This is a genomic window from Duganella sp. sic0402, assembly GCF_019219065.1.
Taxonomy (GTDB): Bacteria; Pseudomonadota; Gammaproteobacteria; order Burkholderiales; family Burkholderiaceae_D; genus Rugamonas.
Genome location: NZ_JAHUWK010000010.1, coordinates 57,672 through 115,342, shown reverse-complemented (window position 1 = coordinate 115,342; position 57,671 = coordinate 57,672). Strand labels below are relative to the sequence as shown.

The 57,671-nt window shown below is 63.6% G+C and carries 47 protein-coding genes, 1 tRNA gene and 1 pseudogene (1 of these 49 only partly in view); 24 read left to right on the top strand and 25 right to left on the bottom strand.

The window, feature by feature from the left end; genetic code table 11:
* Positions 1–61 precede the first annotated feature (61 nt).
* Together KW842_RS21540 and KW842_RS21535 are read left to right on the top strand one after the other, a co-directional pair.
* Positions 62–856, top strand: coding sequence for an SDR family oxidoreductase (locus KW842_RS21540; RefSeq protein WP_218306179.1), 795 nt, complete (start codon positions 62–64; stop codon positions 854–856).
* Positions 857–973: 117 nt separating this feature from the next.
* Positions 974–1,231 (top strand): hypothetical protein, encoded by a 258-nt coding sequence (locus KW842_RS21535; RefSeq protein ID WP_218306178.1) that lies wholly within the window; start codon positions 974–976, stop codon positions 1,229–1,231.
* A gap of 104 nt (positions 1,232–1,335) precedes the next feature.
* On the opposite strand, the gene KW842_RS21530 is transcribed toward KW842_RS21535, so the two are convergent.
* A complete protein-coding gene (locus tag KW842_RS21530; RefSeq protein ID WP_218306177.1) occupies positions 1,336–2,331 on the bottom strand; it encodes an alpha/beta fold hydrolase in 996 nt (331 codons plus the stop codon).
* A 178-nt stretch (positions 2,332–2,509) separates the two neighbouring features.
* Between KW842_RS21530 and KW842_RS21525 the strand changes: the two genes are divergently transcribed.
* From KW842_RS21525 to KW842_RS21495, 7 genes are all read left to right on the top strand, one after another.
* On the top strand, positions 2,510–4,711 hold the full coding sequence (locus KW842_RS21525) for a DEAD/DEAH box helicase (RefSeq protein WP_218306176.1): 2,202 nt from the start codon (positions 2,510–2,512) through the stop codon (positions 4,709–4,711).
* A gap of 259 nt (positions 4,712–4,970) precedes the next feature.
* Entirely contained in the window at positions 4,971–6,740 is a 1,770-nt protein-coding gene (locus KW842_RS21520; RefSeq protein ID WP_218306175.1) for a Mu transposase C-terminal domain-containing protein, read from the top strand.
* Positions 6,741–6,931: 191 nt separating this feature from the next.
* A complete protein-coding gene (locus KW842_RS21515; protein ID WP_218306174.1) occupies positions 6,932–8,533 on the top strand; it encodes a flavin monoamine oxidase family protein in 1,602 nt (533 codons plus the stop codon).
* Positions 8,530–8,943, top strand: coding sequence for a cytochrome c (locus KW842_RS21510; protein ID WP_218306173.1), 414 nt, complete (start codon positions 8,530–8,532; stop codon positions 8,941–8,943). Before KW842_RS21515 ends, KW842_RS21510 begins: the two co-directional genes overlap by 4 nt.
* Positions 8,944–8,956: 13 nt before the next feature.
* Complete coding sequence (locus tag KW842_RS21505; protein WP_218306172.1) at positions 8,957–9,463, top strand: RidA family protein; 507 nt, start codon at positions 8,957–8,959, stop codon at positions 9,461–9,463.
* A gap of 58 nt (positions 9,464–9,521) precedes the next feature.
* Positions 9,522–11,966 carry a TonB-dependent siderophore receptor gene (locus KW842_RS21500; protein ID WP_218306171.1) on the top strand — a complete coding sequence of 815 codons (2,445 nt, stop codon included), beginning with the start codon at positions 9,522–9,524 and terminating at the stop codon, positions 11,964–11,966.
* 87 nt (positions 11,967–12,053) lie between these two features.
* Positions 12,054–12,953 carry an alpha/beta hydrolase gene (locus tag KW842_RS21495; RefSeq protein ID WP_218306170.1) on the top strand — a complete coding sequence of 300 codons (900 nt, stop codon included), beginning with the start codon at positions 12,054–12,056 and terminating at the stop codon, positions 12,951–12,953.
* A gap of 35 nt (positions 12,954–12,988) precedes the next feature.
* On the opposite strand, the gene KW842_RS21490 is transcribed toward KW842_RS21495, so the two are convergent.
* Positions 12,989–13,921: an AraC family transcriptional regulator gene (locus KW842_RS21490; protein WP_218306169.1), complete on the bottom strand. Its 933-nt coding sequence runs from the start codon at positions 13,919–13,921 to the stop codon at positions 12,989–12,991.
* A 137-nt stretch (positions 13,922–14,058) separates the two neighbouring features.
* Here KW842_RS21490 and KW842_RS21485 point away from each other — a divergent pair, with 137 nt between their 5' ends.
* Positions 14,059–14,802: an SDR family NAD(P)-dependent oxidoreductase gene (locus KW842_RS21485; RefSeq protein WP_218306168.1), complete on the top strand. Its 744-nt coding sequence runs from the start codon at positions 14,059–14,061 to the stop codon at positions 14,800–14,802.
* 7 nt (positions 14,803–14,809) lie between these two features.
* Here the strand turns inward: KW842_RS21485 and KW842_RS21480 are convergent, their stop codons facing one another.
* Positions 14,810–15,163 carry a nucleotide pyrophosphohydrolase gene (locus tag KW842_RS21480; RefSeq protein WP_218306167.1) on the bottom strand — a complete coding sequence of 118 codons (354 nt, stop codon included), beginning with the start codon at positions 15,161–15,163 and terminating at the stop codon, positions 14,810–14,812.
* A 125-nt stretch (positions 15,164–15,288) separates the two neighbouring features.
* On the opposite strand from KW842_RS21480, the gene KW842_RS21475 reads away from it, so the two are divergent.
* Entirely contained in the window at positions 15,289–16,152 is an 864-nt protein-coding gene (locus tag KW842_RS21475; protein WP_218306166.1) for a head GIN domain-containing protein, read from the top strand.
* On the opposite strand, the gene KW842_RS21470 is transcribed toward KW842_RS21475, so the two are convergent.
* The 4 genes from KW842_RS21470 to KW842_RS21455 all read right to left on the bottom strand — a co-directional run bounded on the left by KW842_RS21470 (position 16,149) and on the right by KW842_RS21455 (position 22,181).
* Positions 16,149–18,377, bottom strand: a complete 2,229-nt coding sequence (locus KW842_RS21470; RefSeq protein WP_373925219.1) for a putative bifunctional diguanylate cyclase/phosphodiesterase — start codon at positions 18,375–18,377, stop codon at positions 16,149–16,151. The two genes, KW842_RS21475 and KW842_RS21470, sit on opposite strands and share 4 nt — an antisense overlap.
* Positions 18,378–18,475: 98 nt before the next feature.
* A complete protein-coding gene (locus tag KW842_RS21465) occupies positions 18,476–19,120 on the bottom strand; it encodes a GIN domain-containing protein (protein ID WP_218306164.1) in 645 nt (214 codons plus the stop codon).
* A 111-nt stretch (positions 19,121–19,231) separates the two neighbouring features.
* On the bottom strand, positions 19,232–21,832 hold the full coding sequence (locus KW842_RS21460) for a chemotaxis protein CheW (RefSeq protein ID WP_373925218.1): 2,601 nt from the start codon (positions 21,830–21,832) through the stop codon (positions 19,232–19,234).
* Positions 21,833–21,902: 70 nt separating this feature from the next.
* Positions 21,903–22,181, bottom strand: a complete 279-nt coding sequence (locus KW842_RS21455; protein ID WP_218306163.1) for a PsiF family protein — start codon at positions 22,179–22,181, stop codon at positions 21,903–21,905.
* Positions 22,182–22,324: 143 nt separating this feature from the next.
* Here KW842_RS21455 and KW842_RS21450 point away from each other — a divergent pair, with 143 nt between their 5' ends.
* Positions 22,325–22,858 (top strand): superoxide dismutase family protein, encoded by a 534-nt coding sequence (locus KW842_RS21450; protein ID WP_229223832.1) that lies wholly within the window; start codon positions 22,325–22,327, stop codon positions 22,856–22,858.
* Positions 22,859–22,869: 11 nt separating this feature from the next.
* On the opposite strand, the gene KW842_RS21445 is transcribed toward KW842_RS21450, so the two are convergent.
* Positions 22,870–23,613, bottom strand: a complete 744-nt coding sequence (locus KW842_RS21445; protein WP_218306162.1) for an SDR family oxidoreductase — start codon at positions 23,611–23,613, stop codon at positions 22,870–22,872.
* Positions 23,614–23,720: 107 nt separating this feature from the next.
* On the opposite strand from KW842_RS21445, the gene KW842_RS21440 reads away from it, so the two are divergent.
* Positions 23,721–24,632, top strand: coding sequence for a LysR family transcriptional regulator (locus tag KW842_RS21440; protein ID WP_218306161.1), 912 nt, complete (start codon positions 23,721–23,723; stop codon positions 24,630–24,632).
* A gap of 220 nt (positions 24,633–24,852) precedes the next feature.
* On the opposite strand, the gene KW842_RS21435 is transcribed toward KW842_RS21440, so the two are convergent.
* The 5 genes from KW842_RS21435 to KW842_RS21415 all read right to left on the bottom strand — a co-directional run bounded on the left by KW842_RS21435 (position 24,853) and on the right by KW842_RS21415 (position 32,727).
* Complete coding sequence (locus tag KW842_RS21435) at positions 24,853–26,367, bottom strand: tryptophan halogenase family protein (RefSeq protein WP_218306160.1); 1,515 nt, start codon at positions 26,365–26,367, stop codon at positions 24,853–24,855.
* A 13-nt stretch (positions 26,368–26,380) separates the two neighbouring features.
* Positions 26,381–27,394, bottom strand: coding sequence for a cupin-like domain-containing protein (locus KW842_RS21430; RefSeq protein WP_218306159.1), 1,014 nt, complete (start codon positions 27,392–27,394; stop codon positions 26,381–26,383).
* The gene (locus KW842_RS21425) at positions 27,378–28,079 is read right to left on the bottom strand and encodes a SapC family protein (RefSeq protein WP_218306158.1); all 702 of its coding nucleotides are present in this window, start codon (positions 28,077–28,079) and stop codon (positions 27,378–27,380) included. Before KW842_RS21425 ends, KW842_RS21430 begins: the two co-directional genes overlap by 17 nt.
* A gap of 18 nt (positions 28,080–28,097) precedes the next feature.
* On the bottom strand, positions 28,098–29,633 hold the full coding sequence (locus KW842_RS21420; RefSeq protein ID WP_218306157.1) for a tryptophan halogenase family protein: 1,536 nt from the start codon (positions 29,631–29,633) through the stop codon (positions 28,098–28,100).
* 115 nt (positions 29,634–29,748) lie between these two features.
* On the bottom strand, positions 29,749–32,727 hold the full coding sequence (locus KW842_RS21415; RefSeq protein ID WP_218306156.1) for a TonB-dependent receptor: 2,979 nt from the start codon (positions 32,725–32,727) through the stop codon (positions 29,749–29,751).
* A 219-nt stretch (positions 32,728–32,946) separates the two neighbouring features.
* Between KW842_RS21415 and KW842_RS21410 the strand changes: the two genes are divergently transcribed.
* Positions 32,947–33,765: a polysaccharide deacetylase family protein gene (locus KW842_RS21410; RefSeq protein ID WP_218306155.1), complete on the top strand. Its 819-nt coding sequence runs from the start codon at positions 32,947–32,949 to the stop codon at positions 33,763–33,765.
* Positions 33,752–34,765 carry a LacI family DNA-binding transcriptional regulator gene (locus tag KW842_RS21405; RefSeq protein WP_218306154.1) on the top strand — a complete coding sequence of 338 codons (1,014 nt, stop codon included), beginning with the start codon at positions 33,752–33,754 and terminating at the stop codon, positions 34,763–34,765. The genes KW842_RS21410 and KW842_RS21405 overlap by 14 nt, the downstream gene beginning before the upstream one ends.
* On the opposite strand, the gene KW842_RS21400 is transcribed toward KW842_RS21405, so the two are convergent.
* Both KW842_RS21400 and KW842_RS21395 read right to left on the bottom strand, forming a co-directional pair.
* Positions 34,719–35,012: a HigA family addiction module antitoxin gene (locus KW842_RS21400; RefSeq protein WP_218306153.1), complete on the bottom strand. Its 294-nt coding sequence runs from the start codon at positions 35,010–35,012 to the stop codon at positions 34,719–34,721. The genes KW842_RS21405 and KW842_RS21400 overlap by 47 nt on opposite strands.
* Positions 35,013–35,232: 220 nt before the next feature.
* Positions 35,233–37,245 (bottom strand): S9 family peptidase, encoded by a 2,013-nt coding sequence (locus tag KW842_RS21395; RefSeq protein ID WP_218306152.1) that lies wholly within the window; start codon positions 37,243–37,245, stop codon positions 35,233–35,235.
* A gap of 144 nt (positions 37,246–37,389) precedes the next feature.
* Between KW842_RS21395 and KW842_RS21390 the strand changes: the two genes are divergently transcribed.
* The 4 genes from KW842_RS21390 (at position 37,390) to KW842_RS21375 (ending at position 41,088) form a co-directional block, all read left to right on the top strand.
* Positions 37,390–37,908 carry a YgjV family protein gene (locus KW842_RS21390; RefSeq protein WP_218306151.1) on the top strand — a complete coding sequence of 173 codons (519 nt, stop codon included), beginning with the start codon at positions 37,390–37,392 and terminating at the stop codon, positions 37,906–37,908.
* A gap of 62 nt (positions 37,909–37,970) precedes the next feature.
* Positions 37,971–38,450, top strand: a complete 480-nt coding sequence (locus KW842_RS21385) for a hypothetical protein (protein WP_218306150.1) — start codon at positions 37,971–37,973, stop codon at positions 38,448–38,450.
* An 8-nt stretch (positions 38,451–38,458) separates the two neighbouring features.
* On the top strand, positions 38,459–39,385 hold the full coding sequence (locus tag KW842_RS21380; RefSeq protein WP_218306149.1) for an ABC transporter substrate-binding protein: 927 nt from the start codon (positions 38,459–38,461) through the stop codon (positions 39,383–39,385).
* 116 nt (positions 39,386–39,501) lie between these two features.
* Positions 39,502–41,088, top strand: coding sequence for a methyl-accepting chemotaxis protein (locus KW842_RS21375; protein ID WP_218306148.1), 1,587 nt, complete (start codon positions 39,502–39,504; stop codon positions 41,086–41,088).
* Here KW842_RS21375 and KW842_RS21370 read toward each other — a convergent pair.
* Complete coding sequence (locus KW842_RS21370; protein WP_218306147.1) at positions 41,085–42,062, bottom strand: DUF4424 family protein; 978 nt, start codon at positions 42,060–42,062, stop codon at positions 41,085–41,087. The genes KW842_RS21375 and KW842_RS21370 overlap by 4 nt on opposite strands.
* Entirely contained in the window at positions 42,007–43,287 is a 1,281-nt protein-coding gene (locus KW842_RS21365) for an acetamidase/formamidase family protein (protein WP_218306146.1), read from the bottom strand. Before KW842_RS21365 ends, KW842_RS21370 begins: the two co-directional genes overlap by 56 nt.
* A gap of 153 nt (positions 43,288–43,440) precedes the next feature.
* Between KW842_RS21365 and KW842_RS21360 the strand changes: the two genes are divergently transcribed.
* From KW842_RS21360 to KW842_RS21350, 3 genes and pseudogenes are all read left to right on the top strand, one after another.
* A complete protein-coding gene (locus KW842_RS21360; RefSeq protein WP_218306145.1) occupies positions 43,441–44,877 on the top strand; it encodes a serine hydrolase in 1,437 nt (478 codons plus the stop codon).
* Between the two features lie 181 nt (positions 44,878–45,058).
* A complete protein-coding gene (locus KW842_RS21355; protein ID WP_218306144.1) occupies positions 45,059–45,598 on the top strand; it encodes a hypothetical protein in 540 nt (179 codons plus the stop codon).
* A 284-nt stretch (positions 45,599–45,882) separates the two neighbouring features.
* Positions 45,883–46,209, top strand: a pseudogene (locus KW842_RS21350) (helix-turn-helix domain-containing protein); the annotation flags it as partial.
* Positions 46,210–46,404: 195 nt separating this feature from the next.
* On the opposite strand, the gene KW842_RS21345 reads toward KW842_RS21350, so the two are convergent.
* Positions 46,405–46,480: transfer RNA gene (locus tag KW842_RS21345), tRNA-Phe, on the bottom strand.
* A 122-nt stretch (positions 46,481–46,602) separates the two neighbouring features.
* Here KW842_RS21345 and KW842_RS21340 point away from each other — a divergent pair.
* Entirely contained in the window at positions 46,603–48,003 is a 1,401-nt protein-coding gene (locus KW842_RS21340) for a M20/M25/M40 family metallo-hydrolase (protein ID WP_218306143.1), read from the top strand.
* Positions 48,004–48,030: 27 nt separating this feature from the next.
* On the opposite strand, the gene KW842_RS21335 is transcribed toward KW842_RS21340, so the two are convergent.
* From KW842_RS21335 to KW842_RS21320, 4 genes are all read right to left on the bottom strand, one after another.
* A complete protein-coding gene (locus tag KW842_RS21335) occupies positions 48,031–49,326 on the bottom strand; it encodes an alpha-amylase family glycosyl hydrolase (protein ID WP_218306142.1) in 1,296 nt (431 codons plus the stop codon).
* An 11-nt stretch (positions 49,327–49,337) separates the two neighbouring features.
* Positions 49,338–51,698, bottom strand: a complete 2,361-nt coding sequence (locus KW842_RS21330; protein WP_218306141.1) for a S9 family peptidase — start codon at positions 51,696–51,698, stop codon at positions 49,338–49,340.
* 72 nt (positions 51,699–51,770) lie between these two features.
* Positions 51,771–53,159, bottom strand: a complete 1,389-nt coding sequence (locus KW842_RS21325; protein ID WP_218306140.1) for an MFS transporter — start codon at positions 53,157–53,159, stop codon at positions 51,771–51,773.
* Positions 53,156–54,265: a GlxA family transcriptional regulator gene (locus tag KW842_RS21320; protein ID WP_229223831.1), complete on the bottom strand. Its 1,110-nt coding sequence runs from the start codon at positions 54,263–54,265 to the stop codon at positions 53,156–53,158. The genes KW842_RS21325 and KW842_RS21320 overlap by 4 nt, the downstream gene beginning before the upstream one ends.
* 50 nt (positions 54,266–54,315) lie before the next feature.
* Here KW842_RS21320 and KW842_RS21315 point away from each other — a divergent pair, with 50 nt between their 5' ends.
* Entirely contained in the window at positions 54,316–55,773 is a 1,458-nt protein-coding gene (locus KW842_RS21315; protein WP_218306139.1) for a M20 family peptidase, read from the top strand.
* On the opposite strand, the gene KW842_RS21310 is transcribed toward KW842_RS21315, so the two are convergent.
* The 3 genes from KW842_RS21310 to KW842_RS21300 form a co-directional block, all read right to left on the bottom strand.
* Complete coding sequence (locus KW842_RS21310) at positions 55,770–56,333, bottom strand: hypothetical protein (protein WP_218306138.1); 564 nt, start codon at positions 56,331–56,333, stop codon at positions 55,770–55,772. The genes KW842_RS21315 and KW842_RS21310 overlap by 4 nt on opposite strands.
* A gap of 326 nt (positions 56,334–56,659) precedes the next feature.
* Positions 56,660–57,367: an SDR family oxidoreductase gene (locus tag KW842_RS21305; RefSeq protein ID WP_218306137.1), complete on the bottom strand. Its 708-nt coding sequence runs from the start codon at positions 57,365–57,367 to the stop codon at positions 56,660–56,662.
* A gap of 68 nt (positions 57,368–57,435) precedes the next feature.
* On the bottom strand, positions 57,436–57,671 hold the end of the coding sequence (locus KW842_RS21300) for a TetR/AcrR family transcriptional regulator (RefSeq protein ID WP_218306136.1). It continues 343 nt past the right edge of the window; only the last 236 of its 579 coding nucleotides appear in the window; its start codon lies beyond the right edge, outside the window; its stop codon occupies positions 57,436–57,438.

The following is a 57,671-nucleotide window of genomic DNA, read 5'->3' as shown; positions in this document are numbered from 1 at the left end:
TTACTCCATAGTTGGTACAGAAGGCGGTAATCTTACTGTATACCGACAATAAAGGAGAACTATGCATACCATCATCATTACCGGCGCTTCGGACGGCATCGGCGCGGAGATCGCGCGGCAGCTGGCGCGCCGCCACGGCGCCGGCGTGGCGCTGGTGCTGGCGGCGCGCAACGCGGCGATGCTGGAGCAGGTGGCGGCCCAGTGTGCGGCGTCCGGCGCGCAGACGCTGGTGGCGCCGACCGATGTGTCGGTGCAGGCGCAGTGCGTGGCGCTGGTACAGGCGGCGGTGGCGCGCTTCGGCGGTGTCGATGCGCTGATCAACAACGCCGGCCGCTCGGCGCATGCGCTGTTTGCTGAGGTGGCGGAGCTGGCCTGGTACGAGGAATTGATGCGGATTAATCTGTGGGGCAGCGTGTGGTGTACGCATGCGGCGCTGCCTTATCTGCGCCAGTCGCGCGGACGCATCGTGGCCGTGTCGTCGCTGGCCGGCCTGGTCGGCGTGCCGGGACGCACCGCCTACAGCGCCACCAAGTTCGCCATGGGCGGATTCTTTGAGGCGCTGCGCGTGGAGCTGAAGCCGGACGGCGTCAGCGTCACCACTGCCTATCCGGGCGTAGTGGCGACGCAGATCCGCCATCGCGGCTACAACGCGGCCGGCGGCGAGCTGGGACACAGCAGCCTGAAGGAAGAGCGGGCGATGCCGGTGGAGGAGTGCGCCGCGCTGATCATTGCCGGCATGCAGACGCGCCAGCGCGAAGTGGTGATGACCGCCAAGGGCAAGCTGGGACGCTGGCTGAAATTGATCGCGCCGGGGCTGGTGGAGAAGATGGCGCTGGCGGCAGTGAATAAAACGTGATTGTAAGGAATTGTAATGTCCGTCAACTGGGATTGTTGGGGCCGCGTTTTTTGCTCATGCGGCACGGGAATAAAACCAAAACCGTATAAACCATATAAATCATTTGAGGACTGAATCATGAAAAAAGTAATCGCCACCCTGATCGCCGGCCTGTTCGCTTCCGCTGCTTTCGCCCAGGCTCCTGCTGCTTCGGCCTCCGCGTCCGCCGCCGCTTCGGTTCCTGCCGCCGCCGCGCCAGCCGCTTCGGCGCCTGCCGTCAAGAAGGCAGAGAAAAAAGCCACGCATAAAAAACACGCCGCCAGTGCATCGGCTTCGGCAGCTGCTTCGACTCCAGCGCCAGCACCTGCGGCCGCTGCGCCAGCTGCCAGCAAATAATTAAGCCTCGCGCTTGACGTGCCGCCCCGGACCCTCCGGGCCTGGGCGGTGCAAGAGGGAAGACGGTTTCCAACACCGTCTTCCCTGTTTTGCGTTTTCATCCATCAGCGATTCAGTTCCTCCAGCAGCGCGCGATGGAAGGCGGCCGGGTCTTCCATCTGCGGCGCATGCCCCATGCCCTTGAATTCCACCAGCCGCGCGTTCGGTATCTGCCTGGCGGCCTGCTTGCCCAGCACGGCGTACTTGCCGATCTTCGCCTTTACTTCAGGCGGCGCCACGTCCTTGCCGATGGCGGTGGTGTCGGCGTCGCCGATCAGCAGCGTGGTCGGCACTTTCAGCAGCGGGAATTCGTAGACCACCGGCTGGGTGAAGATCATGTCGTAGATCAGCGCCGAATTCCACGCCACGACTTTCTTGCCCGGACCGTTATTCAGGCCGGCCAGCATGTCCACCCATTTTTCGTATTCCGGTTTCCAGTTGCCGCCGTAGTAGGTGGCACGTTCGTAAGCGCGCACGCTGTCGGCCGACAGCTTCAGTTCACGCGCGTACCACTGGTCCACGCTGAGCGATGGCACGCCCAGCGCCTTCCAGTCTTCCAGCCCGATCGGGTTGACCATCACCAGCCTGGCCACCGCGTCCGGATACATCAGCGCATAGCGGGTGGCCAGCATGCCGCCGGTGGAGTGGCCGACCAGGATGGCCTGTTGCACGCCAAGCTGTTTCAGCAGGCCGTGGGTGTTGGCGGCCAGCTGCTGGAAGGTGTACTGATAGTGCTCTGGCTTGGACGAGGCGCAAAAACCGATCTGGTCCGGCGCCACGACGCGGTATCCGGCCTTGCTCAGTTCGGTGATGGTTTGTTCCCAGGTGGCGCCGCAGAAGTTTTTACCATGCAGCAGGACAGCGGTCTTGCCGTTGGCGGCGGCGTTGGCGGCCGGCGGCACGTCCATATACGCCATCTCCAGTGCGCGGCCCTGCGACTCGAAGCGGTATTGCTGTACCGGGTGCGGATAGCTGAAACCTTCCAGTCTGGGCCCGTAGGTGGCGGCGGATGCCGCGCCGGACGTGATCAGCAGGGTAGCGGCAGCGAGCAGGGTGCGCATGGGCGGAACTCCGTATAAGTAAAACCCTTACTATAGGCTTTCCGGGAAAAGCGTGCCAAAAGACCGCCATTTCTGTGGGATTAAATGTAAAAAAGCGCTGGTTCCGCCCAGACAGAGTAAACTACGCACAAATTTCTTTCGCAATTCGGCGATTCGAATAATCTTTTTGAGTGACGCCATGTCTGACCCAACATCCCCTATTGCCCTGTTTTCTGACCTCAATCTCGGCGCGCCGCTGCTGCAAGCGCTGAATGACGTCGGTTACGAGTCGCCATCGCCTATCCAGGCGGCGACCATCCCTTTGCTGCTGGATAACCGCGACGTGCTGGGCCAGGCCCAGACCGGCACCGGTAAAACCGCAGCGTTTGCGCTGCCTATCCTGGCGCGCATCGATATCAAGCAGTCGTCGCCGCAGGCGCTGGTGCTGGCGCCAACGCGCGAACTGGCGATCCAGGTCGCCGAGGCCTTCCAGACCTACGCCAAGCATATTCCGGGCTTCCACGTGCTGCCGATCTACGGCGGCCAGAGCTACGGCCCGCAGCTGTCGGCCTTGCGCCGTGGCGTGCATGTGGTAGTCGGCACGCCGGGCCGCGTCATCGACCACCTGGATAAAGGTTCGCTCGACCTGTCCAAACTGAAAACGCTGGTGCTGGACGAAGCCGACGAGATGCTGCGCATGGGCTTTATCGACGATGTCGAGCGCATCCTGCAAGAGACGCCGGAATCGCGCCAGACCGCGCTGTTCTCGGCCACCATGCCGTCCGCCATCCGCCGCATCGCCAACACTTACCTGAACCAGCCGAAGGAAGTGACCGTCGCCGCCAAGACCGGCACCAACGAGAACATCCGCCAGCGCTACTGGCTGGTGTCGGGCATGCACAAGCTGGATGCGCTGACCCGCATTCTGGAAGCCGAGAACTTCGACGGCATGATCGTTTTCTCGCGCACCAAGCTGGGCACCGAGGAACTGGCGCAGAAGCTGCAGGCGCGCGGCTTCTCTGCGGCCGCCATCAACGGCGACATCCAGCAGGCGCAGCGCGAGCGCACCGTGCAGATGCTCAAGGACGGCAAGATCGACATCCTGGTAGCGACCGACGTGGCCGCGCGTGGCCTGGATGTAGAGCGCATTTCGCACGTGGTCAACTACGACGTGCCGCATGATCCGGAAAGCTATACCCACCGCATCGGCCGTACCGGCCGCGCCGGCCGCAGCGGCGAAGCGATCCTGTTCATCACGCCGCGCGAAAAAGGCCTGCTGAAGATGATCGAGCGCGCCACCCGCCAGCCGATCGGCCAGCTGGAGCTGCCGACCATCCAGGCGGTCAACGATGTCCGCATCGCCAAGTTCAAGCAGCAGATCACCGACACGCTGGCCGAAGGCGGCCTGGAACAGTTCCAGTCGCTGATCGAGGACTTCGAGCAGGAACACAATGTGCCGGCGGTGGAAATCGCCGCCGCGCTGGCCAAGCTGGCGCGCGGCGACGTGCCGCTGCTGCTGGATAAAAAGCAGCAGACGCAGTGGGAAGAACGTCCGGCGCGCCAGAGCTTTGACCGTCCAGAACGTGCTGAGCGTGGTGATCGCGGCGACCGCTTTGAGCGCGAGCGCGCCGAGCGCAGCGAGCGTTTCGGCAAGAAGGAACGCATTCCGCGCGAATCCGAGCCGGGCATGCGCACCTACCGCATCGAAGTCGGCTACCAGCACGGCGTCAAGCCGGGCAATATCGTCGGCGCCATCGCCAACGAAGGCGGTATCGACTCCAAGAACATCGGCCGCATCGAGATCTTCGACGACTTCACCGTGCTGGATATGCCGGACACGCTGAGCCGCGAAGCGCTGGAGCTGATGGGCGGTATCCGCGTCGCCGGCCAGGCGCTGCGCATCAGCGTTGACGGCGAGGGGGCGCCAGCTGCCGCTGCGCCTGCCGCCGCCAAGCCGGTCCGCGCCGAGAAGCCAGTGCGTGCCGAGAAACCGGCCGGCTCGCCGCTGGACCGCGCAGTGCGCGCTGCCGCCGACGAGGTGGACGATGCGCCAGCCAAGAAGAAAAAGGAAAAAGTCGGCAAGCTGTCGGTGCCGATGAGCGCCTTCCGCGTTGAAGTCGGCCGCGTCAACGAGATCAGCCCGGCCAATATCGTCGGCGCCATCGCCAACGAGACCGGGCTGGAAGCCAAGTACATCGGCCGCATCGAGATCTATGAAGACCACTCGATGCTGGAACTGCCGGACGGCATGCCGGACGATATGTTCAAGAGCCTGGGCAAGGTCTGGGTCGGCGGCGCGCAGCTGAAGATCAGCCAGGTTGACCGCATGCCGCCGGAATCGGCCAAGCACACCCCGCCGAAGAAGCCGGCGCCGGGCGCCAAGCCGAAGAAGAAGTACTGATCACCCAAGGAGCCGCAAGGCTCCTTTTTTTATCCCCACGCTGGTGCTGCGCCGCACCAAAACAACGCTTGCCGACGCCTGTCCAGCCTGGCTCTCATAGAGCAAGCCGGACTGGCCCGCTTATTGCATATGTGACAGCACAATCGTGATAAAAGGCGCGTTCAACAGCGCCTCAACCTGGAGACGTTAAGCTTGGGAGCATGGCCATGACATCGTTCAGGAAACTGTCGGGAAGTTTTGTCGATTCGAGGGAGCGCTGATGCTGCTGCGCAACGACCTGCTGCACTACACGCATCCGTCGCCGCGCACCGTCCGCATACTGTGGATCGCCCCCGAACAGCACCATGCTTACGTATTTGACGTGGCGGCGCTGTCGGCGGATGTCGAGACGATCCCGCTGTCGGCGCTGCACGCCGATCTTCAGGCCGGCCACGCCAGCTTACTGCCGGCCGATCCCTATCTGGTGCTGGTCAGCCAGGAACTGCTGCCGGCCAAACATTTGCAGCTGCGCGCGCGCGCCTGGCAGATCATCGAGTCGCTGGTGGCGCAGGAGCCGGCCATCTACGAGGCGCGCTTGCGCGGCCAGCTGATTGCCCAGGCCACCGCGCAGCATGGCGTGTCGCATCCGACCATCTACCGCTATCTGCGCCGCTACTGGCAGCGTGGGCAGACGCCGAATGCGCTGCTGCCCGATTACGGCAATTCGGGCGGGCGCGGCAAGGTGCGCCAGGCCTCGGCTGGCGTCAAGCGCGGCCGGCCGCGCAAGAACGGTGCTGACGCCGGTCCTGGCCTGAATGCGGATGAAGAGATACGCCGGACCTTCCGCGTCGCCACGGCGCGCTATGCGGCCGCCCATGCCCGTTTCTCGCGGCTGGGCGCTTACCAGCAGATGCTGGCCGATTTCTTTGTCGAGCGGCGCATTGACGCCAGCTCCGGCCGGGTGCAGCTAATGCCTGGCAGCGCGGCGCGCGAGGTACCGACTTTCGGACAGTTCAATTACTGGCTCGACCACGATGATGATCGGCCGCCAGAGGTGTCGCGCCGCGCGTCGGCCGGCACGGACGCCAACGCTGTCAGCTCAGCCGCAAGCCACGCCGCCCACCCTGGCAACCCCGGCGCGCCGCAGCACGCCACGCCGGCGCCGCTGACGGCTGCCGCGCTGCCGCCAGGACGGCCCGGCGCCAGCTTCCATCTGGACGCGGTGCGCGCCGAGGTGCAGCTGGTGGCGCGTACCGACCGTGGCCAGGCGCTCGGCCGGCCGCTGGTCTACGTTGTGATGGACAGCTTCAGCCGCATGGTGTGCGGCCTGTACGTCGGCATGGGCGAACCGCAATGGCCGCACGCCATGCTGGCGCTGGCGCACTGCGGCGCTGACAAGCAGCGCTACAGTCAGCAATACGGCCGGCAGATCGATGCCGGGCAGTGGCCGTGCCGCCATCTGCCGGAAACGCTGTTCGTCAACACCGTACTGACGATGGGCTGGAGCGGCGACGCGCTGCTGAATAATTTCAATCTGCGCTGCCTGGCGGTGGACGATGGGCCGTCCGACTGGCGCACGGTGCTGGAGAAACGCTTCCGCCTGCTGGCGCCGGCGGCGCAAGGCGCGCCGTGCCGGCTGGATGGTGTCATGGACATCGACCAGTTCACCCGTATCGTCATCGACTGCATCCTGTACCACAACAACCGCCAGGCGCTGGCGCATGCCGGCGGCGCCACACCGCGCCGCCTGTGGGAGTGGGGCGTCGAGCATCGCGGCGGTGGGCTGAAGATCTATCCCGAGCACCTGATCCGCTTCAACCTGATGCCGGTGGCGCAGGCCAGCGTCACCGCCGCCGGCATCGCGCTGAATGACAGCGTGTACACCTGCGCGCGCGCCATCAACGAGCGCTGGTATGAACGCGCGCGCCTGCGCGGCAGCTGGCCGGTCAAGGTGGCGTACGACCCGGCCTGCATGGAGACGGTGTATCTGCTCGATCCATCTACGCCGATGCAATTCCATGCCTGCCAGATCACCAGCGCCGCATCGTAACGGTGCGCCGCTGTTTTTCGATGAAATAAAGTCTGAACATTGTTTTATATCGTTTATCCTGTTTTTGTGTTGATACGAGCTTGGCGTAACAGGTTTATTTTTTAACCATACTGTGGCACGCCGTTTGCTAAAGAGGAACTATGGGATAGCAAGTCTCCCAAGGATCTTTCAGCAGACTGGTGAGGAAGCAGATGGAAAGTAAAACAGTAAAACCATTTACATCGTTTAGTGTCTTTACGAGGAGGGATTTTCTGTACCGGGCCGCAGCGGTAGGCGGCACCGGATTGCTGTTGAATACCATGAATGCCTGGGGCATGGGAATCGCCTCCACCGCCTCCGCGCCGCCGGTGCTGAGCGGCAGCGGCAAGGGCAAGAAGGTGTTGATCCTGGGCGCCGGCCTGGCCGGCATGACCGCCGCCTATGAGCTGGAGAAGCTGGGCTACAAGGTGCAGATCCTGGAAGCGCGCGCCTTTGCCGGCGGCCGCTGCCAGACCGCGCGCAAGGGCTTCAGCCTGACCGAGCTGGGTGGCGAGAAGCAGACTTGCGCCTTTGATGAAGGCCACTACATCAATCACGGCCCGTGGCGTATTCCGCTGCACCACCAGTCGACGCTGCACTACACGCGGCTGTTCGACGTGCCGCTGGAGGTGATGATCAACGAGAACGATCACGCCTACGCCTATTCCGAAAACGCCGGGCCGCTGGCCGGCAGGCGGGTGCGCATCAAGGAGATCAAGGCCGACCTGCGCGGCCATGTGTCGGAGCTGCTGGCCAAGTCGGTCAAGAATCATGCGCTGGACCAGGAGCTGAGCGCGGACGACCAGCGCCTGTTGCTGGACTACCTGCAGCACGAAGGCGCGCTGTCCGCCGGCGACCTCAAATACAAGGGCCGCAGCGGCCGTGGCTGGGCGGTCAATCCTGGCGCTGGTGCCAATCCGGGCACGCCGTCCGATCCGCTCGGCTTCAAGGACTTGCTGGCGTCGAAACTGGGCAATGTCTACAGCGCGGTACATGATTTCCCGATGCAGGCCACCATGTTCCAGCCGGTGGGCGGCATGGACGCCATCGCCAAGGCGTTTGAAAAACGCGTCGGCAAAAGCATCCGCTACAAGGCCGAGGTGCAGACGCTGCGCCAGACCGACAAGGGCGTGACCGTCACCTTCAAGGATACCGGCACCGGCAAGGGCGGTTCGATCAGCGCCGACTACTGCCTGTGCACCATTCCGCTGTCGGTGCTGCGCCAGATCGATACCGACTTTTCGGACAAATTCAAGAAGGCAGTCGCCACGGTGGCGTATGCGCCGGTCGGCAAGATCGGCCTGCAGATGAAACGCCGCTTCTGGGAAGAAGACGAGCATATCTACGGCGGCCATAATATGACCGACCTGAAAGGCATCAACACCATTTCGATGCCGTCCTACGGCTTCCAGAAGAAGAAGGGCGTGCTGCTCGGCTACTACCAGTACCAGACAGCGGCGATCGAGATCAGCGCGCTGTCGCCGAAAGAGCGCGCCGAGTTCGCGCTGGCGGCCGGGCAGAAGATCTTCCCGCAGTACACCGAGAACTTCGACAGCGCCTTTTCGGTCGCCTGGCATCGCGTGCAATACAACCTGGGCGGCTGGGCCGAGTGGACCGAGAAGACCCGTGCGGCGGCCTATCCGACGCTGCTGGAAGGAGAGGGCCGCATCCTGCTGGCCGGCGAGCACCTGAGCTATCTGACCGGCTGGCAGGCCGGCGCCATCGAATCGGCATGGCAGCAGATCGCCAAGATCCACGAAAGGGCCAGCGCATGAAACACGCACTGATCCAGGCCGCGCTGGCGGTCACGCTGGCCGCCGCTGCGGCTGCGCCGGCCGGCGCGCAGGAAGCCGCCGGTGACGGCAAGGCGCTGTTCATGAAGAACTGCGCTGCCTGCCATCAGCCGACTGGCAAGGGCATTCCCGGCGCCTTTCCTGCGCTGGCCAACAGCAAATTCGTGCAGGGACAGGGCAACGAGGTGGCCAGCGTGCTGCTGAAGGGACGGGGCGGCATGCCGGACTTCAGCGAGTCGCTGAGCGACAGCGAGATCGCCACCGTGCTGACCTTTGTCCGTTCCAGCTGGGGCAACAAGGCCAATGGCCTGAGCGAAGCCGATATCGGCGCGCTGCGCACCACTTTGGGCGTCGAGCCATTCGGCAACGCCGTCATGTCCAACAAACACTGAGAGAGAACCATCCATGAAAAAAATCATCGCCGCCCTGCTGATCGCCTCCGCCTTTGGTTCCGCTTCCGCCGCACCGAAAGCCGCGCCTGCAGCTGACATCGTGCGCCACAAGATTCCGAACTCCGATTTCCCGATTGCGCTGGCAGTGACCATTCCGCCAACCGCCACCATCCATTTCATCAGCGGCCAGGTGCCGGCGGTGGTTAACAAGGACGCGCCGGGCGATACGCTCGAAGCCTTCGGCGACACCAGGACCCAGTCGGAAACGGTGCTGAAGAAGATCAAGGAGATCTTGCAAGGCATGAAGCTGGAGATATCGGACGTGGTGAAGATGCAGGTGTTCCTGGTCGGCGATCCGGCCAAGGGCGGCAAGGCCGACACCAAGGGCTTCATGGAGGCGTACACGCAGTACTTCGGCGGCAGCCAGCCCAACCTGCCGGCGCGCGCGGTGGTGCAGGTGGCGGCACTGAGCAATCCAGGCTGGCTGGTGGAGATCGAGGTGGTCGCGGCAAAAAAATAAATGCGTTGTTGTTACGGGTCTTACTTTGTTTTTTCATCTAAAAATGGGGATTTAAAATATGCATAAGGCCACACTCAAGATCGGCGTTGCAGCCGTGTTGTCCACGCTGGCATTTGGCGCTTTCGCTGATGATGATGCAGCGGCGGCGGCAGATCCAGTAGTCACGCCCAACGTGGGAGCGGTGATCGTGACGGGGACGCGGACCAGCGGCCTCAAAGTTGAAAACAGCGCCTCGCCGATTCAGGTGCTGGATTCGGCCTCGCTGCAGCGCACCGGGCAACCTGACCTGATCCAGGCGCTGGCACAGAATCTGCCGTCCTTCACCGCGCAGGCCTTTGGCGGCGACACCGCCAACCTGACGCTGTCGGCGCGGCTGCGCGGTTTGAGTCCGAACAACACGCTGGTGCTGATCAACGGCAAGCGCCGCCATGGCACCTCGAATCTGGCGGTGCTGGGCGGACCATACCAGGGCGGCGCGGCAGCTGACCTGAACTTCATTCCGGTGGCGGCCATCGACCATATCGAGGTGCTGCAGGACGGCGCGGCGGCGCAGTATGGTTCGGACGCGATTGCCGGCGTGGTCAACATCATCCTCAAATCGAATACCCACGGCGGCACCGCCAGCGTCAATGGCGGCGGCTATGTCGACGGCGGCGGCCGCACGCTGGACGGTTCGGCGAATATCGGCGTCGAGCCGTTCAGCGATGCTTTCCTGAGCCTGACCGCCGAGTCCAAATACCACGGCTATAGCGACCGTGGCGGCATCGATCCGCGCGTGATCAATCCGGCCAATATGGCGGCGTATCCGGGCATGTTCCAGGAGCCGGGCTACCCGCACGTCAACCGCATTTCCGGCGACGCGCAGTATCACCTGAACATCTTCGCCGCCAACTTCGGCTGGGACTTCTCGCCGGACAGCCAGCTGTACGCGATTGCCACTGCCGGCCGCAAGGAAGCGCGCGCGTTCGAGAATTACCGTTTGCCGAGCCGCCTGCCGAAGATTTATCCGACCGGCTTCTCGCCGAAGGAAACCATCCGCGAGGAAGATACTGCGCTGACCGTGGGCGTGAAGAGCAAGCTGGCCGGCTGGAATGTCGATCTGAGCTCGACCTACGGCCGCGACAAGTCGCGTATCGGCGTTGAGGATTCGGGCAACGTTTCGCTGTTCAACGACACCGGCTATACGCCGACCGTGTTCAAGGCTGGCACCTTCATCGCCAGCCAGCTGACCACCACGCTGGAAGCGGGCAAGGAGTTCGATATTGGCTGGGCCAAGCCGCTGAACATCGCTGCCGGCGCCGAGCACCGCATCGATAAGTACGAGATCCAGGCCGGTGATCCGGCGTCGCGCTACAAGGAAGGTTCGCAGTCGTATCCTGGCTTCTCGCTGACCGACGCGGGCAGCCATCGCCGCACCAATCAGGCGGCGTATATCGACTTTGCCGGCAATCCGATCACCGATCTGACCGTCGACCTGGCCGGCCGCTATGAGCATTTCAGCGACTTCGGCAATGCCAAGGTAGGCAAGATCACCAGCCGCTACGACTTCTCGCCAGCGGCGGCGTTGCGCGGCACATTCTCCAATGGCTTCCGTGCGCCGACGCTGGCCGAGTCCTACTACTCGGCCACCAACGTCGGCCCGACGTCGGCCTTCGTGCAGCTGGCGCCGAATTCGGCCGGCGCCAAGCTGGTGGGCGTGGATGGCCTGAAGCCTGAGCGTTCGACCAATATCAGCCTGGGGATGGTGCTGAATCCTGCGTCGAATGTGCAGATGACGCTGGACGTGTACCAGATCAAGATCCGCGACCGCATTGTCGGTTCGGGCGCGCTGTATGGTTCCGGCGGTGCGGTAAATTCGCCGGCGGTGATCGCGGCGATCAAGGCCAATGGCAATGTGCTGGATAGTACGGTCAGCCAGACCGGTATCAACATCTTCTCCAATGCGGTCAATACCCGCAGCCGTGGGCTGGAGTTCGTGACGACGATTAATTCCAACTACGGCAGCGCCGGCAAGGTGGACTGGTCGATCGCCGCCAACTACAACAAGGTCGAGGTCACCAAGATCAATCAGGCGCCGTCGCAGTTGTTGCCGCAGACGCTGCTGGACAAGACTGCGATCTCGGACCTGGAGACCGCGTCGCCGCGCATGCGCGCCAATCTGGGCGCGCTGTGGAAGATCGGTAACTGGACCGTCAATCTGCGCGAGGCGATTTACGGCAAGTCGTCGGAGTGGGGCAGCGAGGATGGCTCGGTGTATCACAAGACCGAGATCAAGGCGACCGCGATCACCGATCTGGAAGTCGGCTACAAGATCAGCAATGCCTGGTCGGTGGCGGTGGGTGCGAACAATCTGTTCAACAAGTATCCGGATGGCGTGAATCCGGCGCTGTTGGCTGACCAGCGCGCCGCTGGCGACAACGCGGCGGTGCATGTGCTGGCGACGTTCTCGCCGTTCGGTATCAACGGCGGCTACTACTACGCGCGCGCCAACTACAAATTCTAAGCGGGGGCTTAGTTCTTTCGGGCCGTCCTTCGGGGCGGCCTTTTTTTTTTCGTGTAGCATGGCGGCTCACGTTGAGGGAGCGCGCGTATGTTGAACAGAATGAGCCGGGTGCTGATGGCGGCTGCTACCGCCGGTGCGGTGGGCGGCGCGGCGGCGGCACCGATGACTTTGCAGGACTACCTGGCGCTGAACGGGCCGGCGCCGACGCAGCACGTTGCGTATGGTGCAGCGCCGTCGCAGTTCGCCGAGTTGTTCGTGCCGGCTGGCGCGGGGCCGTTTCCGGTGGCGGTGATTATTCACGGCGGCTGCTGGACCAAGGCGTTCGGCGGCATCACGCAGATGCGCAATATGGCTGGCGTGCTGGCCGGTCAGGGCGTGGCGGTTTGGAATGTCGAGTATCGCCGTTATGATGAGGAGGGCGGCGGCTATCCCGGCATGTATCAGGATGTGGCGACGGCCATGGACCGACTGCGTGTGCTGGCGCCGCAGCATCAGCTGGATTTGTCGCGGGTGGTGCTGGTCGGCCATTCGGCAGGCGGCCATCTGGCGCAGTGGGCCGGTTCACGTGTGCGGCTGCCGCGCAGCAGTCCCTTGTATGTGGCCGATCCGCTGCCGGTGCCGGTGGTGATCAGCCTGGGCGGATTGGCTGATCTGCGCAACGAGCAGGCGCTGATCAAGTCCAGCTGCGACCGCGACATGGCGCAATTGGCGGGTGTGGCCAGCGCTACGCGTCCCGATATTTTCAGCGATACTTCGCCGGCCGAGATGCTGCCGGCTGGCGTGCGCACGGTGCTGATTCATGGCGAGCATGACGACATCTCGCCGCTGCGGGTCGGCCAGGACTACGCGCGCCGCGCCCAGGCGGCCGGCGACAGCGCCGAAGTACTGATGCTGCCCGGCGGCAGCCACTACGACGAAGTCGCCGCCAGCTCGCCTTCGTGGCCGCTGGTCTACGCGCAAATCCAAAAGGCGCTGCAGCGCCGCTAGCCTGAGCATCCCCCGTGCCTGCCTTTGCCTTCTGGCTAGCGGCGCAGCGTGCTGGTGATGCGGCTGGCGTCGCGGCCGGGAGCCTGGCCGAAGGCGCGGGCGTATTCGCGGCTGAACTGGGTGGCGCTCTGGTAGCCGACCTGGTGCGCGGCGGCGGTGACGCTGCAGCCGCCGGCCACCAGCAGCGTGCGCGCGCTGAGCAAGCGGATCTGCTTCTGGTATTGCACCGGACTGAGCGCCGTCACCGACTTGAAGTGGCGATGGAAGGCCGACACGCTCATCGCCGCGCTGTCAGCCAGCTGTTCCACCCGCAGCGGTTGTGCGTAGTCGCGGCGGATCTGCTGTATCGCCAGGTTGACGCGCGCCAGCGCTGAATCGGGCAGGGCGATGTCGCGCAGCATCCAGCCCATCGGGCCTTGCAGCACGCGGTAGAGGATTTCGCGCTCGTAGGTGGGCGCCAGCGCCGCGATGTCGGCCGGCTGGCGCATCAGGCGCAACATGCGCAGCCACGCGTCCAGCAGCTCTGGCGTGACCGCCGCCACCGCGAACGCCTGCTCGCGCTGCCTGGCGCGTTCCCGCTGCGCGACCGCGGCGGCTTGCCCAGCCCGACCCGGATGGGCGGCAGGATCGGGCAGGTCGGCCAGCAGGTTGGCGACGATGCCTGCGTCCAGCGTCAGGCTGATCGCCAGATATGGCTCGCCATTCGCCGCCGCTTCGACCACGCCTGCCGCCGGCAGGTCCACCGACATCACGAAGTAAGTGGCGGGGTCGTAGTGCAAGGTCTGGCCGCCGACCGTCATCGATTTTCCGCCTTGCAGAATCAGGTTGATCATCGGATCGTACAGCGCCGCCAGCTGATGCAGCGGGATCGCACCGCGCACCATGGCCACACGCGGTATGCCGGTTTCGGTGCGGCGATTTTCGGCATGCGCGGCCAGCGCGCGCAATTCATTGAGCTGATTTTCCATCGGCCGATTACACCGCAGTTTTCCGTCTCCGGCAAGCGAAAAGCAGGAATAGGCAGGATTGCGCCATGAAACGGCAAGACCGCGCGCGCCTGTTTGCCTACCATGCAAGCTCTACTTAATCACTGATCGGAGCCTTTATGAACATCGTCCTCATCACCGGCGGCAGCCGTGGCATCGGCGCCAGCGCCGCACTGGAATGCGCGCGCCGCAGCATGGGCGTCATCCTGACGTACCAGCGCCAGGCTGAGCAAGCCGCCGAGGTGGTGCGCCAGATCGCCTCCGCCGGCGGCAAGGCGGCGGCGCTGCCGCTGGATGTGGGCGACAGCGCCAGCTTCGCCGGCTTCCGCGGCGCCGTCGTGCGCACGCTGGCCGAGGTGTGGGGCGCGACCCAGCTCGCCGGGCTGGTCAACAACGCCGGCTACGGCGGCTATCAGCCAATCTCCGAGGTCAGCGAGGCGGAATTCGACGGCCTGATGCGCGTCCACCTGAAAGGCCCATTCTTCCTGACGCAAGCGCTGCTGCCGCTGCTGCGCGCCGGCGCCGGCATCGTCAACCTGACCAGCGCCACCACCCGCGTAGCCACCGCCGGCGTGGCGCCGTACGCCGCCTTCAAGGGCGGGCTGGAGGTGCTGACGCGCTATATGGCCAAGGAGTTCGGTGAACGCGGCATCCGCGCCAATGCGGTGTCGCCGGGCGCCATCCGCACCGAACTGGGCGGCGGCCTGAGCGCGGAATTTGAAACGCTGCTGGCGGGGCAGACGGCGCTGGGCCGCGTCGGCGAGCCGGAGGATGTGGCGCGCGTCATTGCCGGCTTGCTGGGCGGGGACAGCGGCTGGATCAACGCCCAGACCATCGAGGTCGCCGGCGGCTACAACATCTGAGGCCGGCTCAGTCGCTGCTGGGCTGGCCAGCCAGGTCGCGCGCGGCATTGGGCGGGTATTTGAGCGCGTTCAGTCCCATTTTTTCAACGGCGGCGGCGTGCAGGTCGACCTCCAGCTTGTCGGCCAGCTGCACCAGGTAGAGCAGCACGTCGGCCAGCTCATGGCGCACGGCGGCGCGGCCGGCGGCGTCCAGCTCGTCGCCGGTGCCGCTTTGCAGCCATTGGAAATGCTCAGCCACTTCTGCCACTTCCACCGACAAGGCCATGGCCAGGTTTTTCGGCGTGTGGAAGCGGGCCCAGTCGCGCTCGCGGGCAAATTGGCGCGTGCGGTCGCGCAGGTCGTGCAGGTCGGAAGTGTTCATTACGCTATGGTAGCACCGTCGTTTCGGCATTTCACCCCCGCTTTTTGACCGTTTGTCGCATAGGCCGGGTGGCTGGCGCGATGGCTGGCTATAGTGGCAACATCACTATTTCAAGGATAACCATCATGCGCCGCACCCTCATCGCCCTTGCCGCACTTTCTATCCTGGCCGGCTGCGCCGTCATTGTCGTGCCGGACGGCGACGGCAATGTCTCTTATCGCTCCTCGTTCGGCAACGCGGTGCAGGGCGACGGCAAGAACGTCGTGGAAAACCGCCAGGTCGCGGCGCTGGACGGCCTCGATGTCAACGGCCCGCTGATGGTCGAGGTGCGGGTTGGCCAGGAGGCCGCGCTGCAGCTGGAGGGCGACAGCAATCTGCTGCCGCTGGTGCGTACCGACGCCAGCGGCGGCACGCTGCGGGTCTGGATCGAAGGCAATGTGCGCACCAGCCATCCGCTGCGCCTGACCTACACCACGCCGGTGCTGCGGCATATCGCCGCCAACGGCTCGGGCACGCTGAACGTCAGCGGCCTGAATGGCGCACCGCTGGAATTGGCGCTCAACGGTTCGCGCGCGGTGCACCTGTCGGGTACGGTGTCGCGGCTGGACGCGCGCCTGAACGGTTCCGGCGGCCTGAACGCCATCGCGCTGGAAAGCGGCTCGGCCAGCGCCCGTTTGAACGGCTCCGGCCGGCTGGATCTGGGCCGCGTCAATGGTGATCAGCTGAGCCTGGACCTGCGCGGCTCCGGCGGCGCCCGCGCCAGCGGCAATGTGCGCGCGACCACGGTGCGCCTGAATGGTTCCGGCAGCGCCGACCTGGCCGGCCTGACCAGCGCCACCGCCGACCTGAGCAGCAATGGCTCGGGCGGCATTTCCGCCACCGTCACCCAGGCGCTGGTGGCTTACGCCAACGGCTCCGGCGGCGTCACCGTGTACGGCAATCCGGCGCAGCGCAATGTCAGCGGCAAGCGCGTTACTGTATTGAACTAAGTTGAACTAAGGCGGGTAATCAGCGCGGCCAGCGGCATCGGCCGCGCGTACAGATAGCCTTGCATGCAGGCGCAGTCGTGGGCGATCAGGAAGTCGGCCTGCTGCTGCGTCTCCACGCCTTCCGCCACCACCCGCAGGCCGAGGTGGCCGGCCATCGCCAGGATCGTTTGCACCAGCGCCGTGCTGTTGGCGTCGTGCGGCGTGTCCATGATGAAGCTGCGGTCGATCTTCAGCTCGTACAGCGGCATTTTCTTCAAGTAGGCCAGGCTGGAATAGCCGGTGCCGAAATCGTCGATCGAGAAGCGCAAGCCCATCGCGCTGAGCTGGTGCATGCGGGCGATGGTGTCGTCCATCTTGTCGATCAGCAGGCCTTCGGTCACTTCCAGCACCAGCAGCTGCGCCGGCGCGCCGCTGGCGGCCAGCGCCTGGCGCACCTGGTCGACAAAGTCGGCCTGGCGGAATTGCGTCGGGCTGACGTTGACCGACAGCGGCATCGACAGCCCGGCTGCCTGTAATTCCAGTACTGCTGCGCAGGCCTGGCGCAGCGCCCAGTTGCCCAGCGCGACGATCAGTCCGGATTCCTCGGCCACCGGGATGAACACGCCCGGCGGCACCATGCCGCCGTCCGGCAGCGGCCAGCGCATCAGCAGCTCGCCGCCGACGGTGCGGCCGTGGCGGTCGACCTGCGCCTGGATGTGCATCTGTAATTGTTCGCCGGCCAGCGCGGCGGCCAGGTCGCGTTCCAGCGTCAGCCGCCGTTCCAGCTCGGCCTGCATGGCCGCTTCGAAGAAGGCGATGCCGTTGCGGCCCTGCGATTTGGCGCGGTACATGGCGGTGTCGGCTTCGCGCAGCAGGTCTTGCGCGCTGTGGCCCGGCGCGCCGGCGCGCGGCAGCATGGTCACGCCGATGCTGGCGGTGGAGTTGTAGGTCTGGCCTTCGATCTCGATGTCCTGGCCGATCGCGGCGCGGATTTTTTCCGCCACGTTCAGCGCCGCGTGGGTGGCGTGGTGCAGCTCCGGCGCCAGGTGGCCAAGCAGCACCACGAATTCGTCGCCGCCGATGCGCGCCACCGTGTCGGCCTTGCGCATCAGCTGGCTCAGGCGTTCGGCGGCGCTGCGCAGCAAGGCGTCGCCGATGGCGTGGCCGCGCGCGTCGTTGATGGTCTTGAAGCGGTCCAGGTCGATGAACATCACCGCGCTGTAGGTGGCGCCGCGCTCGGAGCTGGCCAGCAGCTTGTCGATGCGGTCCATCAGCAGGCGGCGGTTAGGCAGGCCGGTGAGCACGTCGTAGAAGGCCAGCCGGTGGATGTCGTCCTGCGATTTCTTGCGCTCGGTGATGTCGCGCTCGACCGCCACCCAGTGGGTGTTGACGCCGTGTTCGTCGGCCAGCGGCACCAGCTCGGTTTCGACCCAGTAGCTGTCGCCGGCCTTGGTGTAGTTCAGCAGTTCGGCGCGCACCGCGCGGTTGGCGGCGATCGCCAGTTCGATGTCGTCGATCACCGCCTGCTCGGTGTCCGGGCCGCGCAGCAGCCGCAGGTTGCGGCCCAGGACTTCCTCGCGGCGGTAGCCGGTGCGCCGCTCGAACGCCTGGTTGACGAAGATGATCTGCTGCGCGGTGTCGGCGATCAGCACCATGTCGTTCAGGCGCGCCACGGCGGCCGAGGTCAGGCGCAGTTCGGCGTTCAGCTCGGACAGCTTGTCGAACGAGCCTTCCAGGTGCTGCAGCAGCACCGCGCAGGACAGCGTCAGCACCGCTGTCATGAACATGAAATTGATCGAGATGATGGCGGCGCGCAAAAAGGCATAGTCGGGCAGGCCGTCCAGGTGCATATTGGCGTTGTCCTGGAAGCCCAGCAGCATCACCGACAGCCCGGCCAGCCCCAGCGTCCACAGCGCCGGGCGCAGCCCGAGCAGCAGCGCCGCCAGCACCGGCACCGCCAGCAAATAGATCTGGCTGACCGGTCCGACCTTCAGCAGCAGCGCAATACCGACCACGAAGGCGACCACCAGGAAGTTCAGCACGCGCGCGGTGTAGCTCAGCCGGCGCCAGCGCCAGATCACGCCGACCCACACCAGCGCCGCCGTGTCGATGATGGCGATCGACCACATGCCCTCGCTGGCCGCCAGCAGCGCGCTCGGCACGGCGGTCAGCAGGCCAAGCAGAAACACTACCAGCAGCAGCCTGGCAAAGATTTGCGCGCGCCAGTGCGCTATGTCGTTCGCCACAGGCAAGGGGCGGTCTCCGGATGCGTTGCGTTTGGTTAAACTTGCTTAACTTATTGAACTGATAGTACCCGCAAACGCATCGTGTGTCACCGTGGCAATTAGTCGCCGGCCTTGACGTTGCCGATGCCGGTCACCGACTTGTTGACGGTCTTCGGATGGCCGTAGTAGGTCAGGCCGCCGATGCCTTTGGCGACCGCGTTCAGCAGCTCGGTGGCGTAGACGCTGACATTGCCGACGCCTTCGAAATTGACGTCGACCCGCTCGGACAGCAGCTTGCTGGTGTCGACTTCACCCACGCCGCGCGCGTTCAGGCGCAGGTATTTGACCTTGCCGTTGGCGGCCAGCCGGCCGGCGCCCAGGTAGCTGATGTCGATGCGCTCGGTATTGATTTTGTTGAGCAGCGTTTCGCCCGCGCCTTCCACCTTGACCCGGCTCAGCGACGGCACGGTGATGGTGATGCGCGGGTCTTTCAGCGTGCCCTTGTAGACTTTTTCCGGCAGCGTGATTTGCAGTTCGTTGTCAATCACCTCGGTCTTGAGGTTGCTGACGAACTTGTCTTCGCCGCTGACTTGCACCGACTGCGCCTTGCCCACCTCGACGGTCATGGCGAACGCGCCCTTGGCGTTGATGGCGATGAACGATGGCAGCGTGCGGGTGGATTCGGCCGCCTGCGCGCTGGCGCTGAACGCCAGCAGGCAGGGGAGCAGGGCAGGGAGCAGAACGGCGGCAGCGGTACGGCGCATGATAATTCCTTAAGATGAGCAAAATCGACAGATTGATTTTACTGAACTTGCTTGCCTGCGCCGACAAGTTTGCGACGAACTGCAAAAATCCGGGGCTGTGTTGCGCTAAGGCTACGCCCGCAGCCGCGCGAACAGCCGCTCGATGTCGATTTCCTGGATCAGCAGATTGCCCTGGTTGGCCTTGATCAGGCGCGGCGCCAGCGCAGCGTCGCCCGCCACCAGCGGCGACTCGGTCATGTCGGCCAGGTCGAACTGCTGCACCGAATGCAGGTCGTCGACCAGCAGGCCGATCACCGTGGCGCCGCTGTGCACCAGCATCACCTGGCTGTTGTCGGTGGGTGCGCCGGGCCTGCCGCTGACCAGCAGCGCCAGGTCGAACACCCACACGAAGTGCTGCCGGCCGCCGGACAGCGGCACGTCCAGCATGCCGATGCGCGCCGCTGCGGCCGTGCCGGGGCCGCCGTTGCTGGCGGTGCGCTGCACTTTGGCGAACGGCACCGCCTCCTGGATCTGCGCCGCACGCAGCGCCATCAGCGTGCGGCCGGCGTAGAAGATGGCGAAGTCGGGGCCGCTGTCGCGCAGGCGCTCGATGCGCACCGCCGCCTGTGCTGGAAATTCTGCGCCGTTGCGCAGCGGGCCGAAGGCTTGCAGCAGCACCGCCAGCACCGGCTGTTCGGCGCTGTCGCCCCCTTCAGCATGGGCGCGGAATTCGCGGTAGCCGGCGGCACGGGTGCAGGCGGCGATCACATACTGGCCGTCGTGCTGCATGATGCGCGAGACGCTGCCGCCATCCGCTGCGGCATGCGCTTGCGCCAGCAGGCCGGCGTCCAGCTCCAGCAACGATCCCGGCGCGCAATCGGCCTCGCTGCTGGACAGCACCCGGCCTTCCGGCGTGACGAAGTAGGCGCGCATATTGGCGCGGCCGGCCACGCCGCTGTGCAGCATGTTCAGCAGCTCGGGACGGGCGTCGAATACGATGCCGATGCCGCCCACCACATTGCCGCTGTGTTCCGGATGGCGGATCGCGGCGTGGTAGATATAGGTGGCTTCGCCGCCGTAGAAGGCCGATGGGCCGAAGGCTTCCGGATAGTGGTCCAGCTCGCTGCGCAGCGCCACCACCCGGCTCAGCGTGTCGCCGCTGATGTACTGGCCGACGATGTTGCCGCTGTCATCGCCGCCGGTGCTGGCGATGATGCGCCCGCCACGGTCGTAGACGAATAGCCGCGCGTACACGGTGTACAGGCTGTTGATATAGCTGAGCACCTGGCCGATCGCGGCCGCTTCCTGGTCGGACGGATACGCCAGGCCGTGCCGCAGCTGTGCCGACAGCGCCCACCAGCGGCAGTCGTTGGCGCGTTCGTACAGATTGCGGTCCAGCATGTCGACCAGCAGCTGTGACGTCAGCTCGGCTTCGCTGATGCTGGACGCCAGTACGGTCTGGTACAAATCCTGGATCGAGTGCGAGAACAGCGCGTCGCTGCGCTCGCCGGTTTCGGTGATCTGGTCGAGCACCGTGTTCAGCTTGTTGACGCCGCCGCTGTGGCTGCCGTCGGCGTTGCTGTGGTCGTTGGCGGCGCTGGTGACTTTGCCGTTCCAGACGATGCGCTCGATGGTGCGGGTGGTGCGGGTGACGGAACTCATCAGCTCGTGCAGCGACGGGCTGAACGCCTGCGCGTGCGACAGCAGCCCTTGCATCAGCGCCGGCTCGACCGCCGCCAGCGATTGGGCGCCGCCGGCGCGGAACGCCAGTTCGACCGGGATCATCAGCTGCGCCTTCCAGCCGGCCGGGCCGGGGTAGCCCTGGTAGCCGGCCGAGCTGAAGGTGCGCACCAGGTATTCGCGGCCGCCGAACATCAGCAGCTGCGGCTGGCCGTCGGCGTTGGTCGGTACGCGCACGCCTGCCGGTATCCATAGCGGGTCGGCGCTGCTGATCACACGGTCGTGCGCATCCAGCAGCAGCATATTGGCGCGCTGCGCAGGGTCGCGGTAGGCGGCGAAGATGGCGTCCATCTCCTGCTCGAAGTTGAAGCACAGGCATAGTACGCCGACTGCTTCGCCGCTGTCCGGGTGCAGCATGCGGTGCGAATACACCAGCGCGCGCGGCTTGCCGGGACGCAGGTCGGTGGCGCGGAAGGTTTCCAGGTAGCCGCTGGCGTCCAGCGTCTGTTGCAGCAGCGGGTCGCGGCTGACGCTGACCGGTGTGGCCGGGTCGGCCTGCACCAGCACCCGGCCTTCCAGGTCGAGCAGCAGGATTTCGTCGTAGACGGTGTATTTGTCGCGGTAGTCGGACAGGCGCTGGCGGGCGCGTTGCTGGCTGTGCGCCTCATCGCCGTCGAGGCTGTCGAGGCCGGCGACAAAGCGGCACAGGTCGGCGTCCGTGGCCAGGAAGCCGACATCGGCGGTGCGCTCGAATAGATTGCGCACCAGGATGTCGATCGCATAGCGCGCCTGGGTGCCCAGTTCGGCCAGCACATGGCGTACTTTTTCCTGCACCAGATTGGCCACCAGCGCCTGTTCCAGGTGCGCGAAACCGGTGCGGGTGGCCACCATGGCCGGCAGCAGCAAGCGCGCTTCGGCCGGGCAGTTCATCTTGGCGGACGACTCGATAAGTCGCCACATCTGATTCAATTCCCGCAGCGAGAGTTCGCAGCGGGCAACGTCGGGCATGTGGGGTAGGAATATGTCCGCGTTAGCTTTGGGGTAATTGGTCATTACGATAGTTTCATTACGAAAGGTATTCTTTAAGCAATTAATGTGCCACGGAAATACCTTTTGCTTTGACCTATTTGTTGCTCAGGCACTCCTTCATGAAGGCCTTGCGCTCGTCGCCCTTCTTGCCGCTGGCGTCTGCATTACATTGTTTCATCTTGTCCTGCTGGGTCGGCTTGGCGGCGGGCTTGGCGCTCAGGCATTCCTTCATGAAGGCCTTGCGTTCATCGCCTTTCTTGCCGGCGGCTTCTGCATTACAGGTTTTCATCTTGTTCTGCTGCGCCGTGGGTTCGGCCGCGCAGACGGCAGCGCTCAGGGAAAGGAGCAGGCTGGCTACGAACAGTTTTTTCATGGGGAAGTCCTCGTCGAGTGGGCACGGCGGAGCGCCAGCCTCGGAATGACTATATCCAAATGATAAAAAATTGTATAGCGTGTGGCACGATGGTCGTAGTAATGTGACAATGGATATCGCGTTAATTTTTTCAGGAGAATCACATGATGCCTAATCTGCCTAATCGTTTGATCGCCGGCCTGCTGGCGCTGCTTGCCGTTGGCGTGGCCCAGGCCGCCGTTACCACGGCCGAAGTGGAACTGAAACCGACCGCCGGCAGCACCACCAAGGGCACGGTGCGTTTCAAGCAGCAGGATGGCAAGCTGCAGATCGACGCCGATATCGCCGGCCTGGCGCCGGGCGTGCACGGCTTCCACCTGCATGAGAAAGGCGATTGCAGCGCGCCGGACGGCACCAGCGCCGGCGGTCACTTCAATCCGGCCAGCCAGCAGCACGGCGGACCGGAACATGCGGCCCACCACGGCGGCGACTTCGGCAATATCACCGCCGACGCCAGCGGCAAGGCCAAGCTGAGCCTGAGCGTGCCGACCAGCCAGATTTCGCTGGATGACGGTGCGCCGGGCAATATCATCGGGCGCGGCATGATCGTCCACGCCGACCCGGACGACTTGGTCACCCAGCCGACCGGCAACGCCGGCAAGCGTCTGGCTTGCGGCGTTGTGGTGGCGGGCAAGTAAAGTAAAGCCGCTTAGAACTCCTGCACCGTCGGGCGCAGCACGATTTCGTTGATATCGACATCGGCTGGCTGCTCGATGGCGTAGGCGATGGCGCGCGCCACCGACTCGGCCGGGATCGCGCTCTGGTAGAACGCCTGCACGAACTGGGCGCTCTGCTGGTGCGAGCTGCCCAGCTTCAGTTCCGAGTCGACCGCGCCCGGCTCGATGGTGGTGGTGCGGATGCTGCCGCCCACCTCATGCCGCAGGCCTTCCGAAATCGCCCGCACCGCGAACTTGGTGCCGCTGTACACCGTGCCGCCAGGGCTGAACACCTTCACCCCCGCCACCGAGGCGATATTGATGAAGTGGCCGCTGTTCTGCTTGCGGAACTGCGGCAGCGCGGCAGCAATCCCGTACAGCACCCCCTTGACGTTGATGTCGATCATGCGCTCCCATTCGTCCACCTTGAGTTCGTCCATTGGCGCGATGGACATCAGGCCAGCGTTGTTGATCAGCACGTCCACGCGGCCGTAGATGCGCACGCCGGTGTCCACCAGCGCCTGCACCTGCGCCTGGTCGGTGACGTCGGTGGACAGCACTTCCGCCTTGCCGCCGGCGGCGCGGATCTCGGCGGCGATCAGTTCCAGCTTGCCGGTGCGGCGCGCACCCAGCACCACGGCGGCGCCACGTGCGGCCAGGTGGCGGGCGGTGGCTTCGCCCAGGCCGCTGCTGGCGCCGGTGATCACAACGACTTTGTTTTCGATGTTGTTGCTCATGTCAGGACTCCTTGTGCTTGGTTGATGAAAGCAAGTATAGGGAGGCTGACTATGGGAATAAATGGAAATGATATGATTTGAGAATTCCTCTTTTTGGAATTCTGACCATGCTCAATCGTTTGGAAATGCTGCGCATCTTTGTGGCGGCGGCGGAAGCGCGCAACTTCAAGGAAGCCGCCAGCCGGCTGGGGATTTCTCCGCAGGCGGTAACGCGCGCGGTGCAGGACCTGGAGGCGGCGCAGGGCGAGCTGCTATTCCACCGCAATACCCGTGGCGTGCAGATCACCACCTATGGCGAGCAGCTGGCGGCGCAGGCGCGCGACAGCGTGCAGCGTGTGGACGCCTTGTTTCAGCCACCGGCCGCCAGTGACGAGGCGCAGGCCGAGGTGCACGGGCTGGTGCGGCTGACCGCGCCGGTGGCGCTGGGACGGCGGCTGATGCTGCCGGCGCTGACTGCGCTCGGCCAGCAGTATCCGGGCTTGCGCTTCGAGGTGCAGTTCAGCGACACCCATACGGATGTGGTGGATGAGCGCATCGATATCGGCGTGCGCTACGGCTCGCTGCGCGACAGCCGCTATGTCGCGCGGCCGGTGGCGTCGCCGCCGTTTCGCACGGTCGGCACGCCGCAGCTGATCGCGCAGCAGGGCAAGCCGAAGCGGATCGAGGACTTACATGCGCTGCCGACTACTTCCTTGCGCGACCAGAGTACGGGGAGGGCGTGGCCTTGGTATTTCGCCGGCGGCCAGCATATTTCGCCGGTCAATCCGCGCTTTTTGAGCAGCGATTCGGAGGCGGAGTTTGACGCCATCATGGCTGGCCTGGGCTTTGGCCAATTGCCCGGCTTCATGGCTGACCAACACATCGCCAGCGGCCGGCTGGTGGCGGTGCTGCAAAAACAGCAGCCCGACCCGTGGGACATCTACATCTACCGCCCGCAGCGCGGCCCGGTCCCGCCGCGGATCCGGCTGGTGTTCGATACGCTGGTGAGGAGCTTGGGTGGGAAAACATCGGGTGCTTAATAAACCGGGCGTTTGAGGTACTGGTGAAGAAATTCTATTGCAGCGGCGGCAGTGCGCACGCCGGTAGAGGATATGAAACTGGGGACTAAAAATATATCCCGCCCCAGAAAGCGAAAAGCCCCGATGAAACTCACCGAGGCATTAACGCCGGCCGGGAACCCCCAGTCCACTTAAAGAAATTCCAGCACAAGAAAACGCCACCGAAAGGTAGCGTCAACATTTAAGCGGCTTTGATTCCTTCATCCGGGCGGCCGCAATAGCGCTGTACGTAGGCTTCGTGGGTGGGCAGCTGCACCACGGTGCGGTCGATGCGGCCCTTGATGTTGCCGAGGAAGGCTTTCAGTTCCTCGTCGCCCATCAGGTCGGCGGTCTGGTGGTGCGACTTCGGCATGATGCCCTGGCCCAGCATCACCTGTATCCACGAGTTTTCCGCAAACAGCTCGTTCGGCACGCGGAATACGCGGCCGGTTTCGCGGAACAGGTCGATGCGGTGTTGCAGCGAGGCCGGGATGCTCATCTCGCGCGCGTCGATCCAGAACTGCGAATCGGTGCGGTTGTTGGCGTGATAGTGCAGGATGATGAAATCGCGGATGTGGTTGATCTCGCTGTTGCACTGGTTGTTGTACTCGTCGATATCGGCCTGCTGGATGCCGTCCGACGGGAACATTTGCATCAGCCGGATCACGCTGCGCTGGATCAGGTGGATGCTGGTCGACTCGATCGGTTCCAGGAAGCCGCTCGACAGGCCGATCGCCACCACATTGCCTTTCCACGTATGGCGGCGCTGGCACGGCATGAACTTGATCACGCGCGGTTCGATCAAGGTCTTGCCCTGCACATTCGCCAGCAGTTGCTTGTGCGCGGTCTCTTCATCCAGATAGCGGCTGGAAAACACAATACCGTTGCCGACCCGGTGTTGCAGCGGAATGCGCCATTGCCAGCCGGCCTGGTGCGCCGTGGCGCGCGTCAGCGGCACGGCGTCGGCAATCGCCGTGGTTTGTACCGCGATGGCGCGGTCGCAGAACAGCCATTGCGACCATTCTTCCACCGGCTCGTTCATCGCCTCGCCGATCAGCAGCGCGCGGAAGCCGGTGCAGTCGATGAAGAAGTCGCCTTCGATTTCCTGGCCCGAGGCCAGCACCACCGAACGCACGTCGCCGTTGTCATGCTTGGTGTAGCGGACGATCTTGCCCTCGATGCGCTGCACGCCGCGCGGTTCGCTCAAACGGCGCAGGTACTTGGCGTAGCGGCTGGCGTCCAGGTGGTAGGCGTAGTTCATGCCATTGTTCGGCAGGTGGGCGAAGCGATGCTCCAGCGAGGCTTTCAGCTCCAGGCAGTAGTCGCCATAATCGCCGGCCACGCCGCGCTCGACGCCCTTGTGCCAGAAGTGCTGGAAGCCGGCCGTCCAGTGATCGACGCCGGTGGTGCCGAACGAGTGGATGTAGTCTTCCTTGACGTTGCGCCAGTTTTCAAAGCTGATGCCAAGCTTGAAGGTGGCCTGGGTCTCGGCCATGAATTCCTGCTCGTTGATCTCCAGCACATTGTGGAAGTTGATCAGGGTGGGAATGGTGGCTTCGCCGACGCCGACGGTGCCGATTTCCTCCGATTCGATCAACTTGATGTCGAGCTGCTTGCCCAGTACTTTGGCGATGCCGGTGGCAGCCATCCAGCCGGCGGTGCCGCCGCCGCAGACGACGACGCGGCGTATCGGTTGACGTTGATTCGGGTCACGCATATTGCAGGTCTCCTTAGCGATTCAGTTTTTTAAGCAAATGTCCGCGCAGGGCGCGCGCGCCGTCGGCCGTCAGCGGCGACAGCACGCCGCGCGCATGCGGCGGGATATGGGCGGCCGTTTCTGCGTCGGCCTCAAACACGTAATGGCGGAAAATTTCCTGCCACGCCTTGCGCTGTGCCGGTGGCAATTCGCGCAGCGTCAGGAAGGCTGCCATCAGCGTGCCGGTGGGCGTGTCGATATAGTCCGGGGTGGAACGCCACCAGTAATTCACCAGCACATTGAACGGCGACTGCGCTTCGATGTGGTGCCACCACATGCTGGGGATGAAGATGGCGTCGCCGGCTTCCAGCTCGGCCACCTGCGCGTGCCGCAGCGCCTCGGCAAAGCGTGGAAATTTTTCAAAGTCCGGCTGCTGGAAATCCACCAGGCTGATCGCCTGGCCGGCAGGATTGAAATCCAGCGGACCGATATACAGGTTTTTCAACTGTTCCGGCGGGAACAGTGTGAAGCGGCGCCGGCCGGCCGCCACCACCGCCACATTGTCCGGCACGTCGTAGTGCGCGGCGATGCGGGTGCGGTTGCCGATCCAGATGCTGGCCAGCGCGTCGCGCCCGCCCAGGTCCAGGTCGTTGTGCGCGCGGAAGCCGGGCAGGCAGGTGTCGATGGTGGTCGAGCCGACATAGATGGTCGGCGCCGGGTCCATCTCGCGCTTGGCTTCGATCTCGTCCAGCACGCCGCTCAGCTTGACGTGCACCGGCTGGAAGTTGAAGCCGTCCATGGCCTCGTTGTAGAAGAAGCGGCCGCCGGCGTCGGCGCCGCCCAGCATCGCGCCGACGGTCGCGCCCTGGTAATGGCTGCGCAGATAGTCGCAGCCGGCGCGGTCCGATGCCCGCGCCGCGCGCACCATCGGCCAGCCGGCCGCCAGCCCGCGCAGCACCAGCGGCTGGGTGGCGCCGAGGATCTCGTCGCTCAGATCGCCCGGCCCGATGCCGGACACTTCGCGGATTGGTTCAGGCGAGGCTGGCATTCTTGCGGTCGATCAGCATGCGGAAATTGGACAGCGAAGCAATCACCAGATAAATCGCTTGCAGATAGCCGGCCTGGTGCAGCCTGGCGATGGCTTCGCCGCTGAGCGCCTGCAGGCGGTCTTCATTGATGGTGTAAAAGCCGATCAGGCGGTTCTGCGAACCGTCGTTCAGCTCGACATCCAGTGCAAAGCTTTCCAGCAATTCGTTTTCCAGCAGCGCCTGCAGGAAGCCCGGCAGTTCCTGCAGGCCCTGGTGGATCGCCAGCAGCAGCGAATTGGCGTGCTCCAGGAACTCGCTGTGGCCGCCGTGCGGCTTGAATACGGGCTCGCCCTCGCTGCGGCTGACGCGCGGGTGGTCGAGGTCGACGTTGACCATCAGCTCGCCGCCGCTGGTACCGATCATGAACGGCTGGCGCTCCACCATCATCGGAATATACGGCGCCTGCCAGCGGTCGCCGCTGAGGAACAGATTATGGCCTTCCTCCAGCCCAAACAGCGCGATCGGCTCGAAGCCCAGGCCGTCGGTGGTCTTGCGGAACACGATCGGGTAGCAGGCCTGCACGTCGCGGAACTCGGACGGGAAGGTCACCGCCGACATCAGCTGGTCGCCCAGCTCGGCGCCGCGGCGGGTGATGATGCGCAGATCGTGGTGTTCGACATTGTTCAGTAAAACGGATGTAGGCATGAGTGTCTCTCTATCTCTCTAGATTTTTTGCAAGCCGTGCAGCTTGATATGGTTGATGAGCGTGCGGTTGTCAGGCAGCCCGCCCAGCATGTTGCGCGCCATGGCCGCCGCTTCGCGGAAATAAGCGTCGGCCCTGGCGGCTTCCTGCGGCCTGGGCGCGCGGCTGTAATCGCTGCGGAAACCCATGCCATACAGGATGTATTGATAACTGGCCGGCGGGAACACTTCCTCCAGCCGGTAAAAATCGCTGCGCGACGGCGCGCGGTGGCGCCACAGCGTCAGCAGCTCGCTCAGCCGCGCCGGTACCGTGCTACGGTTGTCGCGCCAGTAGGCGCTGTCGTCGCGCCGGCTCAGCACATAGTGCAGCTTGAGGAAATCGATGACCCGCTCCCAGCGGTAGCGGAAGGCGTCGTTGAAGCGCTGCGCGACGATGTCCATCGCCTCGCGCGTGGCCGGCATATCGTCGCTGAGCATGGCGGCCGACATCTCCACCAGCGCCAGCGCCGATGCTTCCAGCGGCTCGATAAAGCCGGCCGACAGCCCGATCGCCACGCAGTTGCGGTGCCAGAAATGCTCGCGGTAGCCGGGCGTGAAGCTCAGCTTGCGCGGCTGCGGAATCTCCGCCGGGCCGCCGGTCTGCGCGATATAGGCGCGCAGCTCCGCCTCGGCCTGATCATCGCTGATATAAGCGCTGGCGTAGACGTGGCCGACGCCGCGCCGGGTCGGCAGGCCGATGTCCCAGATCCAGCCGGCGCTCTGCGCGGTGGACGAGGTCTGCGAGGCAATCGGCGCCTCCTCGCTGGCGTACGGAATCTGCACCGCCAGCGCCGAGTCGTTGAACAGCACATGGCGCTGCTCGATCAGCGGCACGCCATAGTGCTGGCCCAGCAGCAGCGACTGCATGCCGGTGCAATCGATGAACAGATCGCCTTCCAGCGCGCCATGCTGCTTGGTCTGCAGCGAGGCGATATCGCCATTGGCGTGCGGGTTCACCGCCAGCACATGATCCGGCACATATTGCACACCGAGCTTTTCCAGGCAGTGCTTGCGCAGGAAAACGCCGAACTTGCCGGCGTCCAGGTGATAGCCGTAATTGGCCACCGACGCATATTCCGGCGTCATCACCTGCTTGGGCGCGCGGCCTTGCACGCACAGATGCGGCTGCGCGCTGAGCAGGTCGGCAAACGGTACCTGCGGATGCTGTGCCTGCCACTGCTGCGGCAGATCGACTTCGCCATAGCCATGCGGCAACATAAATGGATGGAAGTAGCAGTCGCTGTCGCCGCCATCGATCCAGCGGTTGAAGCGCGAGCCCTGCTTGAACGCAGCGTCGCACTCGCGGAAGAAATCCGTTTCGGACACGCCGATGCGGCGCAGGGTATCGCGCATGCTCGGCCAGGTGCCTTCGCCGACGCCGATCGGCGCCACGTCCGGTGATTCAATCAGGGTGATCTGCAAGCCGTCCTGTCCGGCCGCGCGGCGGTCGGCCGCCAGCACGCCGGCGACCAGCCAGCCCGCAGATCCGCCGCCGACGATTACGATGCGTCGCAGCATAGTCTCCTCTTTTTATATTACGTAATGAGTTGCAGAAAGTTTAACCCAGAAAGTACGAAAAGCCGCTGATCAACAGCGGCTTTCCTTGGGTTGTGGCGGTATTGCTACACGCCGCTTAGAACTTGTAGCGCGCGCCTATCATGTAACGCGGGCCAGCCTGGGTCACCGATTCCAGCTGATTCTTGGTGCGGCTGTGGACCCGCTGGATCTCGTTGGTGACGTTGATGCCCTCCAGCTGGAAGCTCAGGCGCTCGTTGTACTGGTAGCCCAGGCTGATGTCCACCTGGCCATAGGCTTCCACATACTGCGGATTCGGTCCGGAACCGTCGAAGGTCGACGACAGGAACTTGCCGCGCCAGTTGTAGGCCAGCCGCGCATTGAACTGCTTGTCCTCGTAGATGCCGACCACGTTGGCCGAGTTCGACATGCCGACCAGCGCGAACTGCTCGCCGGTCTTGTTGTTGTCGTAGCCCAGTCCCGAGTTGACGTAGGTGTAGTTGCTCGACACGCCGAAGCCGCTGTTGCCGAACATATGCTGCACATTCAGCTCGACGCCATCCAGGCTGGCCTTTTTCTGGTTGGAATACGAGTTGATGCGGAAATGCGCGACCGGATCGCCTGGCTGGCCGACGATGGAACCGGTGGCGTCGCCGTTGTTGTCGCTGCCGGTCATGGTCACGCCATTGCTGCCGTTGTACTTGCGCAGGATGAAGTTGCGGATGCAGGTGGTGTTGGCCTTGGCGCAGCCGCTGCTGAGCGCCTCGTTCCAGAACGCGCCGCCGACCGGCGTGTGCAGATTGAACGGGGTGGCGTCGATCTGCGTCTGGCCGGCGTAGTTCTCCAGGTTCTTGCGGAAGTAGCCGATCGAGAAGAAGTTCTGCTGGCCGTAGTACCACTCATAGGACAGGTCCAGATTCTTCGACTTGACCGGTTTCAGCGCCGGATTGCCCTGCGAACCGGTGCCGCCGTCGACCCGCACCAGGCGGTCCAGCGTCTGGCCGCCCTGGATCTGGTCATAGCGCGGCCGGCCGATGGTTTCGCCCAGGCTGAAGCGCACCTTCTGGTTCGGCGTCAGCTCGATGTCCGAGTCGAAGCTGGGCAGCAGGTGGTGGTAGGAGCCGGCCAGCGTGGTGAAGGTCGGGCTGCCGAAGATAATCGGCAGCTCGTTCTGCGAACCCCAGTCGATGCCGGTGGCGGACTGCACCAGCGCGGTCGACACCACGTCGGTCTTCTCGTAGCGCACGCCGATGGCGGTGCGGATCGGCAGCGCGGTATCCCAGTCGGTATTGAATTGCACGAAGGCGGCCTTGGACTTCTCGCCGGTGCGGGCGTCGTTGTCGAAGCTGGTCTTCGGCAGATACATGGCCGGCAGGCCGGACGCGGTCGCCGCCAGCTTGCGCACCTCGTCAAAGTTGAAGGTGTAGAACTGGTTGAACAGCGCCGGGTTGCCGCTGCCGTCGATCTTGTCGAAATACTGGCGCAGGCTCTGCTGGTGCCACACGCTGCTTGGATAGTCGGACGGGCTGGTGGCGCCGCCCCAGGTGTCGCGCTGGTTGTTGGAGAAGGCCGAGCGGTTGTCTACCTTGGCGTAGTTGACGCCGAATTTCAGCTCGGAAGCGTCCAGCACTTTCCACGCGCCTTTCAGCTGGTGCTGCTCGACTTCGCCGCGCATATACTGGTTGGTGAATACCGAACCGGTAACCTGCTGGCGTTTGGACGGGGTGACAAAGTCGGCGCCCTGGATGCTCAGTACCGGGAAGTCCTTGCTGAAGTCGACCGTGGTGTTGCCGCGGCTGAAGCTGGCGGTGGCCAGCGTGTTGCTGGAACCGAACGGGCTGTCGGCGCCCGAGGTGGCGCTGGAATGGTGGGTGTCCAGCTCGAAGCGCAGCGTGCTCGACGGTTTCCACACGGCGTTGAAGCCTAGCGATTTGTTCTGCGTCTTGGTGGCGAAGTTGGCGCCGCCCATGGCGATGTCGCTGGTGCCGGCCGGCAGCAGCTCGGTATAGCTCAGCGGGCTGGATGGCGAGCCGCCGGTCCACGAGCTGGTCGAGTCGCCGAAGTTAAACCAGGCCGAGATGTCATTGCGCTTGGTCTGGATCTTGTTTTCCGAATAGGTGTAGTCGAGCGTGGTGGTCAGCGTTTCGACCGGCTTGTACTGCAAGGTCAGCTGGGCGTTGGTGCGCTGGCGCTTGACGCCGTTAAAGTTGTAATTCAGGTTTTGCGGCAGCGAGTACAGGTCGTTCGGGCCGGGACGGTTGGTGATGCGCTCCGAGCCTGGCGTGCCTGGCTGCGGCAGCGGGCCGGCGGTGCTGGAACCCAGGTAAGGACCTTTCCAGCCATTCGATACGGCGGCGGTGTTGTAGCCCAGGTTACGTTCCTGATAGCTGCCGGTCAGCGCCACGCCAAAGGTGTTGTTGGCGAAGGTGTTGCTGTACAGGCCAGAGACTTCCGGTGTGGTCGAATTGCTGGCCTTGACGTCGCCCGGCAGGTTGTCGTTGGAAGTGTCGTACACACCCTTGACGCCGACGCTGGCGTGCAGGCCCGGACGGTCGAACGGACGCGCAGTCATGACGTTGACGGTGGCGCCGATGCCGCCGGTGGCGGTTTCCGCACGGCTGGTCTTGTACACCTGCAGCTGCGAGATCGCTTCCGAGGCCAGGTTGGCGAAGTCGAAGGCGCGGCCGTTCAGGTCGCCCAGATTGGAGGTCGGCATCTGGCGGCCGTTCAGCAGCACCATATTGAAGTCGGGACCGACGCCGCGCACGGTGATCTTCGAGCCTTCGCCGATCGAGCGGTCGATCGACACGCCGGAGATGCGCTGCAGCGACTCGGCCAGGTTGGTGTCGGGGAATTTGCCGATGTCTTCGGCGACGATGCCGTCAACGATACCGTCCGAATTGCGCTTCAGGTTCATCGACGAGAACAGCGAAGCGCGCAGACCGGTGACGACCACGCTTTGCACCGGGGTGTCTTCGCCAGCCCTGGCCTGCGCTGGCGCGGCCGTGTCTTGCGCCAGCACCGGCATGGCCGCCGCCGCGCAGGCGCCGGCCACGGCCAGACTCATCAATTTTTGTCGTGTCTTTGGATAATGCATGTTATCTCCTGTGGTTTTTATAAATAGCCTGCTGCCACTACGCCTTGCCATCTCTCGCTACATTCTTGGAAAGGTTTCCAATCAACATGGCAAATATAGCACTGATCGAAATTCAAAGTCAATTTGGCATGCCATAAAATTGTGCACCGGTTTTGATTGACATAGGTAAACAAGCGGTGCAACATGCTTTGGGATCGTTTCCAAAAAGAGACACTTTTGATGAGAAAATGGATATGCGCAACGCTGGCGCCGGCCATTCTGGCCGCCGCGCCAGCCGGAATTGCGGCGGAAAATGGATTACGTTTCCAATGGCCGCAGGGACAGCAGGCGGCGGTTAGTCTGGCCTATGACGATGCGCTTGATTCGCAGCTGGACGTGGCACTGCCGGCGCTGGACCGGCACGGCCTGAAAGGCAGTTTCTACCTGCAATTATCGAATCCGGCGGTGGAGCAGCGCCTGGCCGAGTGGCGCGCGGCCGCCGCCCACGGCCACGAGCTGGGCAACCACAGCCTGTTCCACCAATGCTCGCGCCAGGCGCCGGGGCATGAATGGGTACAGCCGCATCGCGACCTGGACAGCACCAGCGTGGCGCAGATGCGCGACCAGGTGACGCTGGCCAACAGCATGCTGTACGCTATCGACGGCCGGCGTCAGCGCACTTACACCGTGCCGTGCGGCGATACGCTGGCGGCCGGCGTGGACTACCTGGCGGCGATCGCGCCGGCCTTTGCCGCCATCAAGGTGGCGGGGGCGGCGGTGACGCCGTCCATGCAAGGATTGAATCCGCACGCGGTAGGCGTGTATGCTCCGGAAGGGCTGAGCGGGGCGCAGCTGATCGCGCTGGTAAAGCAGGCGCAGCAGCAGGGCAGCATGCTGAATCTGACTTTCCACGGCGTCGGTGGCGATTACCTGCGCACCAGCGCCGCCGCGCATGAGGAATTGCTGCAATACCTGGCCGCCAACCGGCAGCTGGTGTGGACCGATACTTTTTTGAACATCATGACATACGTGAAGACACACAACCGTGGCGACCATTAAAGACGTGGCCCGCCTTGCGGGCGTAGGGCTGGGCACTGCATCGCGGGTGGTCAGCGGCAAGGGATCGGTCTCGCCGGCCACGCTGGCCAAGGTGCGGGCGGCCATTGACGAGCTGGGCTTCCGGCCATCGCACGCGGCGCGCACCCTATTGTCCGGCAACAGCAAGATGATCGGCGTTTATATCCCTGTGCTGAGCGGCACCTTCTACACGCCCATCCTGCAAATCATCGACACCGAGCTGCGCGCGGCCGGCTTGCACATGGTGGTGGCCTTCGGCGCCGGCCTGGGCGGCGCGCGCCAGCAGGCGCTGGAAGGGCTGGGCTTCCTGGTCGAGCGCGGCTGCGACGGCTTGATCCTGATGACCAATGTACTGCAGGAAGACGATATGGCGGTGCTGGGGCCGCGCCCCAAGCCGGTGGTGGTGCTGAATCACAGCTTCGCCAGCATCGCCGGGCAATGCTTCACGGTCGATCACCAGCTGGGCGGCAAGCTGGCCGCGCGCACGCTGCTCGACCACGGCCACCGCGACATCGCGCTGGTGGCTGGCCCTGCCAGCCTGCCGGACAATGTGCAGCGGGTGGCGGCGTTCAAGCAGGAGCTGGCGGCGGCCGGGGTCGACATCGCGCAGCTGTGGGCGGTGGAAAAAGACTTCTCGCCGGCCGGCGGCTGGTCGGCCGCGAAAGAGCTGGTGGAATCGGGGCGCCGCTGCAGCGCCATGTTCTGCGCCAACGACGAGATGGCGGCCGGTGCGCTGTCCTACTTCCAGGAGGCGGGCATCCGCGTGCCGCATGAGATTTCAGTGATCGGCTATGACGACACGCCGACCGCCGAGTTCGCCGCGCCGCGCCTGAGCACCGTCCACATGCCGTGGCGCGAAATGACCCAGAACGGCGTCAGCGACCTGCTGAACCGCTGCTACGACCTGCAGCGTCCGGTGACCCGCAACTACCCGGTCACGATGACACTGCGCGCCTCGCTGGCCCGTGCTGCCCAGACGTGAGTGCAACCTTTTCGTCATAGCACAGCTGCAAGCTGAGCCAGAAAGCAACGTCGCCGCCAAAGCGCCGCACGATGCGCGCGGCGACGTCGGCGCAAACCGCACGCCGCTCGTTGACAATCTCAGTGATGACCGCCTCCGACAGATCCAGCATGCCGGCAAACACCACCGGTGTCATCTTCAACGGCACAAGAAAATCCTCGCGCAGGATCTCGCCGGGATGAATAGGGCGCATTTTATCTTCAGGCATGACGATCTCCTTCTAGCTGTGATAGTCGACCACTTCAACATCTGCGGGGCCGGCGGCTCTCCAGACAAAGCAGATTCTGTAACGCTTGTTGATTCGTATACTATGCTGTCCCTGGCGAAGGACTGTATCGGCATTATCGTACATTGCTGGCGGCAGGGGATACCGCCAGCGTATCGAACGTGCCTCAGCCTGTTACTGAGGCAGCGCAATCGTGGTGTACTTACTTGATCGCTTCAGCCAGGCCGGGGGCGAATTCGGCGCCGTGCTTGACTTGGGCGGTGGAGGCTTTGACTGCGCCGCCGATTGGTTCGGCGCGGCCGTTCAGGCATTTGGCCAGGAAGTTCTCGGTCACCGCCGCAAATGCGATGTTGTTGACCGGGCGCGCGAAGCCGTGGCCTTCATCCGGGAACTCGACGTAGGTGACCGGGATATTCTTGGCCGCCATCGCCTGCACGATCTGCTCCGACTCCTTCACATTGACGCGCGGATCGTTGGCACCCTGGCCGATCAGCAGCGGCCGCTGGATCTGGTCCACATAGTTCAGCGGCGAACGCTCCTTCAGCAGCGCGCGGCCGGCCTCGGTGGTTGGATCGCCCATGCGCTTGTAGAACTGCTGCTTGCCCGCTTCCCAGTACGGCGGAATGGTTTGCAGCAGCGTGAACAGATTGGATGGACCGACGATATCGACCCCGCAGGCAAAGCTGGTCGGCGTAAAGGTCAGCCCGGCCAGCGTCGCATAGCCGCCGTACGAACCGCCCATGATGGCCACCTTGTCCTCGGTGGTGACGCCGTTCTTCACCGCCCACTGCACCGCATCGATCAAATCGTCATGCATCTTGCGGCCCCATTGCAGGTCGGCGGCCGAAATGAAATTCTTGCCGAAGCCGGTCGAGCCGCGGTAGTTCACCGACAACACCGCGTAGCCGCGGTTGGCCAGCCACTGGTGATAGCTGTGATAGCCATAGTTGTCGCGTGCCCATGGTCCGCCGTGCACGAATAGCACCAGCGGCACCGGCTTGCCGGCCTTGCCGCTGCCGGAAGGATCGACCGCCTTCGGCAAAGACAGATACGATACCAGTGTCAGGCCATCGCGCGCCTTGATCTCCTGCGGATGCATGGCCACCAGCGGCGCGCCTTCCAGTTCTGGACGGCTGACATACAGTTGCGTCAGTTTCTTGGCCTTGCGGTCATACAGCCAGGTCGAGGCCGGCGCGGTGACCGGATCGAACTGCACCACCCATTTGTCATCCGCCTCGGTGCGCGAGCCGATATTGAACTGGCCCTTGTTCTGCTGCTTGAGGAAGGCCAGGTCAGCTTTCAGGTCCGCGTTCAGCGGCACATATTCCTGCTTCAGATAATCGACGCTGTAGGCCTGCACGCGGCCGGTACGCTTGTCGGTGATGGCACCGCTGATATCGGCGCGCGCATCCTCGGCCACCACGGTGGTCTTGCCGCTGGCGATATCCTGGGCGATCAGCGCGGCGGTGTTGCGGTTGCGCGCATCGGTCCAGTACAGGGTCTTGCCGTCGACCGTGAAGCCCCACGGATTGGTGGTCTGTGAATCATCCAGGCCGACCTCCACCAGCGGCGTGTCTTCGACCTTGCCGTCGGTGATGCGGAAATAGCTGGTGCCGCCATCCGGACGCGGCTTCTCGGCCAGGCGCAGCTTGAGCTGGTCGTCGGCAATAAAGCCGCCGTAGCCTTCGTTCTTCCAGACCAGCGTCAGCTTGCCGCTGGCCAGTTCCAGGCTATAGACATCGTGCCACTTCGGATCGCGGTTGTTGACGCCGACCAGAATGCGGTCCTTGATCTTGCTGCTGATGTGCAGCACCGAAGCACGGGTTTTCTCAAACGGCGTGTAATTGGTCTGCTTGCCGCTCTCGACATTCACGCCGTAGAGCAGGAAATTCTCATCGCCGCCCTTGTCCTGGATGAACAGCACCACGCTGGAATCCGGCGACCAGAAGCTGTTGCGGATCGGACGCTTCTTCTCGTCGGTCAGCGGCTTGGCCTTGGACAGGTCGCTGGCCGGCGCCACCCACACATTCAGCACGCCGTCGCGCGGCGCGATCCAGGACAGCCATTTGCCGTCCGGGCTGAGCTTGGCGGCGGTCTTGCTGGGATTACCGAAAATCTTGGCGCGCTCGATCAGCGGCACGTCGGCAGCGGGCGCCTGGGCATGGGCGGGCAGGACGCTGGCAAGCAATAGGACAGGCAAGGCATAGCGGATCATGGTTTCCCTCTTTCTCAGTAGTGGAGTGATAAGCATAGCAACTTTACATCGCTGTGCGTCATCCGCGCGACGAATGGCAACTGGCGTCGACAAACTGCGGATTCTGCGCCGCAGGCGGCAAGCTGATCGCGTATCATGCCGGCCATGATGATCGATTGGTTCTCGCCGGCGCAGTGCGTCGGCTATGTGGCGTTCGCGCTGGGTGTCGGCTCCTTCCTGCAGACGGATGACCGGCGGTTCAAGCTGTTCATGGCGGGCGAATGCTTCGCCTATATTGTGCATTTCGGCCTGCTCGGCAACCCGACCGCCGTGGCCAGCTCCACCATGTCCTTCCTGCGCTCGCTGCTGGCGCTGCGCACCCGCGCGCTGTGGGTGGCGGCGCTGGTGGTGGCGGCCAACCTGGCACTGGGACTGGCCCTGGCGAAGCAGGCCAGCGACTGGCTGCCGCTGCTGGCATCCTGCCTCGGCACGCTGGCGCTGTTCCTGCTGCAAGGCATTCCGATGCGGCTGCTGATGTTGTGCGGCACCTGCCTGTGGATCGCCAACAACGTGATCGCCGGCTCAATCGGCGGTACCGCGCTGGAAGTGGTGGTGGCCTGCGTCAATGCCAGCACCATGGTGCGCATGGCGCGCCAGAACAAGGCGCCGGCCGAGGCCATCTGACGTTCTTGCCTCGCGGCAATGTGTGCGGTATCGTAGCAGCTCTATTTTTACTGGAGTTCGCAATGACCGCCGCCAAACTGGAAATTCCTGAAGCTATCGTCAGCGCGCTGGGCGACTGGGTGCAGCGGGCGGCGGAGGAGGCCGGCGCCGGTCCGCGCGAAGCGCTGGCGCGCAGCGAGAGCGCGCTGGACGCCACCCGTGGCGAACTGGCCGACGTCAGCGCCGCGCGCGACGCCGCCCAGGCGCAAGCCGCCGCGCGTGACGAGGAAATCGAACAACTGATGGCCGAGCTGCGCAACGCCCGCAGCATCGCCACCGACGCGCTGGTCGGCAAGGCCAAGGACCAGCTGGCGATCGAAGGCAAGGACGCCCAGCTGGCCGACCTGCGCGCGCAGATCGAACGCAATGTTGCGGCGCAGGCGGCCGCCTCCGACGCGCGCCTGGCGGCCGAAATGGAACTGGTCGGCGCTGTCACCGCGCGCGACAACTACGCCGCCGAAATCAAGGAATTGCGCGCCCGGCTGGCCAACCGCCAGGGCTGACCGCGCCCATGACCGACCGCCGCCGCTTCCTGCTCGGCAGCGCACTGGCGCTGAGTGCCACCGGCCCAGCGTCCGTGTTCGCGCAAGCGCCGGGGCCGGCTTTGGCTTCGCCCCGCGCTTCGCCAGCCGCCGCGCCGCTGGTGCGCTATCCGCCCTCGGAGGCGGAAGGACTGGGCCAGGACAGCGAACACTATCCGGTGCGGCTGCTGCGCATGGCGCTGGCGCGTTCCGGCGAGGATTACCTGCTGCGCCCCAGCACAGTGATGATGCGGCAGAACCGCGCCCTGGCCGAGCTCAAAGGCGGCCGCGGGATCGACATCGCCTGGACCATGGCCTCCCAGCAGCGCGAGCGCGACCTGCTGCCGATCCGCATCCCGCTCGACATGGGCTTGATCGGCTGGCGCCTGCTGCTGATACGCGAACAGGACGCAGCCAGTTTTGCCGCGATCCGCCAGGCCGCCGACCTGCAAGCGCTGGACGCCTTGCAAGGCCACGACTGGCCCGACACCGAGATCCTGCGCGCCAACCACTACCGCGTGCAGACTGCCTCCGACTACGCCGGCATGTTCAAAATGCTGCAATCCGGCCGGGTCGACTACTTCCCGCGCGCGGTGTTCGAAGTATGGAACGAAGCGGCCGCCTTTGCCAACCAAGGGCTGATCGTCGCCCCCGGCCTGGCGCTGCACTATCCCAGCGCGTTTTACTTCTTCGTCAACAAAGCCAACACCGCATTGGCCACCGCCCTGCAACGCGGCCTGGAGTACATGCTGGCCGACGGCAGCTACGCCAGTCTGTTCCACGAGTATTACGGCGAGATGATCGCCCGCTCCACGCTCGACAAGCGCCGCGTGTTTGAGTTGCGCAACGCCTTGCTGTCACCCGCCACGCCGCTGGGACGGCGCGAGCTGTGGCTACGTCCCAACCGTGGTCGCTAGTGAAACACTAGCAATGAAAATTTCAGTAAGGAAATAAAAATTTGATCTAAATCAAAGTTTTGACCCCAGGCAAAAAGTTATTCTGTTGGGCGAAACATGATGAAAAGGTGAATCAAATGGGTATTTCCAACTTTAAAATCGGCACACGCCTGGCCGCGAATTCGGGCGCAATGATCGTCATCCTGCTGGCCTGCATCGGCATCGGTATTACCGTGCTGGGCAAGGTCAACGACGGCACCACGGCCATCGTCAAGGATGCGCTGCCCAAGTCCTTCCAGGCGACACAGTCGCTGACCGACGCCAACAGCATCGCCATCGCGCTGCGCAACACCATGTTGAGCGATAACGAAGACGACCGCCGCCAGCAGCGCGCCGCCATCGCCCAGGCGCAGCAGGCGCTGCAAGGCAAGCTGGACTGGCTACAGCAAAATCTCTATCTGCCCAAGGGCAAGGCCATCCTGGCGCGCGCGCTGGACGCCAACGAACAGTACAAGGCTGGCGTGGCGCACATGCTGAAGCTGATCGACAATGCCAGTGAAGCCGAGCAGAAAGCCTATCTGAACGGCACGCTACGGCCGATCTTCCGCAACTACCAGGCCACCATGGACGAGATGATCGCGTTCCAGGTGACGCGCATGAACAGCTACAGCGATAACGCCGCTGAAACGTACGCGCAAAGCCGGCTGCTGATGCTGGCGCTGGGCGCCGCCGCGCTGCTGGTGGCGGTGGGACTGGGCGTGTGGATCGCGCGCTCGATCACCCGTCCACTGCACCGCGCGGTGGCGGTGGCCAATACCGTCGCCGCCGGTGACTTGAGCAGCCAGATTGAAGTGCACAGCGAGGACGAAACCGGCCAGCTGCTGGAAGCGCTGCGCCATATGAACGACGGCCTGGTGCGCATCGTCGGCGAAGTGCGCGAAGGCACGACCTCGATCGGCAGTGCCTCGTCGCAAATCGCCGCCGGCAATCTCGACCTGTCGGCGCGTACCGAGCAGCAGGCCAGCGCATTGCAGCAGACCGCCGCCTCGATGGAAGAACTGACCTCCACCGTGCGCCAGAACGCTGACAACGCACAGCGCGCCAACGGCCTGGCGGCCAGCGCTTCGCAAGTGGCCAGCAAGGGCGGCGAGGTGGTGGCGCAGGTGGTGCAGACCATGGACTCGATCAATGCCTCGTCGAAGAAGATCGCTGACATTATCAGCGTGATTGACGGCATCGCCTTCCAGACCAATATCCTGGCATTGAACGCCGCTGTCGAAGCGGCGCGCGCCGGCGAGCATGGGCGCGGCTTTGCCGTGGTGGCGTCCGAAGTGCGCACGCTGGCGCAGCGCAGTGCAGCGGCGGCCAAGGAAATCAAGGTGCTGATTGACGGCTCGGTGGCGCAGGTGGACGCTGGCACCCAGCTGGTCGACCAGGCTGGCGCCACCATGCAGGACATCGTGCAAAGCATCCGCCGCGTGACCGACATCATGGGTGAAATCAGCGCTGCGTCGCATGAACAAAGCGCCGGCATCGAGCAGATCAACCACGCGGTATCGGAAATGGACAGCGTCACGCAGCAGAACGCAGCGCTGGTCGAGCAAGCGTCGGCCGCTGCCGCCGCGATGCAGGAACAGGCCGAGGCCTTGTCCGGCACAGTGTCCGTGTTCAAGCTGGACGCGCAGCCGGCCGCGCGCAAGCCGGTGGCGTTGCTGGCGGCTTAATTCAGCTTGGGCATCTGGCCGTCGTGCGGCGCGGCGGCCGGATCGACATTGCCGAAGTAGACCTCCAGGTCTTGTGTCGGGCGGAAGTTGCGCAGGCGGACCTGGAAGGTGGCGGCGTCGATCTTCCTGAAGCTGCCGGGGAAGCACAGGCTGACCAATTCATCCGGCGCCTGCTTGACGATATTCAGCGTGAAATCCTCAATACCGTTTTTCCAGGTGTTGCCGGTCTTAAGGATGTACGACACTTTGGCCGCGTTGAGGTAGTTGCCATCGTTGCGCGCCGCCAGCCGCTGCCAGCTTTTGAGGAAGGGCGCGTCGGCGCAGTAGCGCGCAGCGGTCTCCGCGTCCATGCCTGAGTTGCCGGGACCTGCCGCCACGAATGGCCGGTAGGCGTGATGCACGCGCAGCACCTGCCTGGCCGGGAATTTCTGCCGCCAGACATAGTTGACCTGAATGCTCCACAGCCGCTCCTCTTCATCGCTGGGACCCTGACCAATCAGCTTCAGCTTGAGCAGTTGCTGGCGCTGCTGTTCGCTGATCGGCGGCGCATTGGTGCCTGGCGCAAAACGCGAGTGATCGACAATCTGCGCGTCGCTTAAGCCGGCGTCGCGCAGCTGCGCGGTCACATCGGCATCGTCCAGAAAAGCTTGCACCACCGTGCGGAAGCCGACCGGCTTGCCGTTGACCAGAATCGAAAAGTCGCTGGGCTGGCCGTAGTAGGTATCGCTGGGCAGATTGGTCGCGGGGTAGGCGGGCAGCGGAAAGATGATGGTTTCTTCCACATCCTTGGCTGACTCGTTGACGAACTCGTAGTCCACACTGATGCGCTGATGGCTGACCGTCAGCACTTCCTTCTTCATGGCGATCGCATCGGTCTTGCCGAATACAATGCCGCCGGCGCTGACGGCGCCTATGCCGTCATTGGCGCTGGCCAGTAGCGGCAGCAGCAGGGCCGCCGTGAGGGTTATTTTCATGTAGCAGGGCTTTCTTGATTTTTGCGGCGACGCCGACACTGCGGCCAGCCAGATTGGCGACAGTGTATTCGACCGCGCCGCCCAGCACCACTGCGCTGTCGGAAAGACTGAGACCGTAGTCCTGCTGTAGCCATTGCGTCATGCCGGCCGTGGCCTGGCGCAGCGCGTCGTCCAGCGAACCGGCTTGGCCCAGCGTCATGATGTGCGTCGGCGATTCCACGCGTGGCATGCCGATGGCCTTGCCTTTGATGAGCTCCACGCGGAACTCCACGTCCATCGAGGTTTCAAGTGCGTACTGCGAAGTCTCGCCATCGCCTTGCAGCGCATGGGCGTCGCCGAGATACAGCAGTGCGCCGGGCTGCTGCACTGGCAGGTAGACCTTGTTGCCTGCGACGACTTCGTTGAAATCCATATTGCCGCCGAAGCGGCCGGTGTCGCCGGTGGAGAATGGCGGACCGTCGGGCGGCGCCACTGCCAGTCCACCCAGCATCGGCCTGACTGGCACGGCGAAACCGCGCAGCGCGCCACTGGCTGACTCGGGACTGGCCAGGCCGCGCTGGCGGTCCAGCTTCCAGCGCACCGGCTTGCCCAGCGTGCTGGCACGCGCCGCGAGGGCGGTGGTCTGCGCGCGGCCGACGATGGCGTCCAGGCTGTCGGCGTAGTCGCGGTTCAGTGTCAGCTTGAGCAGATGGACCACCAGCGTATCGCCAGCCTCAGCGCCCATGACGAAGAACGGGCCGGTCTGCGGATTGCCATATAGCGCGCGTGTGACGCCATGTTCATCGACGCCGCCGGAATCGATGGTGGTGGTGTGGATGGTGTCGCCCGGCCACACCGTCAACACCGGTGCGCGCGTGGCGCTGAATTCGTTCGCGTAGTCCCTGGGCGTGAACTCGTGCCGTTGCGGTGCGGCCGATGCGCGTTCCGGCAGGCGGCGTGCGCTGAAAGTATGACTGGCGCGTGCGTTGGCGTTATTCGTGTCGGGGAAATCGGCGCTGCCTTGCAGGCGGTCGGCGCTGGCGCTGCCCTTGTATGTATAGCGCTTGCCTTGCTTGTCGATGACGTTCAGCAGCACCTGGCCATGCTGGCGCGTGCCGCTCAGCGCATCGCCGTCGAGGGTGCCGGATAGCTTGCCGCCGGCGTCCTGAAAATGCAGTGTCATGTAGGACGGATTGCCCCAGCGATCAAGCTGCAGTAGCCAGCTTTCCGCCGCGTGTGACGACATGGCGGCGCCCAGTAAGACTATAAATAACGCGCTGCGCATGGCCTGCCTCGCAAAGTGGTGACCGGATCATCATAGCAGAGCTTGAAATAAGTAGAAAATATTTTCTACTTCATCTACACTCGCCTCATTCCCACTAAAGCGCATCGCGCGAGAATGATGAAAGCTGTCCTGACTGCCGCCGCATTCCTGGTCACCCTGCTGAGTGGCGCCACTGCGGCCGCCGCGCCGTCCGTGGCTGACGAAGTCCAACGCTACCTGCAAAGCGAAATGCGCGAGCGGCGCATACCGGGCTTGCAGCTGGCCGTGGTCCAGGGCGGCAAAATCGTCATGCTGAAGTCCTACGGAACGGCGGAACTGCCGCATGCGATTCCGGTCACGCAGCGCAGCGTCTTCTCGATCAACTCCGCCACCAAATCCTTCACCGGCGTCGCCATCATGCAATTGGCGGAGCAAGGCAAGCTGGATCTGGCTGCGCCGGTGTCGCGCTATCTGAAAGACTTGCCGACGGCGTGGCAGGCGGTGACCATCACCCAATTGCTGAACCATACGTCCGGCCTGCCCGACATCATTCATCAGCAGACCTGGCAAATCGCGTCAGCCAGCAATTGGGATGCGGCGTGGAAGCAAACGCAGGCGGCGCCAGTTGACTTCACGCCGGGAGAGCGCTTCCGCTATAACCAGACCAACTATCTGCTGCTTGGTCAAATCATCGACCAGCTGAGCGGGCAGCCATTCACGCAGTTTATTCGCCAGCGGCAGTTCGACGTGGCCGGCATGCGGCAGACCAGCTTCGGTGATGTGCAGGATGTGATTCCCGACAAAGCGCCATCCTATCGCCTGGATGCGGACGGCAAGACGCTGAAAGCGATGGTGGATGATTTCCCGGCGTTCCTGCGCGCTGGCGCCGGCATCAACACCTCGGCGGAAAATCTGGCGCAGTGGATCATCGCGCTGCAAAAGGAACAGATCGTGTCGAAGCAGGGATTGGCGCAGCTGTGGCGGCGCGGCCAGTTCAATAACGGCAAGGGTGCGCCATGGGCGCTGGGCTGGCCTGCGATCCGCGACAACGAATATCGTGCAGTAGCTGGCATCGGCGGCGCGCGCTCGGCCTTCTATGTCTATCCGGACAACGACCTGGCGATTGTAATCCTGACCAATCTGGCCGGCGCGGAGCCGGAGCAGATGATCGACGTGGTGGCCAGCTATTTCCTGCCGGGCCTGAGGAAGGTCAGCGGCGGCTATGCCACCTATCGCTTGCGCGAACAGGCGCAAGCGAGCGGGTTTGAACGTCTGGATGAAAAACTGGCGCAGTTGCGCAAGCAGTCCGATATCGCCCAGCCATCGGAAGACGCATTAAACGCCTGGGGCTACCGGCTACTGGGCGCAGGCCAAAAAGCGCAAGCCATCGCAATCCTCAGCCTGACGACGCGCCTGTATCCGCAAAGCGCCAACGCCTACGACAGCCTGGCCGAAGGCTACGAAGCCGCCGGCGAGCGCGAGCTGGCCATTCAGAACTACCGCCGCTCGCTGGAGCTCAATGCACAGAACACGCACGCGAGCGAGCGTTTGGGGGTGCTTCAGCCTAAATAAGCAGACCGTTTATTTCGCTCCGCTGCAATTGCCGGTTTCGCCGTTTTCAGGGGAGGGCGATTCACTTTGCAACTAATTATAGATTGTTGGTAACAAGCAAAACTCTGATCTCCGAAAAAAGGCTGGATTTTTCATTGTTTTCAGTGTAAATTTCGCTGTAAATAAATGAAACGGAAACGTTATGCCACAATTTATCAATGACATTGAAGGTAAGCCAGCTTTCGTCGTTATTCCTTATGCTGAATATTTACGCAGTCACGCTGGTACTGTTGGAGAGCCTGATGTATCTGCTTCGGACTCCATGCTTAGCGTCGATGGGCGATTCATTCGACTGCCGCATGGCGGGCAGGGCGCGCAGATTGATTTGGTACGGTTTGTGGATGCCTGGATGCGTCGTGGGACGATCTCTGTGCTCGCTATCAATAAGCGCCGCCAAGCTTATGAGAATTTTGAGGGAGACGCTCTAAACGGTCTAGATGCAATCGTACGGCGCTGTTTCCTGCCAACGGATTCACCTTACAAGAATACAATGCAGGCTACCACGGCTGTGGTGGACGCCTTTGTGGAGAGCGGACTTTTTTCCCGGAGCGTCGAGCAAATGAACGGATATTACCGCCCGGTGCAATGTATTCGGCTGAATGAAAGAAACGCAGCCGATTTCCTGCAAAAACACGGTAGACCGAATGATCCTCTAGATGTTCATCAATTTGTGTTGCCATAACGATTTGATTCGGCTGCCTCGGCGTTCTTATGTGCTATCAAACCGAATGGCATTACCAACGCAAGCTTATACAGAACTGGCGGTACAGCACACTCTGTCACCTGTATGTCAGAAATAAGCTCCGGACTGGCCGATGGCGAGCTGTCAAAAACCAACAATAAACGAGTTAAAGAATGATTGTTGATTTGCAGCGAAATCTGACCCACTTTGCCGCATAATTTGCAAACGAATTTGACCCACGTATAAGACACAATCCTGCTCAAGACATTGAGCGGGGAATTGGAGTGATCGACGTGGCATTACTAGGCATTATTCGACGCTGGCACATTCGTGACCAGATCCCCTTGAGAGAGATCGCCAGGCGTTTGGGCATCTCGCGAAACACCGTCCGGCGCTACCTGCGCTCGGAAACCATAGAGCCGGCCTACGCCGAGCGGCGCTCCAAGCGCGCCATCGACCAATACGCCTTCCAACTTTCGGCGATGCTCAAGACCGAGGCGGCGCGATCGCGCAAGCAGCGGCGCACGCTGAAACAGATCCACGAGGACTTAAAGGAATTGGGGTTCGAGGGGTCTTACGACAGGGTCGCGGCGTTCGCGAGGACCTGGAGGGAGGGTCCATTCGAGAGGGTCAATCCGGCCAGCAAACGCACAGGCTTTGAGCGAAGATGAGGATGCCCTCTTTCACTGGACTCCTAAGTAGTCGATGTAGTTCTCAGTTACCGGAAATATCCCGACACAAGGACTTTACGCCGCAAAAACAAAAACGCCGACCTTCACAGATCGGCGTTTTGCTTAGGATATTCTTGGTGGCCCGGGGCGGAATCGAACCACCGACACAAGGATTTTCAATCCTCTGCTCTACCAACTGAGCTACCAGGCCAAGGGCCGCAATTATAGCGACCCGTTCCGTGGTTTGGCAAGGGCCTGCTTGCACTTTTGTTGACAGCGCCATGGACGAGAGTTAAATTTGACGATTAAGCAATCTCATCTGACAGGGGAACTATGAAGAAGGCGGCTTGGTGGTTAGCAGGTTTGGCGGTGGCGGGCGTGGCGCATAGCGCCGAGCTGACGCCGGTGCAGAAGCAGATGCGCTCCATCTATCAGGAGCTGGTGGAGACCAATACCACCAATTCGGTCGGCTCCTGTACCTTGGCCGCGCAAAAGATGGCCAAGCGCCTGAAAGCCGGCGGTTTCAAGGACAGTGAACTGCAGATCATCATTCCGCCCGGCGGCCCCAAAAAAGGCAATCTGGTGGCGCGCCTGAAAGGCGACGGCAGCAAGAAACCGCTGCTGCTGCTGGCCCACATCGACGTGGTCGAGGCCAAGCGCGAGGACTGGGAGCGCGATCCGTTCAAGCTGGTGGAGGAAAACGGCATGTTCTATGCGCGCGGCGCGTCGGACGACAAGGCCATGGCCTCCGCCTTCGTCAACAATATGCTGCTGTACAAAAAAGAAAAGCTGCCGCTGAAGCGCGACATCATCATGGCGCTGACCTGCGATGAGGAACTGGTGCCGTCCGATTTCGACGGCGCCGAATACCTGGTCAATCATCACCGCGCGCTGGTTGATGCCGAGATCGTGCTGAACGAGGGCGGCGGCGGCTTGCTGGACAAGGAGGGTAAGCCGGTGCGCCATGGCATTCAGGCGGGCGAGAAGACTTATCAGAGCTTCCAGCTGGAGGTGACCAATCCCGGTGGCCATAGCTCGGCGCCGCCGAAAGAAAATGCCATCTACCGTTTGACGGACGGCCTGTCGCGCCTCGGCCAGTTCTCTTTCCCGTTCAAGCTGTCGCCGGTAACGCGCGCCTTCTACGAGCGCATGTCGGCCATCGAAAAAGGCCAGGTAGCGGAAGATATGAAGGCGATCCTGCAAGATCCGCCGGACCAGTCGGCGCTGGAGCGGCTGTATGCGGTCAGCCCGGTGCACAACTCCACCGTGCGCACCACCTGCGTGGCGACCAAGGTTGACGCCGGCCATGCCGACAACGCATTGCCGCAACGCGCGCGCGCCACCGTCAACTGCCGCATCCTGCCGGGCGAGCCAATCGCCGATGTGCAGGCCACGCTGCAGCGCGTGCTGGCCGACGACAAGATCAAGATCACCCGCATCGGTGAAGGCATCGAGAGCAGTATGCCGCCGATGACGCCTGCGCTGATGAAGGCGGTGGAAGAGATCAGCAACGATATGTGGCCGGGCGTGCCGGTGATACCGACCATGTCGACCGGCGGCACCGATGGACGCTTCCTCAACAACGCGGGGATCTGGACCTATGGCATCAGTGGCATGTTCCATGGCCCGGAGGGCAGCGGTGCGCATGGCTTGAATGAGCACATCCGCGTCAAGTCGCTGTACGACGGTCAGGAGTATTTGTACCGTCTGGCTAAGCGTTTGGCGACGGAATAAAAAAAGCGGCCGCGAGGCCGCTTTTGTTCAATCAGGGACGATAATGCGCCAGCGCCAGGGTTTGATGGTGGCGGGGCCGCCGTCGCCGGCCAGCTTGTATTTCTGCGGCAGACCGGTCGGGTTGACGATCACCCGCACATGGTTGGCGCCCTGCTGGCGTTTGAAGGCAAACAGCTGCTCGTTGCCGACATCCAGCAGCTGCACCGCGCCGCCCGCAGCGCCATTCCACAGCGCCTGGTTCTGCTTCTTCAGCGCGTTCAGGCCGGCGAAGAAGCCTTCCAGCTCGTAGTTCTTCCAGTCGATAGTATCTTTCTCGAAGAACGCCAGTTTCTTGTCCAGCCGTGCTTCCTGGCCGTTGTAGACCAGCGGGATGCCCGGCAGCGTGTAGCTCAGTACCGCCATCGCGCCCCATGCGTTGCCATACAATTCGCGGTCCGTGCCTTCCCACGAGTTGATGTCGTGGTTGCTGGTGAATTGCAGGCGGTAGCTGTCGCGCGCATAGCTCTTGGCGGGGCTGCTGATGTAGGCACGCAGTTCGGCGGCGCCGGCCTGGCCTTTGCCGATTTTTTTCATGATGCCGTTCAGCGTCCAGTCGTAGCTGGCGTCGAAGGCTTTGGCGTGCAGCGCCGGATCGTCGGCTTCGGCCAGCATGAACACCGGCTTGATTTTATCCAGCTGCGCGCGCGCCTGTTCCCAGAACTCGCTCGGCACCATGCCCGCCGCATCGGCGCGGAAGCCGTCCACGCCCACGTCCTTGACCCAGAACGCCATCGCCGAGGTCATCGCCGGCCACAATGCCTTGTTGCCGAAATCGAGGCCGATCACGTCGGCCCATTCCTCGGTTTCACCGGCGCCGTTCTTGAAGCTGACGGCGGCGATTTCGCCCTTGTCGTTTTTCTTGTACCAGTCAGGATGCTCGGTGGCCCATGGATGATCCCAGGCGGTGTGGTTGCCCACCCAGTCGAGGATCACATGCATGCCCAGCGCGTGCGCCTGTTTGACCAGCTTGCGCACATCGTCAACGCTGCCGAATTCCGGATTGACCGCGCGGTAGTCCTTCACCGCGTAGTAGCTGCCCAGCGCACCCTTGCGGTTTTGTTCGCCGATCGGATGCAAGGGCATCAGCCAGATGATGTCCACGCCCAGTTGCTTGAGGCGCGGCAGCGTGGCTGTGAACGCGTTCAGCGTGCCGTCCTGGCTGTACTGGCGCAGGTTGACTTCATACACATTGGAGCTGCGCGACCATGCCGGATGTTTTGGTTCGGCATGGGCGGCAGTGGTGAATAACGTCGCCAGTATCAGCGAAGCGGCAAGCTTTTTCATAACTCTCCTGTTTATTGTTTCAGGGTGCGTTCAAACAGCTGGTAGATGCGGCGGTATTCGTCGTACCACGCTTCCGGATGCACGAAGCCGTGACGCTCCAGCGGATACGACGCCAGTTCCCAGTTGTCTTTCTTCAGTTCGATGAAGCGCTGCGCCATGCGCACCGAATCCTGGTAGAACACGTTATCATCGATCATGCCGTGCGCGATCAGGATGTGGCCTTTCAGCTTGTCCGCATATTCGATCGGCGACGAGACTTTGTATGCTTCCGGGTCCAGCTCCGGCGAGTTGAGGATGTTGGCGGTGTACTCGTGGTTGTAGGTGGTCCAGTCGGTGACCGGGCGCAGCGCCGCGCCGGACTTGAACTGATCCGGTGCGCGCAGCAGCGCCATGAAGGTCATGAAGCCACCATAGCTGCCGCCGTAGATGCCGACGTTCTTGGCGTCACCCTGCTGGTTGGCCACCATCCAGTTCAGGCCATCGACGTAGTCTTCCAGTTCCGGATGGCCCATCTGGCGGTAGATGGCGGTGCGCCAGTTGCGCCCGTAGCCCAGTGAGGCGCGGTAGTCCATGTCCAGCACGATGTAACCCTGCTGCACCAGCAGGTTGTGGAACATCTGTTCGCGGAAGTAGACCGGATAGCGCTTGGTGACATTTTGCAGGTAGCCGGCGCCGTGGACGAACATCACTACCGGGTATTTTTTACCGGCTTCCAGCTTGGCCGGGCGATACAGCTTGGCCCAGACCGGATCGGCACCATGCGTCGATGGCACGGCGACGATTTCAGGCTGTATCCACTCGCGCGCCTTGAATTCGGCGCTGCGGGTGTCGGTCAGCTGGGTGACCGCGCCGCCGCTGCTGCTGACAGTACCGATCTGCGCCGGCATGTAGGCGGTGGAATAGCGCACCAAGAGCTTGCGGCCATCCGGCGACAGCGCGAAGCTTTCGACGCCGCCCAGCGTGGTCAGTTCCTTGACCGCGCCGTCCTTGGCGCTGGTCGAGCAGACTTCATAGGTGCCGGGCAGTTTGGGATTGCACATGAAGTAGGCGGTCTGGCCGTCAGCCGACCAGTTGACGTTGGACTCTTCCCATTTGCCCGAGGTGATCGCGCGCGCCTTGCCGTCCGGCGTTTGCAGGTAGAGGTGCGAGTAGCCGCTCTCTTCCGACTCGTACCACAGCGTGCTGTTGTCGGGCTGCCAGCCGAAGTCGTTGCCGCGATTGTTGACCCACGCAGCGTCGCTCAGGCGGTGCAGCGGTTTCAGCTTGGCGGCTGCCAGGTCGACGCCGGCGATCCAGCGGTCCTTGTTGTCGATCGCCTGCGCCATCACGGCGACGCGCGCACCGTTGGCGCTCCAGCGTATTGATTCTTCGCGGCCTTCAAATCGCACACCGCGATTGCCTTTCAGCGGGTCCAGCTTTTGCGCGGCGCGCATCGCGGCCAGCGGGTCTTCCTTGATGCCCGGCAGATCGTCCAGCGACAGCTCGGTGATCTTGCGCGTGGCGACATCCACCAGTTTTAGTTCGTGCTTGAGCGGGCCGGCTTCGCTGACGCGTTTGCGCTCATCGTCGGTTTCCTCGTAGCCGGATTCGGTGACGTACTTCGGCATCTTGCCGACCTTGCGCTTGTCGCCGTCCTTGACGGCGGTGACCACCAGCAGATAGCGGCCGTCCGGCGACAGCGAGCTGGTTTCGATGGTGACTTTCTCGCCCAGGTAGATCGGCAGCGGCGCGCGGGTCGCGTCGGCGGCGCGGTCGGCGTTGCGCTGGTCGCGGCTTTCATCCTTTTCCTGCTTCTGGCGCGCCAGCGTCGAGATCAGGCGCAGCTGCAGGTCGCGGCGGAAGTCGGCGTCTGGTGCGGCCTCAGGATCTTTGGCGGTGCGCAGCAGCGCGACCGGCGACACCAGGCGCTCGCTGCGGCTCCAGCTGAACCAGTCGCTGCCGACGCGGAACTGTATATGGTTGCCGTCGGCGGCGTACTGAGCGTCCGATGCGGCCGTGGTGCCGCGCACGATCTGCGTCAGCGCGCCGGTTTTCAGGTCGCGCTCAAACAGGTCGCCATTGCGCAGCAGAATGGCGCGCGTGCGTTCGCGGTTGTAGACCGGATTGTCGCTATCGAGATTGGCCAGCTGCTTGTCTTCCACGCGCTTGGCGGCTCCACCGTTGATCTGGAAGGTGTCGCGCACCACGGAGCCGGTGCGTTTCTGCTTGAAGTAGATCTGGCGGCTATCCCAGCCCCACCATGCGGATTCCACCGGGTTGCCGATCCAGTCCGGATTGGCCATGGTTTGATCGAGTGTGATGGCGGTAGGCGCCGCAGTGGCGGTGACGTTCGCCGCGATGGCAGTCGCTAGAAGAGGCAGTACAAAACGCATCGGTAGTTTCGCTTGTAGGTTGGGTGAACGGGAGCGCCGGATCGCGGCGCGTCCTCGATTTTAGCCCAACCGTTAGCTGCGGGCCATCTTGTCGGTTTGGCCATGGCCGGCATTGGGGCCGCCACGGCGCGGCGCCAGGCGCAAGGCCCACAGCAGGATCGCACCGGCGGCCAGGTATAGCACGATCAGCGCCGCCAGCAGGGCCGCGCTGTCGCCCCAGGCTTGTACATGCTCGCTGAGCGCAGGGCCGAAGGCGCCGCCCAGCAGGCCAAAGCTGCCCACCAGCGCGATGCCGGTGGCGGCGCGGCGGCGGTTCAGCAGCGAGGTGAGGATGGCCACCAGCAGCGGCGCGGCGGCGGCGATGCCCAGCGACGCCACCGATATGCCGGCCAGCGACCACGCCAGACTGTTGTCGGCGGCAATCGCCAGACCGAGGCCGCCGCTGGCCAGTACCATGCAGGCGATGAAGTGGCCGCGCCGCTCGCGCCGGCGGTCGGAGTCGTAGCCGATGGCGATCATGCCGATCACGCCGGCCAGATTGGGCAGCGCGGTCAGCAGGCCGGGCTGTATAGCGGCGCCAGCGCCCCAGCGTTGCATCAGCACCGGCAGCCAGAACATCAGCGCGTAGCTGGCGGCCAGCAGCAACAGGTTGGCCGCCGCCAGCAGGGCGATCGCGGGATCGCGCAGCAGCGACCAGATGGTGGCGAAGGTGGATGGTGGCTCGCCATCGTCGCTGGACGGGCTGCCATTCAGCGCCTCCTCGTCGCGCTCCAGGTCCTGTTCGATCATCTGCTGTTCAAACGAGGACAGCCAGCGCGCATCCTGCGGCTTGTCGTCCAGCCAACAGCAGGCGACGATGCCGAGCAAAGCAGCCGGCAGTCCTTGCAGCACCAGCATCCATTGCCAGCCACTCAGGTCGCCAAATTGGTGCATATAGTCCAGCGTGGCGCCGCACAGCGGCCCGGCCAGCACGCCGCCCATCAGCGCGCCGGAAGCGAAGATGGCAATCACGCGTGCGCGCCGCGAGGACGGAAACCAGTAGGTCAGGTAGAGGATCGCGCCGGGGAAGAAGCCCGCTTCAAACATGCCGAGCAAAAAACGGATCGCATAGAATTCCACCGGCTCGCGCACGAAGGCGCCAACGGCGGCGGTGACGCCCCAGCACAGCATGATGCGCAGCAGCGTCTTGCGCGCGCCGATTTTTTCCAGCAGCAGATTGACCGGCAAGGCGAACAGGCAGTAGCCGACGAAGAAAGCGCCCGCACCCCAGGCGTATACCTGGTTGCTGAAATCCAGCTCGGCGCCCATGTGCAGTTTGGCGTAGCCGACGTTGACGCGGTCCAGGTAGGCCACTGCGTAGCACAGCATCAGCAGCGGCAGCAGCCGCCAGCTGACTTTGCGGTAGATGGCGTCCATGCCGGCCGCGCCGCGCAGATGCAGGATCTTGGCGCCATGGCTCATGCGAGTGCCCTTTGCGATTTCTGTTCCACCTTCCAGTGCGGCCGGCGCGCACGCAGCGTGAAGCGCTGCCGGTACACGCTGGGATTCATGCCGGTGGCCTGATGGAACAGGCGGCGGAAGGAGCCGGCGTCGGCGTAGCCGCAAGCGGAGGCGATGGTGTGGAAGTTATGCAGCGAGACTTCCATCATCACCTTGGCGCGTTCGACGCGCAGCTTGTGCAGGTATTCCAGCGGCGTCATGCCGACCGCCTGGCGGAAATGGCGCAGCAGCGTGCGTTCGCTGGTGGCGGCGGCTTCGGCCAGCACTTGCAGATTGTAAGGCTGTTCCAGATTCGTTTGCAGCCACTGCGTGGCGCGGTACACCGGGCTGTCTGCAGTGGGCGTGAGCCAGGCGCCGGCGAGATCGGCGGTGATCTGCTGGCGGCGCTGCTGATAGCCGAGCACTTGCAGGCAGGCGTGCATCAGGTCCGGATCGAGCAGGCGCCCGAGCAGCGCGGCGATGAACTCTGTTTGCAGCGCCGGCGCCACGCAGGTGAACAGCGTAGCGTGGAAGGACATCGCTTCATCGGTATCGAAGTCACAATCGGGGAACTGGAGCTTCATCCACGATTGATAGGCCCATGGCGGCGCGCAGCGCAAGCCGTTCAGCAGTCCGAGGCGGGCGGGCAGGGCGATGCCGGTGAAGCAGGCGGCCAGCAGTCCGCCGCGCATGGTGTGATCTTGCAGCAGGGCCAGCGCTTGCGGATGCTGCGCGACGATGTCGCCCAGATGCGGCGCATTGCGGGCGCTGAGGCCGGGCACGATGATCAGCGTGCGTTGCGGCGGCAGTGCACGCACGGACGGCTGCTGGGTTCTGGCCATGGCGCCGGCGTTCAGTGGTTCCTCCACACCGGGCGGCGTCAGCACGCGCCAGGTCAGCGGCGGCGCGCCGTGTGGATTGCGCAGATGGAGTATGCCGGCGGCGGTGTTCAGCACATCGATTGCGGCAAACAGATTGCCCGGCATGGCTTCCGGTAGCCATAGCAGCTGCACATCGAGGGGCACGGGGCCGGTGGCGGGATTGGTCTGCATATTGGCGATATTAGCTGCACGATATTGCTTAGGCAAGCTTTAGAATCGTGCGCTGCGACCCAAAACAACAACCTGGATTTCTTCTTATGCTGAAGCGACTTTTGACTGCCGTAACGCTGGCGATCGCCATCCTGATCGCGGCGCTGGCATGGAACACCTGGCGATTGCCGTCGCGCCAGATCGATGTGAAACCGGTTGCGGTTTTGGCGCTGGAGCGTGATGCGGTGGCAGCGCGGCTGGCCGGTGCACTGAAGTTCCGCACCATCGCCGACGCCGCCTCGGCCGACATCAACGCCGACGAATTCACGCGCATGCAGGCTTACTTGCAGCAAGCCTTTCCACGCCTGCACGCGACGCTGAAGCGCGAAATGATCGGCCATAGCATGCTGTTCACCTGGCCGGGCAGCGAGCCGCAGGCGCAGCCGGTGATGTGGCTGGCGCACCAGGATGTGGTGCCGGTGGCGCCGGGCACGGAAGCCAGCTGGCGGCAGCCGCCGTTCGACGGCGTGGTCAAGGACGGCTTTGTCTGGGGACGCGGCTCGTGGGACGACAAGGGCAGCCTGGTGGCGCAGATGGAGGCGGTGGAAACCTTGCTGGCGGCAGGCTTTCAGCCGCGCGCCACGCTATACCTGGGCTTTGGCGCGGACGAGGAGGTGGGTGGCCGGCGAGGCGCGGTGGAAATTGCCCGGCTGCTCAAGTCGCGCGGCGTGAAACTGGATTATCTGCTGGATGAGGGCATGCTGGTCACGCAAGGCCTCATGCGCGGCATCAGCAAGCCGGTGGCGCTGGTCGGCGTGGCGGAGAAGGGCTATGCCAGCGTCAACCTGTCGGTGAGCACCGCGCCGGGGCACTCGTCGATGCCGCCGCAGAAAACCGCCATCGGCACGATGAGCGCCGCGCTGGCGGAACTGGAGCGCAAGCAGATGCCGGCCGAATTCACCGGCGTGGCGCGCGAGATGTTCGATACGGTGGCGCCGGAGATGCCGCTGATGAATCGCGTGGTGCTGTCGAATTTATGGCTGTTCGCGCCGCTGGTGCGCAGGCAGCTGGAGCAATCGGCCGGCACCAACGCGGTGCTGCGCACCACCACCGCGCTGACCGTGGTCCACGCGGGCAACAAGGACAATGTGCTGCCGGGCCGCGCCGACGCGGTGGTCAACTTCCGACTGCGGCCGGGCGATACGGTGGCTGGCGTGCTGGATCACGTCAAGCAGACGATTGATAACGAGGCGGTGCACGCCGCGCTGGATGCGGGATCGTCCGAGCCGTCGCGCGTGTCGCCGGTGGCGTCGGCGCAATATGGGCTGCTCAACCGCACCATCCGTGAAGTGTTCAGCGATGCGGTGGTGGCACCGGGGATTGTCATCGGCGCCACGGATGCGCGGCATTACCAGGGCCTGAGCGAGCATGTGTACCGCTTCTCGCCCGTGCGCGCCGGGCCGGACGACTTGCCGCGCTTTCACGGCACCAATGAGCGCATCGGCATCGACAACTATCTGGAGGCGGTGCGCTTCTACGTGCAATTGGCGAAGAACGGAAGCTAGACCGACGCCGCGCCGTAGCCGGCCAGGTCGCGGCGTGGCCGCAGCTCCGGCCGCGATGCCGCGTCGTCGTCATCCTGGGCCAGGAACTTGCTGCCGATCTCAAACCACTCTTCGCTGGAGATCACTTTTTGCGCCAGCGGCAGCAGCTCCTGTTCTTCCTTGTCCAGCCGCTTCAGCAGGTTCTGGCAATACAGGTCTACCGTCTTGCACAGGAATTTGCCTTGCGTGGCGCTGCGGCGCATGGCGCGGCGCAGGCAGCGGTAAACGGCGTTGAGCATGGCGCTGCCACGCTTACTCAGCGATTCCAGATCATTCATGAGCGGCGTGCAATTCGGCTCGGCGGCGCGCACGGCGGGCATCAGGCAGGCTTCGACCTTGCGCTGGTGGCGCGCCTCGGCAAAGCTGGTGAGCTGTTTCAGTTGCGATTCTATGAACACAGGATCGATTTCCTGCGGACGGCGCGCGATCGACTGCACGTATTGCAGCAAACGCGAAATAAAGTGGCGTTCTTTCTTTTGCTCGATAGAGAGTGTCAACAAGACATAGGTGGCAGTAAGCATGGCGTTTCCCGGATTTCGTGTGACTTCGGCTGCGCGGAGGTCGTCGCAGAGGAGCCGACGCGCCCGAGGTGAAGCTGACACCTTAGCGCGACAGTAGGGCTCATACAACGCCGATTTACAATTGTTCACAACTGGTTGTGAGGCAATACAAAGCGAAGCATTACCGGCGGGGAAAACGAATTGCGCACACGTCAAGCCGGCAGGTACGTGCGAATTTTCACCTGGCTGAGAACCTGATTATGCCCTGTTTTATCCTGCGAAAATACGCGATTTCTAGCACCACCCGAAAAATTTTTTCTATCGAATTCCCCATTGACCCCGGATTTTTAGGTGCGGGGTTCGCCGAGGTAGAAGGCGCGCGGGGCGGCGAAGCTGGCGCGGACTTGCTGCGATACCTGGTCGGTCAGCACTTCGTCTTCGTTGGCTTCCAGGGCGGTGACGATGGCTTGGGCGATGACGGCTGGCGACGATTTCGGGGCGTCGACGCCGGCGGTCATGTCGGTGTCCATATAGCCCATGTGCGCACCCAGCACCTGGGTGTTTTGCGCGCGCAATTCGCCGCGCAGGCCGTTGGTCAGCGCCCAGGCCGCTGCTTTCGATGCGCTGTAGGTGCCGGTGGTCGGGAAGCTGGCCCAGCTCAGCGCCGACAGGATGTTGATGATGGCGCCGCCGCCGTTGCGGCCCAGTACCGGTGCGAAGGCATTGCTCAGCGCCAGCGGTGCGAAGAAGTTGGTTTCCAGCTCGGCCCGCGCGGCGCTCAGCGCGTCCGGGCCGGTGACGCCGCCCACGACGTGGATGCCGGCGTTGTTGATCAGGATGGTCAGGTCGGGGATCGCTTGCACGGCGGCGGCGATGTCGGCGGCGCTGGTGACATCCAGCTTGATCGGCGTGACGCCGGCGATGTCGACCGATTCAGGCTTGCGGGCGGCTGCGTAGACTTTGCGCGCACCGGCTTTTACTGCGGCCTGTGCCAGGGCTTTGCCCAGGCCACGGTTGGCGCCGGTAATCAGGACGACGGAGTCTTTGAAGTTCATGATATTTCCTTTCAGGTGAGTTAATTAACTTAATATGACCGGTCGTCTTAAAATCGACCGAAAAAAAATCAGTGCAACAATTGATTCAATGCTACCCGGGCAAACCGTTCCAGCGGTGCGCGGCTTTGTTCGGCTTTGGCGCGCAAGACTGCGCCTTGCCAGGCATCGTTGATGAAACCGGCCAGTTCTTCCGCCGGCAGGCTGGCGCTGATGCTGCCATCCTGCTGGCCTTCGGCGATCACCACCGCCAGCGCCGCCGTCGAACCGCCGAAGGCGTCGCGCATGGCGCTGCGCATGGCCGGGA

Bases quoted from the DNA above. Each gene is read 5' to 3' on its own strand.
- KW842_RS21540 (WP_218306179.1), top strand. From the start codon at position 62: ATGCATACCATCATCATTACCGGCGCTTCGGACGGCATCGGCGCGGAG.
- KW842_RS21535 (WP_218306178.1), top strand. From the start codon at position 974: ATGAAAAAAGTAATCGCCACCCTGATCGCCGGCCTGTTCGCTTCCGCT.
- KW842_RS21530 (WP_218306177.1), bottom strand. From the start codon at position 2,331: ATGCGCACCCTGCTCGCTGCCGCTACCCTGCTGATCACGTCCGGCGCG.
- KW842_RS21525 (WP_218306176.1), top strand. From the start codon at position 2,510: ATGTCTGACCCAACATCCCCTATTGCCCTGTTTTCTGACCTCAATCTC.
- KW842_RS21520 (WP_218306175.1), top strand. From the start codon at position 4,971: ATGCTGCTGCGCAACGACCTGCTGCACTACACGCATCCGTCGCCGCGC.
- KW842_RS21515 (WP_218306174.1), top strand. From the start codon at position 6,932: ATGGAAAGTAAAACAGTAAAACCATTTACATCGTTTAGTGTCTTTACG.
- KW842_RS21510 (WP_218306173.1), top strand. From the start codon at position 8,530: ATGAAACACGCACTGATCCAGGCCGCGCTGGCGGTCACGCTGGCCGCC.
- KW842_RS21505 (WP_218306172.1), top strand. From the start codon at position 8,957: ATGAAAAAAATCATCGCCGCCCTGCTGATCGCCTCCGCCTTTGGTTCC.
- KW842_RS21500 (WP_218306171.1), top strand. From the start codon at position 9,522: ATGCATAAGGCCACACTCAAGATCGGCGTTGCAGCCGTGTTGTCCACG.
- KW842_RS21495 (WP_218306170.1), top strand. From the start codon at position 12,054: ATGTTGAACAGAATGAGCCGGGTGCTGATGGCGGCTGCTACCGCCGGT.
- KW842_RS21490 (WP_218306169.1), bottom strand. From the start codon at position 13,921: ATGGAAAATCAGCTCAATGAATTGCGCGCGCTGGCCGCGCATGCCGAA.
- KW842_RS21485 (WP_218306168.1), top strand. From the start codon at position 14,059: ATGAACATCGTCCTCATCACCGGCGGCAGCCGTGGCATCGGCGCCAGC.
- KW842_RS21480 (WP_218306167.1), bottom strand. From the start codon at position 15,163: ATGAACACTTCCGACCTGCACGACCTGCGCGACCGCACGCGCCAATTT.
- KW842_RS21475 (WP_218306166.1), top strand. From the start codon at position 15,289: ATGCGCCGCACCCTCATCGCCCTTGCCGCACTTTCTATCCTGGCCGGC.
- KW842_RS21465 (WP_218306164.1), bottom strand. From the start codon at position 19,120: ATGCGCCGTACCGCTGCCGCCGTTCTGCTCCCTGCCCTGCTCCCCTGC.
- KW842_RS21460 (WP_373925218.1), bottom strand. From the start codon at position 21,832: ATGACCAATTACCCCAAAGCTAACGCGGACATATTCCTACCCCACATG.
- KW842_RS21455 (WP_218306163.1), bottom strand. From the start codon at position 22,181: ATGAAAAAACTGTTCGTAGCCAGCCTGCTCCTTTCCCTGAGCGCTGCC.
- KW842_RS21450 (WP_229223832.1), top strand. From the start codon at position 22,325: ATGATGCCTAATCTGCCTAATCGTTTGATCGCCGGCCTGCTGGCGCTG.
- KW842_RS21445 (WP_218306162.1), bottom strand. From the start codon at position 23,613: ATGAGCAACAACATCGAAAACAAAGTCGTTGTGATCACCGGCGCCAGC.
- KW842_RS21440 (WP_218306161.1), top strand. From the start codon at position 23,721: ATGCTCAATCGTTTGGAAATGCTGCGCATCTTTGTGGCGGCGGCGGAA.
- KW842_RS21435 (WP_218306160.1), bottom strand. From the start codon at position 26,367: ATGCGTGACCCGAATCAACGTCAACCGATACGCCGCGTCGTCGTCTGC.
- KW842_RS21430 (WP_218306159.1), bottom strand. From the start codon at position 27,394: ATGCCAGCCTCGCCTGAACCAATCCGCGAAGTGTCCGGCATCGGGCCG.
- KW842_RS21425 (WP_218306158.1), bottom strand. From the start codon at position 28,079: ATGCCTACATCCGTTTTACTGAACAATGTCGAACACCACGATCTGCGC.
- KW842_RS21420 (WP_218306157.1), bottom strand. From the start codon at position 29,633: ATGCTGCGACGCATCGTAATCGTCGGCGGCGGATCTGCGGGCTGGCTG.
- KW842_RS21415 (WP_218306156.1), bottom strand. From the start codon at position 32,727: ATGCATTATCCAAAGACACGACAAAAATTGATGAGTCTGGCCGTGGCC.
- KW842_RS21410 (WP_218306155.1), top strand. From the start codon at position 32,947: ATGAGAAAATGGATATGCGCAACGCTGGCGCCGGCCATTCTGGCCGCC.
- KW842_RS21400 (WP_218306153.1), bottom strand. From the start codon at position 35,012: ATGCCTGAAGATAAAATGCGCCCTATTCATCCCGGCGAGATCCTGCGC.
- KW842_RS21395 (WP_218306152.1), bottom strand. From the start codon at position 37,245: ATGATCCGCTATGCCTTGCCTGTCCTATTGCTTGCCAGCGTCCTGCCC.
- KW842_RS21390 (WP_218306151.1), top strand. From the start codon at position 37,390: ATGATGATCGATTGGTTCTCGCCGGCGCAGTGCGTCGGCTATGTGGCG.
- KW842_RS21385 (WP_218306150.1), top strand. From the start codon at position 37,971: ATGACCGCCGCCAAACTGGAAATTCCTGAAGCTATCGTCAGCGCGCTG.
- KW842_RS21380 (WP_218306149.1), top strand. From the start codon at position 38,459: ATGACCGACCGCCGCCGCTTCCTGCTCGGCAGCGCACTGGCGCTGAGT.
- KW842_RS21375 (WP_218306148.1), top strand. From the start codon at position 39,502: ATGGGTATTTCCAACTTTAAAATCGGCACACGCCTGGCCGCGAATTCG.
- KW842_RS21370 (WP_218306147.1), bottom strand. From the start codon at position 42,062: ATGAAAATAACCCTCACGGCGGCCCTGCTGCTGCCGCTACTGGCCAGC.
- KW842_RS21365 (WP_218306146.1), bottom strand. From the start codon at position 43,287: ATGTCGTCACACGCGGCGGAAAGCTGGCTACTGCAGCTTGATCGCTGG.
- KW842_RS21360 (WP_218306145.1), top strand. From the start codon at position 43,441: ATGATGAAAGCTGTCCTGACTGCCGCCGCATTCCTGGTCACCCTGCTG.
- KW842_RS21355 (WP_218306144.1), top strand. From the start codon at position 45,059: ATGCCACAATTTATCAATGACATTGAAGGTAAGCCAGCTTTCGTCGTT.
- KW842_RS21340 (WP_218306143.1), top strand. From the start codon at position 46,603: ATGAAGAAGGCGGCTTGGTGGTTAGCAGGTTTGGCGGTGGCGGGCGTG.
- KW842_RS21335 (WP_218306142.1), bottom strand. From the start codon at position 49,326: ATGAAAAAGCTTGCCGCTTCGCTGATACTGGCGACGTTATTCACCACT.
- KW842_RS21330 (WP_218306141.1), bottom strand. From the start codon at position 51,698: ATGCGTTTTGTACTGCCTCTTCTAGCGACTGCCATCGCGGCGAACGTC.
- KW842_RS21325 (WP_218306140.1), bottom strand. From the start codon at position 53,159: ATGAGCCATGGCGCCAAGATCCTGCATCTGCGCGGCGCGGCCGGCATG.
- KW842_RS21315 (WP_218306139.1), top strand. From the start codon at position 54,316: ATGCTGAAGCGACTTTTGACTGCCGTAACGCTGGCGATCGCCATCCTG.
- KW842_RS21310 (WP_218306138.1), bottom strand. From the start codon at position 56,333: ATGCTTACTGCCACCTATGTCTTGTTGACACTCTCTATCGAGCAAAAG.
- KW842_RS21305 (WP_218306137.1), bottom strand. From the start codon at position 57,367: ATGAACTTCAAAGACTCCGTCGTCCTGATTACCGGCGCCAACCGTGGC.